The 55,471-nt window shown below is 68.7% G+C and carries 57 protein-coding genes and 1 tRNA gene (2 of these 58 only partly in view); 33 read left to right on the top strand and 25 right to left on the bottom strand.

Annotated features, from left to right (window positions below):
• On the top strand, positions 1-996 hold the 3' portion of the coding sequence (gene purF / locus DDE10_RS00535; RefSeq protein ID WP_114951652.1) for an amidophosphoribosyltransferase. It extends 459 nt beyond the left edge of the window; only the last 996 of its 1,455 coding nucleotides appear in the window; its start codon lies beyond the left edge, outside the window; it ends in the stop codon at positions 994-996.
• Between the two features lie 130 nt (positions 997-1,126).
• Positions 1,127-1,837, top strand: coding sequence for an SDR family NAD(P)-dependent oxidoreductase (locus DDE10_RS00530; protein ID WP_114950783.1), 711 nt, complete (start codon positions 1,127-1,129; stop codon positions 1,835-1,837).
• 146 nt (positions 1,838-1,983) lie between these two features.
• Here DDE10_RS00530 and DDE10_RS00525 read toward each other — a convergent pair whose 3' ends face one another.
• From DDE10_RS00525 to DDE10_RS00515, 3 genes are all read right to left on the bottom strand, one after another.
• Positions 1,984-3,258, bottom strand: a complete 1,275-nt coding sequence (locus DDE10_RS00525; protein ID WP_114950782.1) for an SAM-dependent methyltransferase — start codon at positions 3,256-3,258, stop codon at positions 1,984-1,986.
• Between the two features lie 42 nt (positions 3,259-3,300).
• Positions 3,301-4,323: a 2-oxoacid:ferredoxin oxidoreductase subunit beta gene (locus DDE10_RS00520; RefSeq protein WP_114950781.1), complete on the bottom strand. Its 1,023-nt coding sequence runs from the start codon at positions 4,321-4,323 to the stop codon at positions 3,301-3,303.
• Between the two features lie 242 nt (positions 4,324-4,565).
• Positions 4,566-6,446: a 2-oxoacid:acceptor oxidoreductase subunit alpha gene (locus tag DDE10_RS00515; RefSeq protein WP_284734351.1), complete on the bottom strand. Its 1,881-nt coding sequence runs from the start codon at positions 6,444-6,446 to the stop codon at positions 4,566-4,568.
• A gap of 255 nt (positions 6,447-6,701) precedes the next feature.
• Here DDE10_RS00515 and DDE10_RS00510 point away from each other — a divergent pair, with 255 nt between their 5' ends.
• Both DDE10_RS00510 and DDE10_RS00505 read left to right on the top strand, forming a co-directional pair.
• Positions 6,702-7,649, top strand: a complete 948-nt coding sequence (locus tag DDE10_RS00510; RefSeq protein WP_114950779.1) for an alpha/beta hydrolase — start codon at positions 6,702-6,704, stop codon at positions 7,647-7,649.
• Positions 7,649-8,116: an RNA pyrophosphohydrolase gene (locus DDE10_RS00505; protein WP_114950778.1), complete on the top strand. Its 468-nt coding sequence runs from the start codon at positions 7,649-7,651 to the stop codon at positions 8,114-8,116. The genes DDE10_RS00510 and DDE10_RS00505 overlap by 1 nt, the downstream gene beginning before the upstream one ends.
• Positions 8,117-8,186: 70 nt before the next feature.
• Here the strand turns inward: DDE10_RS00505 and DDE10_RS00500 are convergent, their stop codons facing one another.
• Positions 8,187-9,275 (bottom strand): aspartate-semialdehyde dehydrogenase, encoded by a 1,089-nt coding sequence (locus DDE10_RS00500; protein ID WP_114950777.1) that lies wholly within the window; start codon positions 9,273-9,275, stop codon positions 8,187-8,189.
• Between the two features lie 286 nt (positions 9,276-9,561).
• Between DDE10_RS00500 and DDE10_RS00495 the strand changes: the two genes are divergently transcribed.
• Genes DDE10_RS00495 through DDE10_RS00480 form a run of 4 tightly spaced genes read left to right on the top strand, consistent with a single transcriptional unit; the run spans position 9,562 to position 13,279 of the window.
• Positions 9,562-10,776: a hydrolase gene (locus DDE10_RS00495; protein ID WP_114950776.1), complete on the top strand. Its 1,215-nt coding sequence runs from the start codon at positions 9,562-9,564 to the stop codon at positions 10,774-10,776.
• The gene (locus DDE10_RS00490) at positions 10,773-11,792 is read left to right on the top strand and encodes an arginine N-succinyltransferase (RefSeq protein WP_114950775.1); all 1,020 of its coding nucleotides are present in this window, start codon (positions 10,773-10,775) and stop codon (positions 11,790-11,792) included. Before DDE10_RS00495 ends, DDE10_RS00490 begins: the two co-directional genes overlap by 4 nt.
• Positions 11,789-13,042 carry an N-succinylarginine dihydrolase gene (locus DDE10_RS00485; protein ID WP_114950774.1) on the top strand — a complete coding sequence of 418 codons (1,254 nt, stop codon included), beginning with the start codon at positions 11,789-11,791 and terminating at the stop codon, positions 13,040-13,042. The genes DDE10_RS00490 and DDE10_RS00485 overlap by 4 nt, the downstream gene beginning before the upstream one ends.
• A gap of 51 nt (positions 13,043-13,093) precedes the next feature.
• A complete protein-coding gene (locus tag DDE10_RS00480; protein ID WP_114950773.1) occupies positions 13,094-13,279 on the top strand; it encodes a DUF3008 family protein in 186 nt (61 codons plus the stop codon).
• Between the two features lie 45 nt (positions 13,280-13,324).
• Here the strand turns inward: DDE10_RS00480 and DDE10_RS00475 are convergent, their stop codons facing one another.
• A complete protein-coding gene (locus tag DDE10_RS00475; protein WP_114950772.1) occupies positions 13,325-14,959 on the bottom strand; it encodes a caspase family protein in 1,635 nt (544 codons plus the stop codon).
• A 335-nt stretch (positions 14,960-15,294) separates the two neighbouring features.
• Here DDE10_RS00475 and DDE10_RS00470 point away from each other — a divergent pair, with 335 nt between their 5' ends.
• The 3 genes from DDE10_RS00470 (at position 15,295) to DDE10_RS00460 (ending at position 18,735) form a co-directional block, all read left to right on the top strand.
• Positions 15,295-15,864: a hypothetical protein gene (locus DDE10_RS00470; protein WP_114950771.1), complete on the top strand. Its 570-nt coding sequence runs from the start codon at positions 15,295-15,297 to the stop codon at positions 15,862-15,864.
• A complete protein-coding gene (locus DDE10_RS00465; RefSeq protein WP_114950770.1) occupies positions 15,861-16,079 on the top strand; it encodes a hypothetical protein in 219 nt (72 codons plus the stop codon). The genes DDE10_RS00470 and DDE10_RS00465 overlap by 4 nt, the downstream gene beginning before the upstream one ends.
• Positions 16,080-16,185: 106 nt before the next feature.
• Entirely contained in the window at positions 16,186-18,735 is a 2,550-nt protein-coding gene (locus DDE10_RS00460; RefSeq protein ID WP_114950769.1) for a glycoside hydrolase family 9 protein, read from the top strand.
• 8 nt (positions 18,736-18,743) lie between these two features.
• Here DDE10_RS00460 and DDE10_RS00455 read toward each other — a convergent pair whose 3' ends face one another.
• A complete protein-coding gene (locus tag DDE10_RS00455; RefSeq protein ID WP_284734350.1) occupies positions 18,744-18,908 on the bottom strand; it encodes a hypothetical protein in 165 nt (54 codons plus the stop codon).
• Positions 18,909-19,045: 137 nt separating this feature from the next.
• Here DDE10_RS00455 and DDE10_RS00450 point away from each other — a divergent pair, with 137 nt between their 5' ends.
• The 3 genes from DDE10_RS00450 (at position 19,046) to DDE10_RS00440 (ending at position 21,759) form a co-directional block, all read left to right on the top strand.
• Positions 19,046-19,411, top strand: a complete 366-nt coding sequence (locus DDE10_RS00450) for an SDR family NAD(P)-dependent oxidoreductase (RefSeq protein WP_284734349.1) — start codon at positions 19,046-19,048, stop codon at positions 19,409-19,411.
• 7 nt (positions 19,412-19,418) lie between these two features.
• Positions 19,419-20,501, top strand: coding sequence for an NAD-dependent epimerase/dehydratase family protein (locus DDE10_RS00445; protein ID WP_284734348.1), 1,083 nt, complete (start codon positions 19,419-19,421; stop codon positions 20,499-20,501).
• Positions 20,502-20,919: 418 nt separating this feature from the next.
• Positions 20,920-21,759 (top strand): L,D-transpeptidase family protein, encoded by an 840-nt coding sequence (locus DDE10_RS00440; RefSeq protein WP_349356524.1) that lies wholly within the window; start codon positions 20,920-20,922, stop codon positions 21,757-21,759.
• 112 nt (positions 21,760-21,871) lie between these two features.
• Here the strand turns inward: DDE10_RS00440 and DDE10_RS24020 are convergent, their stop codons facing one another.
• Positions 21,872-22,270, bottom strand: coding sequence for a GFA family protein (locus tag DDE10_RS24020; protein ID WP_490156899.1), 399 nt, complete (start codon positions 22,268-22,270; stop codon positions 21,872-21,874).
• 5 nt (positions 22,271-22,275) lie between these two features.
• A complete protein-coding gene (locus DDE10_RS00430) occupies positions 22,276-23,238 on the bottom strand; it encodes an NAD(P)-dependent oxidoreductase (RefSeq protein ID WP_284734346.1) in 963 nt (320 codons plus the stop codon).
• A 23-nt stretch (positions 23,239-23,261) separates the two neighbouring features.
• Between DDE10_RS00430 and DDE10_RS00425 the strand changes: the two genes are divergently transcribed.
• The 4 genes from DDE10_RS00425 to DDE10_RS00410 all read left to right on the top strand — a co-directional run bounded on the left by DDE10_RS00425 (position 23,262) and on the right by DDE10_RS00410 (position 25,499).
• A complete protein-coding gene (locus tag DDE10_RS00425) occupies positions 23,262-23,612 on the top strand; it encodes a winged helix-turn-helix transcriptional regulator (RefSeq protein ID WP_114950765.1) in 351 nt (116 codons plus the stop codon).
• A gap of 351 nt (positions 23,613-23,963) precedes the next feature.
• Positions 23,964-24,293: an ArsR/SmtB family transcription factor gene (locus tag DDE10_RS00420; protein ID WP_114950764.1), complete on the top strand. Its 330-nt coding sequence runs from the start codon at positions 23,964-23,966 to the stop codon at positions 24,291-24,293.
• Positions 24,290-24,757, top strand: a complete 468-nt coding sequence (locus tag DDE10_RS00415) for an SRPBCC family protein (RefSeq protein ID WP_114950763.1) — start codon at positions 24,290-24,292, stop codon at positions 24,755-24,757. Before DDE10_RS00420 ends, DDE10_RS00415 begins: the two co-directional genes overlap by 4 nt.
• Before the next feature lie 82 nt (positions 24,758-24,839).
• The gene (locus DDE10_RS00410) at positions 24,840-25,499 is read left to right on the top strand and encodes a glutathione S-transferase family protein (protein ID WP_162806166.1); all 660 of its coding nucleotides are present in this window, start codon (positions 24,840-24,842) and stop codon (positions 25,497-25,499) included.
• A 22-nt stretch (positions 25,500-25,521) separates the two neighbouring features.
• Here the strand turns inward: DDE10_RS00410 and DDE10_RS00405 are convergent, their stop codons facing one another.
• Both DDE10_RS00405 and DDE10_RS00400 read right to left on the bottom strand, forming a co-directional pair.
• On the bottom strand, positions 25,522-26,163 hold the full coding sequence (locus DDE10_RS00405) for a hypothetical protein (RefSeq protein ID WP_114950761.1): 642 nt from the start codon (positions 26,161-26,163) through the stop codon (positions 25,522-25,524).
• Positions 26,164-26,408: 245 nt separating this feature from the next.
• Positions 26,409-26,485: transfer RNA gene (locus DDE10_RS00400), tRNA-Arg, on the bottom strand.
• 105 nt (positions 26,486-26,590) lie between these two features.
• On the opposite strand from DDE10_RS00400, the gene DDE10_RS00395 reads away from it, so the two are divergent.
• Positions 26,591-27,106, top strand: a complete 516-nt coding sequence (locus DDE10_RS00395; protein ID WP_114950760.1) for a hypothetical protein — start codon at positions 26,591-26,593, stop codon at positions 27,104-27,106.
• 115 nt (positions 27,107-27,221) lie between these two features.
• Here DDE10_RS00395 and DDE10_RS00390 read toward each other — a convergent pair whose 3' ends face one another.
• The 4 genes from DDE10_RS00390 to hemB are packed head-to-tail and all read right to left on the bottom strand — an operon-like array spanning position 27,222 to position 31,533.
• Complete coding sequence (locus tag DDE10_RS00390; protein WP_114950759.1) at positions 27,222-27,770, bottom strand: gamma carbonic anhydrase family protein; 549 nt, start codon at positions 27,768-27,770, stop codon at positions 27,222-27,224.
• Positions 27,758-28,297, bottom strand: coding sequence for a GNAT family N-acetyltransferase (locus DDE10_RS00385; protein WP_114950758.1), 540 nt, complete (start codon positions 28,295-28,297; stop codon positions 27,758-27,760). The genes DDE10_RS00390 and DDE10_RS00385 overlap by 13 nt, the downstream gene beginning before the upstream one ends.
• Positions 28,294-30,525 (bottom strand): fused MFS/spermidine synthase, encoded by a 2,232-nt coding sequence (locus DDE10_RS00380; RefSeq protein ID WP_349356523.1) that lies wholly within the window; start codon positions 30,523-30,525, stop codon positions 28,294-28,296. The genes DDE10_RS00385 and DDE10_RS00380 overlap by 4 nt, the downstream gene beginning before the upstream one ends.
• Positions 30,526-30,537: 12 nt before the next feature.
• Complete coding sequence (gene hemB / locus DDE10_RS00375; protein ID WP_114950756.1) at positions 30,538-31,533, bottom strand: porphobilinogen synthase; 996 nt, start codon at positions 31,531-31,533, stop codon at positions 30,538-30,540.
• Between the two features lie 85 nt (positions 31,534-31,618).
• Here hemB and DDE10_RS00370 point away from each other — a divergent pair, with 85 nt between their 5' ends.
• Positions 31,619-32,569: a diacylglycerol/lipid kinase family protein gene (locus tag DDE10_RS00370; protein ID WP_114950755.1), complete on the top strand. Its 951-nt coding sequence runs from the start codon at positions 31,619-31,621 to the stop codon at positions 32,567-32,569.
• Between the two features lie 33 nt (positions 32,570-32,602).
• Here the strand turns inward: DDE10_RS00370 and DDE10_RS00365 are convergent, their stop codons facing one another.
• From DDE10_RS00365 to DDE10_RS00330, 8 genes are all read right to left on the bottom strand, one after another.
• Positions 32,603-35,242 (bottom strand): valine--tRNA ligase, encoded by a 2,640-nt coding sequence (locus DDE10_RS00365; RefSeq protein WP_114950754.1) that lies wholly within the window; start codon positions 35,240-35,242, stop codon positions 32,603-32,605.
• 43 nt (positions 35,243-35,285) lie between these two features.
• Positions 35,286-35,906: an ATPase gene (locus tag DDE10_RS00360; RefSeq protein ID WP_114950753.1), complete on the bottom strand. Its 621-nt coding sequence runs from the start codon at positions 35,904-35,906 to the stop codon at positions 35,286-35,288.
• Positions 35,903-36,199 (bottom strand): hypothetical protein, encoded by a 297-nt coding sequence (locus tag DDE10_RS00355; protein ID WP_284734345.1) that lies wholly within the window; start codon positions 36,197-36,199, stop codon positions 35,903-35,905. The genes DDE10_RS00360 and DDE10_RS00355 overlap by 4 nt, the downstream gene beginning before the upstream one ends.
• Complete coding sequence (locus DDE10_RS00350) at positions 36,150-38,222, bottom strand: S9 family peptidase (protein WP_114950752.1); 2,073 nt, start codon at positions 38,220-38,222, stop codon at positions 36,150-36,152. Before DDE10_RS00350 ends, DDE10_RS00355 begins: the two co-directional genes overlap by 50 nt.
• A 117-nt stretch (positions 38,223-38,339) precedes the next feature.
• Entirely contained in the window at positions 38,340-38,720 is a 381-nt protein-coding gene (locus tag DDE10_RS00345; RefSeq protein ID WP_284734344.1) for a DUF2497 domain-containing protein, read from the bottom strand.
• Positions 38,721-38,820: 100 nt separating this feature from the next.
• The gene (locus tag DDE10_RS00340) at positions 38,821-40,296 is read right to left on the bottom strand and encodes a TolC family outer membrane protein (RefSeq protein WP_114950750.1); all 1,476 of its coding nucleotides are present in this window, start codon (positions 40,294-40,296) and stop codon (positions 38,821-38,823) included.
• A 19-nt stretch (positions 40,297-40,315) separates the two neighbouring features.
• Positions 40,316-40,966 carry a protein-L-isoaspartate O-methyltransferase family protein gene (locus DDE10_RS00335; protein ID WP_114950749.1) on the bottom strand — a complete coding sequence of 217 codons (651 nt, stop codon included), beginning with the start codon at positions 40,964-40,966 and terminating at the stop codon, positions 40,316-40,318.
• 225 nt (positions 40,967-41,191) lie between these two features.
• The gene (locus DDE10_RS00330; protein WP_284734343.1) at positions 41,192-41,560 is read right to left on the bottom strand and encodes a DUF423 domain-containing protein; all 369 of its coding nucleotides are present in this window, start codon (positions 41,558-41,560) and stop codon (positions 41,192-41,194) included.
• Positions 41,561-41,802: 242 nt separating this feature from the next.
• On the opposite strand from DDE10_RS00330, the gene DDE10_RS00325 reads away from it, so the two are divergent.
• Entirely contained in the window at positions 41,803-42,687 is an 885-nt protein-coding gene (locus DDE10_RS00325) for a methyltransferase domain-containing protein (protein WP_114950747.1), read from the top strand.
• Here DDE10_RS00325 and DDE10_RS00320 read toward each other — a convergent pair.
• Complete coding sequence (locus DDE10_RS00320) at positions 42,684-43,073, bottom strand: (deoxy)nucleoside triphosphate pyrophosphohydrolase (RefSeq protein WP_114950746.1); 390 nt, start codon at positions 43,071-43,073, stop codon at positions 42,684-42,686. The two genes, DDE10_RS00325 and DDE10_RS00320, sit on opposite strands and share 4 nt — an antisense overlap.
• Positions 43,074-43,182: 109 nt before the next feature.
• Between DDE10_RS00320 and DDE10_RS00315 the strand changes: the two genes are divergently transcribed.
• Both DDE10_RS00315 and DDE10_RS00310 read left to right on the top strand, forming a co-directional pair.
• Positions 43,183-43,350: a Flp family type IVb pilin gene (locus DDE10_RS00315; RefSeq protein WP_114950745.1), complete on the top strand. Its 168-nt coding sequence runs from the start codon at positions 43,183-43,185 to the stop codon at positions 43,348-43,350.
• A gap of 115 nt (positions 43,351-43,465) precedes the next feature.
• The gene (locus DDE10_RS00310) at positions 43,466-43,633 is read left to right on the top strand and encodes a Flp family type IVb pilin (RefSeq protein WP_114950744.1); all 168 of its coding nucleotides are present in this window, start codon (positions 43,466-43,468) and stop codon (positions 43,631-43,633) included.
• An 86-nt stretch (positions 43,634-43,719) separates the two neighbouring features.
• Here DDE10_RS00310 and DDE10_RS00305 read toward each other — a convergent pair whose 3' ends face one another.
• Positions 43,720-45,177: a M48 family metalloprotease gene (locus DDE10_RS00305; protein ID WP_114950743.1), complete on the bottom strand. Its 1,458-nt coding sequence runs from the start codon at positions 45,175-45,177 to the stop codon at positions 43,720-43,722.
• A 167-nt stretch (positions 45,178-45,344) separates the two neighbouring features.
• On the opposite strand from DDE10_RS00305, the gene DDE10_RS00300 reads away from it, so the two are divergent.
• The 10 genes from DDE10_RS00300 (at position 45,345) to mnhG (ending at position 53,997) form a co-directional block, all read left to right on the top strand.
• Positions 45,345-45,872: a CvpA family protein gene (locus DDE10_RS00300; RefSeq protein WP_114951648.1), complete on the top strand. Its 528-nt coding sequence runs from the start codon at positions 45,345-45,347 to the stop codon at positions 45,870-45,872.
• Positions 45,869-47,185: a cysteine--tRNA ligase gene (gene cysS / locus DDE10_RS00295; RefSeq protein WP_114950742.1), complete on the top strand. Its 1,317-nt coding sequence runs from the start codon at positions 45,869-45,871 to the stop codon at positions 47,183-47,185. Before DDE10_RS00300 ends, cysS begins: the two co-directional genes overlap by 4 nt.
• A gap of 27 nt (positions 47,186-47,212) precedes the next feature.
• Positions 47,213-47,347: a hypothetical protein gene (locus DDE10_RS23675; RefSeq protein WP_284734342.1), complete on the top strand. Its 135-nt coding sequence runs from the start codon at positions 47,213-47,215 to the stop codon at positions 47,345-47,347.
• Between the two features lie 18 nt (positions 47,348-47,365).
• Positions 47,366-47,800, top strand: coding sequence for a hypothetical protein (locus DDE10_RS00290; protein ID WP_114950741.1), 435 nt, complete (start codon positions 47,366-47,368; stop codon positions 47,798-47,800).
• A 193-nt stretch (positions 47,801-47,993) separates the two neighbouring features.
• Entirely contained in the window at positions 47,994-50,906 is a 2,913-nt protein-coding gene (locus DDE10_RS00285) for a monovalent cation/H+ antiporter subunit A (protein WP_284734341.1), read from the top strand.
• A complete protein-coding gene (locus tag DDE10_RS00280) occupies positions 50,906-51,247 on the top strand; it encodes a Na+/H+ antiporter subunit C (protein WP_114950739.1) in 342 nt (113 codons plus the stop codon). Before DDE10_RS00285 ends, DDE10_RS00280 begins: the two co-directional genes overlap by 1 nt.
• Positions 51,247-52,875, top strand: a complete 1,629-nt coding sequence (locus tag DDE10_RS00275) for a monovalent cation/H+ antiporter subunit D (RefSeq protein ID WP_114950738.1) — start codon at positions 51,247-51,249, stop codon at positions 52,873-52,875. The genes DDE10_RS00280 and DDE10_RS00275 overlap by 1 nt, the downstream gene beginning before the upstream one ends.
• Positions 52,872-53,360: a Na+/H+ antiporter subunit E gene (locus DDE10_RS00270; protein ID WP_114950737.1), complete on the top strand. Its 489-nt coding sequence runs from the start codon at positions 52,872-52,874 to the stop codon at positions 53,358-53,360. The genes DDE10_RS00275 and DDE10_RS00270 overlap by 4 nt, the downstream gene beginning before the upstream one ends.
• Positions 53,357-53,638: a K+/H+ antiporter subunit F gene (locus DDE10_RS00265; protein ID WP_114950736.1), complete on the top strand. Its 282-nt coding sequence runs from the start codon at positions 53,357-53,359 to the stop codon at positions 53,636-53,638. The genes DDE10_RS00270 and DDE10_RS00265 overlap by 4 nt, the downstream gene beginning before the upstream one ends.
• Positions 53,635-53,997, top strand: coding sequence for a monovalent cation/H(+) antiporter subunit G (gene mnhG / locus DDE10_RS00260; RefSeq protein ID WP_114950735.1), 363 nt, complete (start codon positions 53,635-53,637; stop codon positions 53,995-53,997). The genes DDE10_RS00265 and mnhG overlap by 4 nt, the downstream gene beginning before the upstream one ends.
• Positions 53,998-54,297: 300 nt before the next feature.
• Here the strand turns inward: mnhG and DDE10_RS00255 are convergent, their stop codons facing one another.
• Positions 54,298-55,471 carry the 3' portion of an amidohydrolase family protein gene (locus tag DDE10_RS00255; RefSeq protein ID WP_114950734.1) on the bottom strand. The gene runs 317 nt beyond the window's last position, so only the last 1,174 of its 1,491 coding nucleotides appear in the window; its start codon lies off the right edge, out of view — the gene reads right to left on this strand; it ends in the stop codon at positions 54,298-54,300.

Below are 55,471 nucleotides of genomic sequence, written 5' to 3'. Positions count from 1 at the left end.
ACCTATCCGACCCTCCTCGACCGCTTCATCGACGCACTCAAGCAGGTGGAAGGTGCCTACAGCCTGGTCTGCCTCACCGCCGAGGGGCTGATCGCCTGCCGCGATCCGCTCGGCATCCGGCCGCTGGTCATGGGCCGGCTCGGCGACGCCTATATCTTCGCCTCGGAGACGGTCGCGCTCGACGTGGTCGGCGCCACCTATATCCGCACCGTCGAGCCGGGCGAGCTGATCGTCGTTTCCGAAAAGGGCGTGCAGACCCACAAGCCGTTCGCGCCGACGCGGCCGCGCCCGTGCATCTTCGAGCATGTCTATTTCTCGCGGCCCGATTCCATCCTCGACGGCGCCTCGGTCTATTCGGTGCGCAAGGCGATCGGCGCCGAGCTGGCGCGCGAGAATGGAGTCGATGCCGATTATGTCGTGCCGGTGCCCGACAGCGGCGTACCGGCGGCGATCGGCTACGCCCAGGAGAGCGGCATCCCGTTCGAGCTCGGCATCATCCGCTCCCATTATGTCGGGCGCACCTTCATCCAGCCGAGCGATCAGGTCCGCCACCTCGGCGTGAAGCTTAAGCACAATGCCAACAGCGCGCTCATCAAGGGCAAGAAGCTGGTGCTGATCGACGATTCGATCGTGCGCGGCACCACCAGCCTCAAGATCGTGCAGATGCTGCGCGAGGCCGGGGCGAGCGAGGTCCACATGCGCATCGCCAGCCCGCCGACGCGGCACAGCTGTTTCTACGGCGTCGACACGCCCGAGCGGACGAAGCTGCTCGCCGCGCAGATGAACGTCGCCGAGATGAACCATTACATCAAGGCGGACAGCCTCGCCTTCCTGTCGATCGACGGCCTCTACCGCGCGCTCGGCGAGGAGATGCGCGAGATCGCCGAGCCGCAATATTGCGACGCCTGCTTCACCGGCGCCTATCCGACCCGGCTGACCGACCAGGAAGATCTCGAGCAGCGCGACCAGCTGCTGCCGAGCGAGATGTACGCTTAGTCACTCCCCTCCCTGCAAACAGGGAGGGGCCGGGGGTGGGTGGGTCTCCTTGCGGCATTGCGTTTTCGGATAGGGACCCACCCCTAGCCCCTCCCTGCGAGCAGGGAAGGGAACATGCCCAGGAGCGACAATGACCGGATTTCTCGACGGCAGGCTTGCGCTGGTGACCGGGGCGAGCCGCGGGATCGGCGCGGCGACCGCGGAAGCGCTCGCGAGCGAGGGCGCCCATGTCGTCCTCACCGCGCGCACCGCCGCCGATCTGGAAGCGGTCGAGGAGCGGATCCACGCTACCGGCGGCTCGGCGACGATCGCCCCGCTCGACCTGGCGGAGGGGGACAGCATCGCGAAGCTCGCGGTCGCCATCGCCGGACGTTGGGAGAAGACGGACATCGTCGTCCTCAATGCGGCGATGCTCGGCACGCTGACTCCGGTGGCGCAGATCGACGGCAAGGAATTCAACCGGCTGCTCACCCTGAATGTTCTCGCCCAGCAGGCGCTGATCGCCGGCTTCGACCCGCTGCTGCGCAAGAGCGACGCCGGAAGGCTGCTCGCGGTCGCGTCGAGCGTCGGTCGCCATCCACGCCCCTTCTGGGGCGCCTATGGTGCGTCCAAGGCGGCGCTGGAGACCCTCGTCCTTGCCTATGGCGAGGAGGTCGCCAACGTCACGCCGATCCGCGCCGCGATCGTCGACCCCGGCGCCACCGCCACGACCATGCGTGCCCGCGCCTTCCCCGGCGAGGACCCGGCGACGCTGAAGCCACCGAGCGCGGTGGCCGACGCCATCGTCGGTCTGCTGCGCGGGGGTTTCGAGACGGGACATCGGCTCGAGCTGGGGCGGTAGCTCTCCGCTCCCTCTCCCCTTGCGGGAGAGGGACAGCGGCGAAGCCGCAGGGTGAGGGCAGGCGGCAGCGGAAGGCAGCTGCCCGCCGCAACCTTCGTCCACCTCGCTCCCTCACCCCAACCCCTCTCCCGCAAGGGGAGAGGGGCTCAAGGCTTCACCAACGTCACCTGCGCCACGTCGATACCGCCGCCGCGGAAGCCGCCTTCGCAATACATGAGGTAATAGAGCCACAGATCGTGGAAGGCGGGGTCGAAACCGGGCGGCAGCCGGGATTCCGCCACTGCCGCCTCGTAGCGAAGGCGCCAGCGCCGCAGCGTCTCGGCATAATGGAGGCCGAAGCCCTGGCGGTCGCGCCATTCGAGGCCGGCCGCCTCGGCGATGCTGCGAAAGCGAGCTTCTCCGACCAGCTGGCCGCCCGGGAAGATATAGGTCTGGATGAAGTCGGCGCTGGCGGCATAGCGGTCGAACAGGTCCTCGCGGATCGAGATGAGCTGGATCCCGGAACGGCCGCCCGGGACAAGCAAGCGGGCGATGGCGCCCAGATAGGCCGGCCAATATTCCTCGCCGACGGCCTCGACCATCTCGACGCTGGCGACGGCGTCGAAGCGCCCGTCGACGTCGCGATAGTCGGTGAGCCGGATATCCGCCCGTTCGGCGAGGCCGGCGCGGGCGAAGCGCTGCTCGCAATAGGCCTTCTGCTCGGCTGACAGAGTGAGGCCGGTGACGTGGACGCCATAGTCGCGCGCGGCGACCTCGGCGAGGCCGCCCCAGCCGCAGCCGATCTCGAGCAGGCGCTGCCCCGGCTTCAGCGCCAGCCGGTCGAGCAGGTGGCGGATCTTGCGCGCCTGCGCCGCCTCCAACCGCTCCGCGGCCGAGATCGGCTCGGCGAAGATCGCGCTCGAATAGGTCATGCCGGGATCGAGCCAGGCGGCGTAGAAGTCGTTCCCGAGATCGTAATGGTGGGCGATGTTGCGACGGGCACGCGCCTTGTCATTGGCGCGCAGCGCATGGGCGATCCGGTTCACCCACCGCCACGGCCCCTTCGCCCGCGCCGCCATGCCGAGGCTCGCCGCATTGCGCATGAACAGGTCGAACAGCGGTACCGGATCGGGGCTCGCCCATTCGCCCTCGGCCCAGGCGCGATACCAGCCGACCGAGCCCGAGGCGGCCAGCCGAACCAGCGCACGCCAACTCCTCAGCTGGACGATGGCGACCGGACCGTCGCCCCGGCCGCCAAGGATGCGGAAGCTGCCGTCCGGCAAGGTCACCTCGATCCGCCCCTCGGCGAGGCCGGCATCGATACGGTCGAGGCTGCGCGAGAAGCCGCCCGCGAACAGGCGGGCGAGCGCGCCGCCGCCGGTGGCGAAGGCGCGGTCCGCGGCGACCAGATGTTTGCCCCTTTGCGCGGTCACGGCCGGCAAATGCGGCGTATCGCCGGGGGAGACAAGCCCTTCCCCGAAGCGTCAGATCTCCCGCGGTTCCTTGGCGACCTGCCAGGTCTGGCCACGGGACACCAAGGCCTGGAGGTCCGGCCGCTTGCCGGCGGCGGCTTCCTCGTTCTGGCGCAGGAGCACGCTCTCGAAGGTCGGGCGGGGATCATCGTACAGCACGCCAAGCGCCATCGGAAAGGTCCCGAACGGCATCTCGACCAGCATGTGGGCGACCACACGGTTGCGGGGATCGTGGACGATCACGCCCGCCGATTGCCAGTCGCCGCCCTCGACGTCGACCACCTTGAGGTTCAGCGCCTCGCGGTCGAGCGCGAGACCCTTGGCTCCGCGGTCGAACAGCATCGGCTCCCCCGCCTTCAGCCAGAGCTGCTTGCCGGCATTGTCCTTGGCGGTGAAGGAGGCGAAGACGTCGTCATTGTAGACGATGCAGTTCTGGAAGACCTCGACGAACGCAGCGCCCTGATGGGCGTGCGCCGCCTTCAGCACCTCGGGCAGGTTCTTGTGGACGTCGATGCCGCGGGCCACGAAGCGGGCGCCGGAGCCCAAGGCGAAGGCGCAGGGCTGGACCGGCCCGTCGACCGAGCCGAACGGGGTCGACGGGCTGCGCGTGCCGATCCGCGACGTCGGCGAATACTGCCCCTTAGTGAGCCCGTAAATCTCGTTGTTGAACAAGAGGATCTGGCAATTGAGGTTGCGCCTCAGCAGATGCATCGTGTGATTGCCGCCGATCGAAAGCGCGTCGCCGTCACCGGTGATGATCCACACGTCCAGCTCGGGATTGGCGAGCTTCACGCCGGTCGCGATCGCCGGAGCGCGGCCGTGGATCGTGTGGAAGCCGTAGGTTTCCATGTAATAAGGAAAGCGCGACGAGCAGCCGATTCCCGAGACGAACACCGTGTTCGCGGGATCGACGCCGAGTTCGGGCATGGTGCGCTGCACCGCCTTCAGCACCGCATAGTCGCCGCAGCCGGGGCACCAGCGCACCTCCTGGTCGGTGGCGAAATCCTTCGGAGTGAGCTTGACCATCTCGGTCATCGGATTTTCCTCAGTAGAGATAATAGATCAAAGCGACGACGACGACGAGCATGAGCACCAGCGGGATCAGGCGGGGCGGGTTCATGTTCCTACTCCGTCATTCGCAGCGAAACCGAGGCCATAGCCAGCCCTCCCCCGTCATCCTGGCGAAAGCCAGGATCTCTCTTCCTCATATGGCCGCTGCCGCAAGGAACTGAGATCCCAGCTTTCGCTGGGATGACGGAAAGGGGAATGCTCCGCGCTCAAGCCAATGCCTCCTCGATGGCGGCCTCGATCTCCGAGATCTTGAACGGCTTGCCGGAGACCTTGTTCACCGGCTTGGCGTCGACGAGATACTGGTCGCGAAGCAGGGTCTTGAGCTGGCCGTTGTTCATCTCGGGCACGATCACCCGCTCGTAGGAGCGCAGCAGCTCGCCGAGATTCCTCGGCAGCGGCCAGATGTGGCGCACATGGACGTGGCTGACATCGAGCCCGCGGCCGCGCGCGCGCCGCACCGCCTGGTGGATGGGCCCGAAGGTGGAGCCCCAGCCGATCACGGCAAGCTTGCCGCCCGGCGCGCCCAGGCAGACATCCTGGTCAGGGATAGAATCGGCGACGCCGAGCACCTTGTTGGCGCGGATGTCGGTCATCGCCTGGTGGTTGTCGGGCGCATAGTCGATATGGCCGGTGCCGACATTCTTCTCGATGCCGCCGATCCGGTGGGTGAGCCCGGCCGTGCCCGGCTTGATCCAGACGCGCGCGAGCTTCTCGTCGCGGGCATAGGGGTTGACCGCCTCCCCTTCCGCCAGCGGCGCGTCGTGGAAGCCGACATCGAACCGTTCGTAGCCGGACATGTCGGGCACCCGCCAGGGCTCGGCGGCATTGGCGATATAGCCGTCGGTCAGCAGCATCACCGGGGTCATGTACTGGACGGCGATGCGGCACGCCTCGATCGCGCAGTCGAACGCGTCGGCGGGCGAACGGGCGGCGATCACCGGCAGCGGCGCGTCGCCGTTGCGCCCGTAGACGGCCTGGTAGAGGTCCGACTGCTCGGTCTTGGTCGGCAGCCCCGTCGAAGGGCCGCCGCGCTGGGAGTTGACGATGACGAGCGGAAGCTCGGTCATGATGGCGAGGCCGATCGCCTCGGTCTTGAGGGCGATACCCGGCCCCGAGGAGGAGGTGATGCCGAGCTGGCCGGCGAAGCTGGCGCCGATGGCCGCGGCCACCGCCGCAATCTCGTCCTCGGCCTGGAAGGTGGTGACCCCATATTCCTTGAGGCGCGAGAGATGGTGGAGGATCGCGCTCGCCGGGGTGATCGGATAGCCGCCGAAGAACATCGGCAGGCCGGCGAGCTGACAGCCGGCGACGAGGCCCAGCGAGATCGCCTCGGCACCGGTCACGGTGCGGTAGAGGCCCGGCTCGGCCGGCGCCGGATCGACATGGTGCTGCTTGAGCGGCGAGCCGATCTCGGCGGTCTCGCCGAAGGCATGGCCGGCATTCAGGGCGGCGATATTGGCTTCGGCGAGCTCGGGCGCCTTGGCGAACTTCGCGCGCAGCCAGGCTTCGATCGGCGCGCGATCGCGGTCGAACATCCACAAGGCCAGGCCCAAAGTCCACATGTTCTTGCAGCGCAGCGCCTCCTTGTTGCCGAGGCCGAAGGGCTTCACCGCGTCCAGGGTGAGCTGGCTGATGTTGAACCGGACGAGCTGCCATTTGCCGAGCGAGCCGTCCTCGAGCGGGCTGGTCTCGTAGCCCGCCTTGGCGAGGTTGCGCGCGCCGAACTCGCCTTCGTCGGCGATGATCAGGCCGCCGGGCTTGAGATCGCCGACATTGGTCTTGAGCGCCGCCGGATTCATCGCGATCAGGACATCGGGCGCGTCGCCGGCCGTCTCGATCGCGGCGGATCCGAAATTGATCTGGAAGGCGGAGACGCCGAAGGTCGTCCCCTGCGGCGCGCGGATCTCGGCGGGGAAATCGGGGAAGGTGGCGAGATCGTTGCCGGCCAGCGCCGTCGAGAGCGTGAACTGGCCGCCGGTCAGCTGCATGCCGTCGCCGGAATCGCCGGCGAAGCGGACGACGACCGCCTCGGGAGCGTCATCGGTGCGGGGTTCGACTTCGGTGATGAGATGGGTGGCCGTCGCCAACGGATTTTCCTTCAACAAGAGCGGCCGCCGGCCGCGCGCGGAACCTAGCCCCGCCATGCGCCCGTCACAACCATGGCGGCGCCCCGCAAGCGCCAAGACAAGATCGTTCCAGCGCCGCCCGTCCCTCGGGTCCGATTTCGCGCCGGCCCGGCGCCGCGTGGATCGATCATTCCCTTGCGGGCCGCGCCGGCCCTTCGGCCGCGGGCGATCCGGCCCTAGATAGGCATTCGAATCGCGAGTTAAACCGGAGTGATCATGGCCGAACCCTATGTGCGTCCCGACGTGCGCCAGTTCCTCGATTATGTGAACGCGCTGCCCAGCCAGCGCGCCTACGAGTTGGGCCTCGCGGAGGCGCGCGAGATGATGGTGCGCTCGCGCCAGGTCGCCGATGCGCCGACCGGCGAGCTCGCCCTGATCCGCGACCTCGCCATGCCCGGCCCCGCCGGCGAGATCCGGATGCGCCTGTTCGACGCCCGCGCGTCGCGCGACCCCGGGCCGCTCTTCCTCTTCTTCCATGGCGGCGGCTTCGTCCTCGGCGACCTCGACACCCACGAGCCTTTCTGCGCCGAGATGGCGCGCGAGCTCGACATGCCGGTGCTCGCGGTCGACTATCGGCTGGCGCCCGAGCATCCCTGGCCGGCCGGAGTCGAGGATGCGATGGCTGCCGCCCGCTGGGCCGCCTCGAGCCCGGAGGCGCTCGAGCGGCAAGTGACCGGCCTCGTCCTGTGCGGGGACAGCGCCGGCGGCAATTTCGCGATCGTGACCGCGCTCGCGCTCCGCGACGATCCGGCGGCGGTGCCCGTGCTGGCGCAGTGGCCCATCTATCCCGCGGCCGATCCGGACAAGGGCTATCCCAGCCGCCAGGATTTCGGCGAAGGCTATCTGCTCAGCGAGAAGAGCATGGACTGGTTCGAGGAATGCTATCGCGCCGACTCCCGCGACTGGCGGTACGCGCCGCTGCTGAAGAGCCAGGCGGGGCTGCCGCCGACCCTGGTCACCACCGCGAGCCTCGACCCGATCCGCGACCAGGGCCGCGCCTATGCGGCCGCCTGCGTGCAGGCCGGCGTGCCGACCGTCTTCCGCGAGGCGGCGGGCAACATCCACGGCTTCATCAATCTGAGGAGGGCGATCCCCTCCGCCGCCGACGATATCAGGGAGAATGTGGCGGCGCTGAAGCTGCTGCTCGGGCAGGAGGGACGCTGATGGACGAGGATCTCTACCGCCCCGGAGTCGGGCTGATGCTGCTCAACCGCAAGCGCAAGGTCTGGGTCGGGCAGCGGCTCGACAGCACGCTGGAGGCCTGGCAGATGCCCCAGGGCGGGCTCGATCCCGGCGAGGAGCCGCTCGAAGGCGCGCTCCGCGAGCTCGAGGAGGAGACCGGGATCCGCGCCGACCTCGTCGAGATCGTCGCGCGGGCGAAAGAGTCGCTGACCTACGATCTGCCCCAGGATCTCATCGGCAAGATCTGGAGCAAGCCCTGGCGGGGGCAGCGCCAGGTCTGGTTCCTGGCGCGGTTCCTGGGCGAGGATGCCGACGTCGACATCGCCACGCCCGAGCCCGAATTCCGCGCCTGGAAATGGGCCGATCCGATCGAGCTCCCGGCGCTGATCGTCCCGTTCAAGAAGAAGCTCTACGAGGATATCGTCGCGGCGTTCCGGGAGTGGCTGTGACTCCTTCCCCTCCCTGCGCTCAGGGAGGGGAAGGAGCCGGCTTCGTGCCGAACCCCTGAATGGGGAAGGATCAACCGGCGATCCGGGGAAGCTCAAGCGGCGGCCGTGCCCCCTGGCCGGTCCGGCCGACCAGCGCTTCGGCGACCTGGACCGCGTTGAGGGCGGCACCCTTGCGCAGATTGTCGCCGGTCACGAACAAGGCGAGGCCATGCTCCACCGTCGGATCGCGGCGGATGCGGCCGACGAACACCGGATCGCGGCCGGTCGCCTCCAGGGGATTGGGCACATCGGCGACGGCGACGCCGGGCGCGCGGCCGAGCAGCGCGCGGGCCGCCGCCGGTGAGATCGGCCGCTCGAACTCGGCGTTGATCGACAGCGAATGGCCGGTGAAGACCGGCACCCGCACGCAGGTCCCCGAAACCGGCAGATCGGGAAGCCCGAGGATCTTGCGGCTCTCGTCGCGCAACTTGATCTCTTCCTCCGTATAATCCTCCTCGCCCAGCACGTAGTTGAGCGGGACGACGTTGAAGGCGATCGGCACCGCCCACTTGCGCGGCTCGCCCAGCGCGACCGCGAGTCCGTCGCGGGCGAGCGCCGCGGCCTCGACGCCGGCGGCGCGCAGCTGCGCCTCGAGCTCCTCGACCCCGGCGATGCCGCCCCCCGATACCGCCTGATAGGTGCTGGCGACCAGCCGCTTCAGTCCCGCCGCCGCGTGCAGCGGCTTCAGCACCGGCATCGCCGCCATGGTCGTGCAATTGGGATTGGCGACGATGCCCTTCGGAAGGACGTCCAGCGCTTCCGGATTGGCCTCGGCGACGACCAGCGGAACCTCCGGGTCGGCGCGCCAGGCGGAGCTGTTGTCGATGACGATCGCGCCCGCGGCGGCCACCCTGGGCGCCAGCGCCTTCGAGATCGATCCGCCCGCCGAGAAGAAGACGATGTCGAGGCCGGCATAATCCGCCTCAGCCGCATCCTCGACGACGATCTCGGCGCCGCCGAAGGAAAGACTCCGGCCCGCCGAACGGGCCGAGGCGAACAGCCGCAGCGAGGCCAGCGGGAAGCCGCGCTCGGCGAGCAGCGCGCGCATCATCTCGCCGACCAACCCGGTCGCGCCGACGATGCCGACATGGGGATTTTGGGAAAGGTGCACGGGATTCATGGAATTGCGTCTCCTCTTCAGTGCGGAGGCGCGGGGCATGTCGGTCCTGGGAGTTCGGCCGCCCCGCGCTTCGGCGGGGCTCTGTCCGGGTCGCGTGCGGCCTAGACCGCGCGCACACCCGACCCCGCCCCGCAAATGGGGGCCGGCTTCGGGCTAATCGATTTCATCATCGATCCGGACATGGCCGCGACCGATAACTCTGGGTGCGCCGGGAGTAAAGCGGCGCTGCCAGGCGAGTTGCCCTCACCCCTTTCGCCATCGCCGTCGTCCGTCTAGAGCCGCTGCCATGCAATCCCTTCCCAGCCACGAAGCGGCCGCGGTCGAGCGGTGCGCGCAGGCGCCGATGCTCGACCAGACCATGTCCTGGGCCGCGGTCAACAGCGGGTCGCGCAACCTGGACGGCCTCGGCAGGGTCGCAGGGCTGCTCGCCGACGCCTTCTCGGCTCTGCCCGGCCGCCTCGTCCTCTCCGAGCCGGCGCCGGCCGATGCGATGGCGGCCGACGGTTCGCTGAGCCCGATCGCGCACGGCGCCAATCTCCATCTCGCGGTGCGCCCCGAAGCGCCGGTGCAATTGCTCTTCACCGGCCACATGGACACCGTGTTCGCCGCCGATCATCCCTTCCAGAAGGTCTTCTGGCGTGAGCAAGACATCGTGCTCGGAGGACCCGGCGTCGCCGACATGAAGGGCGGGCTCGCCGTCATGCTGGCGGCGCTGCAGGCGGTCGAGGCCTCGCCGATCGCCGGGCGGGTCGGCTATGAAGTGGTGATCAACAGCGACGAGGAAGTCGGCTCGCCGGGCTCGGCGCCGCTCATTGCCGCGGCGGCACGCGGCAAGAAGGCGGCGCTCACCTACGAGCCTTCGGCCCTGCCCGACGGCACGCTCGCCGGCGCGCGACCGGGCAGCGGCAATTTCAGCCTGTCCGTGCGCGGCCGCAGCGCCCATGCCGGGCGCAACCCGGAGGAAGGCCGCAACGCGCTCGTCGCCGCCGCCGATCTCGCCCTGCGGCTTGCCGCCGCGCGCGAGGCCGGAATGAAGATCAATCCGGCGCGGATCGACGGCGGCGGACCCAACAATGTCGTTCCCGACCGCGCCGTGCTGCGCGTCAACCTCCGGCCGACGACGCCGGAGGACCAGGCGCGCGCGCAGGCGCTGATCGAGGACATCGTGCGGACGGTCGCGGCTGCGCACGACGTGGCGATCGACGTGCATGGCGGCTTCGGCCGCCCGCCCAAGCCGATCGACGCGCGCGCCGAGGCGCTCTACCGCCTGGTCCGCCGCTGCGGCGCCGATCTCGGCCAGGAGATCGGGTGGCGCGATACAGGCGGCGTGTGCGACGGCAACAATATCGCGGCCTGCGGCGTGCCCGTGGTCGACACGATGGGAGTGCGCGGCGGCGCCATCCATTCCGAGGACGAATTTCTGATCGTGGCCAGCCTGGTCGAGCGCGCGCAGCTGTCGGCGCTCACCATCCTGCGGCTGGCCGAGGGGGGTGAACTGTGAGCTTCAGGGTACGGCCGGCACAAGACGGGGATTTCGAGGCGATCTATGAAATGGCGAAGCTGACCGGCGGCGGCTTCACCAACCTTCAGCCGGACCGCGGCGCGCTGGTCGCGAAGCTGGCGCGGTCGGACGACGCCTTTTCCCGCGACGAGGAATCGCCGGAAGGCGACATGTTCCTGTTCGTGCTCGAGAATGTCGAGACCGGCCAGATCCGGGGTACCTGCCAGGTGTTCAGCCGCGTCGGCATGCAGCAGCCCTTCTACAGCTATCGCATCTCCACTCTCACCCAGACCTCGCGCGAGCTCGGCCGGACGTTCCGCGCGGAGACGCTCACCCTTTGCACCGACTTCGAGGGTTGCTCGGAGGTGGGCGGACTTTTCCTCCATCCCGGCGAGCGAGCCGGCGGGCTCGGCATGCTGCTCGCGCGCAGCCGCTATCTGTTCATCAAGCTCCATCGCCAGCGCTTCGCCGATCGGGTGATCGCCGAGCTGCGCGGAGTCATCGACGAAGGCGGCGGCTCGGCATTCTGGGACGCGATCGCCGGCCGCTTCTTCGGCATGAGCTTCCAGGAGGCGGACGAGTTCAATGCCGCCCACGGCACCCAGTTCATCGCCGACCTGATGCCGAAGACGCCGATCTACACGGCGATGCTGCCGGAGAGCGCGCGCCACGTGCTCGGCGTCCCCCACCCTTCGGGCCGAGCGGCGATGAAGATGCTGGAGCGCGAGGGCTTCTCCGCCGACGGCTATGTCGACATCTTCGACGGCGGCCCGACCATGTCGGTCGTCACCGAGTCGATCCGCACGATCCGCGAATCGCGGGAATTCACCTTGTCCGGCTCGGTCGCGGAGGAGAGCGGCCAGGCGATGCTCGTCGCATCCGGCGACCGCCGAGATTTCGTCGCGAGCTACGGCAAGGTGCATCCGGGCGAGAATGGCGAGGCGCGGCTCGACCAGGGCAGCCGCGAGCGGCTCGGGCTTGAGGTGGGCGACGCCTTCGTCGCGGTGGCGCGGTGACGCGGGTCGAGATCAATTTCGACGGGATCGTCGGGCCGAGCCACAATTATTCCGGGCTCAGCCTCGGCAACATCGCCTCGACCACCAACAAGGGCATGGTCGCCTATCCGCGCGCGGCGGCGCTGGAGGGCGTCGCCAAGATGCGCCACAATCTCGCGCTGGGGCTGCCGCAGGGCATCCTCCTGCCCCACCCCCGTCCCAATCGCGACTGGCTGGACGCGCTCGGCACGCGGCCTGACGACGTGCCGGAGACGCTGCGCCCGGCGGCCTTCTCGGCCTCGGCGATGTGGGCGGCCAATGCCGCCACCGTCTCCCCGGCGCCCGATACCGGCGACGGGCGTTGCCACATCACGGTCGCCAACCTGCGCACGATGCCGCATCGGAGCCACGAATGGCCGGCGACGCTGCGGCAGCTCGAGCTCGCCTTTGCCGATACGCGCCATTTCGCCGTCCATCCGCCGGTGCCGCCCGCCTTCGGCGACGAGGGCGCGGCCAACCATATGCGGCTCGCCGCCGGCCATGACGCGCCGGGCGTCGAGATCTTCGTCTACGGCCTGCGCGGCGGCGCCTTCCCGGCCCGCCAGCATGTCGAGGCGTCGCGGGCGGTCGCCCGGCTGAACCGGCTCGATCCGGACCGGACCCTGTTCGTCGCCCAGTCGGAGGCGGCGATCGCCGCCGGCGCCTTCCACAACGACGTCGTCGCCGTCGCCAACGGTCATGTCCTGTTCGCGCACGAGCAGGCGTTCGAGGACCGGCCCGCTTTCTATGCGGCGCTCAAGCGGCTGCTGCCCGAGCTCGAGATCGTCGAGGTGCCGGCGAGCGTGGTCAGCCTCGAGGATGCGATCCGCTCCTACCTGTTCAATGCCCAGCTGGTCACCCTGCCGGACGGGACGATGGCGCTGATCGTGCCGGGGGAAGCGCGCGAGACGCCGAGCGTCTGGGCCTGGCTCGAGGCGATGGCGGCGGGCAACGGACCGATCCGCCGGCTGGGCGTGGTCGACGTGCGCCAGTCCATGGCCAATGGCGGCGGCCCGGCCTGCCTGCGGCTGCGCGTGGTCGCCGATCCGGCGACCGTCGATCCGCGTTTCCTTGTCGACGAATCCAAGCTGGACCGGATCGCCGATTGCATCGCGTCGGAATGGCCCGAGCAGATCGCGCCCCCGGACCTTGGCGATCCGGCGCTTTGGGCGCGGATCGAGCAGGCGCGCCGTGCGCTCCACGCCTTGCTGGAGCTCGACGCCTTGCTTTGACCGGAACCACGCTTTCGGCCGCTTCGTTGACGCGCCGAAAGGAGACGTTCCATGCCCGCCAAGTCCGCCGCCCAGCAGAAAGCCGCCGGCGCCGCTCTGTCCGCCAAGCGCGGCGACACGCCCAAGAGCAAGCTCCAGGGCGCGTCCAAGCAGATGGCCGATTCGATGAGCAAGAAGGAGCTCGAGAAGATGGCCTCCACCAAGCGCAAGGGTAAGCCCGAGCACGCCGGAGACTGATCGAGTCGGGGATGCATCCCGCTCAAGGTTGTTCGCGCCGAGCGGTTATTTGCGAGTGGACCCGCCCCGCTTGCTGACCGGAATCGCTTCCGCCAATGCCTGGACCCGTGCCGGGCGTTGCGCTGCGGCGGTCGCCGCCGGCGCCTCGCCGCCGGCCAGGCGGACGACGACGTCGTCGACATGGACGCCGCCGCGCTCGATCAGCAGGTTCTGGAAGTTGCGCTCGTCCTCGCGGGTGGTCGCCGGGATGTCGCCCTCGCGCCGGAAGCGGCGGCGGACATAGGTGGCGAGCTCGCCGGCGGTGACGATCCGGTCGCCATCCTCGTCGGCCTCGCCCGACAGGCCGCCGCGCAGGAAGAAGGACAGGAAGCCGCCGGCCTTGAACCGGTCGGCGACGAGGCTGGTGAGATCTTCTTCCGAGCTGAACAGGCCCATGACGTTCGGCCGGTCGACGAGATTGCGGAAGCCGCCCGAATAGCAGGCATCGATCACCGCCAGGGCCATCCGGCTGCGCACCTGCGCGAAGAGCGGCGCGAGCTCGGCGTCCGTCATGGCGGTGTCGCGAAGCTCGATCGTCTCGCTCCGCCCGTCCAGTTCCTGGATGCTGGGCGTGACGTCGATCTGGTCGCCATGGCCGGAGAAGAAGAAGAGGAAGAGATCGTCGGGGCCCGCTTGGGCGGCCGCGCGGCGAAAGGCATCGGAGATGCCCTTCGCGGTCGCCTGCTCGTTGACGAGGAGCTGGCTCGCCGGATGGAGCAGGCCGGTGGCGCGAAGGCTTCCGAACAGCTGCTCGGCGTCGCGATCGGTATTCGGAAGGTTCGAGGTGCGGCCGCCATAATCGGAGACGCCGACGAGCAAGGCGAGAACGCGCGGGCCGCCCAGGACGCCGCGTTGACGGGCCAGGCCGGGGCTCGGCGCCAGCGCCAGGCGGTAGTCTCCGGTCTCGCCCGGCTGGTAGGAAGTGACGACGAGCACATATTCGCCGTCCTCCGCGAGCACGGTGTCGATCCGGCTGTTGGTCGAGGTCTCGGCGCCGTCGACTCGGTCGTCATTGTCGTCCTGGCTGCCGTCCGGCCGGCGCAGGATGAGATAGGTGTCGAACTTGCCGGCGGTGAGCTCGGCGCGGATGCGCTGGCCGCGGCGCCCGGTGAAGCGGTAGCGATCGGTGAACTCGCCCGAGGCGAGGCGGCCATCGCCCGGCGCGAGACGGCCGTTGACGACGGCGCCGAGCGCGATCGGCACGGCGGGCTCCGCCCGCGTCACCGCCGCATCGGCGGCGGGACGGGCGGCGGCGAGCCGATAGCTGCCGGTCTCGCCGGGCCGGAAAGTCGTGGCGGAGACGCGATAATCGCCATTGGCGGGAAACTCGACGACGAGGCCGCTGTCGAGCGAATCCTCGGCGGCATCGTCGTTGGAGAGGGAAAAGCCGTCGGGTCCGGTGACGACGAGATAGGCATCGAAGTCACCGGAGGAGAGGCGCAGATCGATGCGCTCGCCCTGCCGGGCGCGGACCACATAGACGTCCTCATACTTGCCGGTGCGGCGCTGGCGGTCGTTGGGCGTGAGCTCGCCCGCGACGGATTGGCCGACGGCGAGCGGTGCCGTGCGCTCCTCCTGCGCCGAAGACGGCGACGCCAGCAGCAGCGTCCCGGCCAGCGCCATTCCCGATCCGATCCGCATCGCGACCTCCCTCACCCCAAGGCCGGGCGCCTTAGCATCGGCGCCGCTCCGGTAAAGTCGGGTCAGCGCCCTGAAGCGCGGCTGAATGGGGGCCGCGCCGGGAATGCGCAGACATGAATAAAATAATCGATTCTAGAGGCAGTCTCTCTCCGCCCGGCCGCGCGAGAGAAGTCGAGCTGCTGTCTTCATTGGGCGAGATCGATTCCGACGGGGTCCTGGCGGCGGCGCCCGATCCTCGGTTCAGGGACTGGCACAGATCAGCGTCAACGAGATATTGACGGAATCCCGTCAATAGAGCATTGACGCATCGTCAACATGAACTTGACGGAGCAACGATGAACCCGACCGAACAACAGGAGCTGCGACGTCGCACGGCGGCCCTGCCGCTAGAGGCGATCGAGGAGGCGGCGGGGCCCGTAGCGGGAGATCGCAAGGACGATTTCGTCGAGCTCATCCTGGCCGCGCACCTCGTTGCCGACGAAGGTCGGTCGGCGCTCCAGCGTTGTATCGACGCCGGCCGCCGCGCCGGATTGAGCTGGTCGGAGGTCGGCGCCGTCCTCGGGATCAGCAAGCAGGCCGCGCAGCAGCGCTTCGGCAGCGGGGGCGCCGCATTTTCCGGATGCGACGGCGCCGACGTCGAGATCCGGTTGGGCGCGACGGCCTTTAACGAAATGCGGATCCTCGAGAACGAGGGCCGCGCCGGCCGAGAGCTGGTCGGGATCGGGATGCTCACCCTCTATTTCCGGCGGACGATGCAGCAATGGGAGCATGCCCGGCTCATCGGCATTTCGTCGGCGCCGCCGCCGCGCGGGTCCGGCCCGGAATGGCAACACGTCACCAGCTGGTTCCCGTTTCACTATTTCAAGCGGCGCCTGGCCGCCCCCGCACTTTCAGAAGAGGAATGATCATCATGCTCAAATCCAGGAATCCGGCAGCCCGGTTCGTCGCGTCCGCCCTGGCGCTGATAGTGGCAGGCCTGCTGCTCGGGCGGTCCGAGGGCACCGCCTTCGGCCTGCCGGCCGATTATCTGTCCGGCTTCACCTTCGGCGCCGCGGCCGTGCTTCTGGCGGCAGCGGCGGCCATCGCGTTCCTTGGGGCCGGTCACCGACGCACTCGGTAACCCTGCCGAACGCCCCTGCCTCGCGAGCTTGCCTTTTCAGCCGGTGAAGGGAATGTTAGCGCTCACATCAGCGTCGGCGGCGATCGGCGGACAGGGAGAGCGACGGATGAAGGAAGCGAAGACGAGGCGGCGGACCGGCGCCTGGGCATTGGCGGGCGCCGCCTGGCTGGTCTGGGCGGCACCCGCCGCGGCGCAGGAAATCGCGCTCAACCAGGCCGGCTATTTCGAGAGCCGCGGCGTCAACGTCCTCGTCTTCAGCAACTGGTATGACGGGCTCTTCGCCGACGCCAAGATCAGCGGCGTCGAGATCGTCCAGCAGGACTGGCGCACCGCCACCAACGGCGACGTCCGCCTTTCGGCGACGCCGGGGCAGTGGGACCCGATCGGGCGGATGATCGAGCGGCGGGTCGACGCCGAGACCGGCGCGATCGAGGCGCTGCTCGAATATCCCGATCATGATTTCCGCTATCGCATCCGCGCCGAGCGGAACGGAGAGATGGTGAATATCGCGGTCATCCTGGACCGGCCGGTGCCCGACACGCTGGCCGGCCGCGCCGGCTTCAACCTCGAATTCCTCCCCGCCGCCTATTTCCACCGCACCTTCATGGCCGACGGCCGCGGCGGCACCTTCCCGTTATACCCTTCCTCGACGATGGAGGCGGGCGGGGAGCGGCAGCCGTCCAGCGGCCGCGACGTCGGCCCGGGCGCCGAACCCCTGCCCTTCGCCTCCGGCCGGACGATCGTGCTGGCGCCCGAGGATCCGGCGCGGCGGATCACCGTCACGTCGAGCGGCGAGCCGATCAACCTCTATGACGGCCGCAACCAAGCGCAGAACGGCTGGTTCGTGCTGCGCAGCCTGCTGCCGTCGGGCCGGACCGGGCGGGTCGTCGAATGGACATTGCGCGTCAACAGCGTCGCCGATTGGGTTCGGCCGACCGTGATCGGCCACTCGCAGCTGGGCTATGCGCCCGAGCAAGGCAAGGTCGCCGTCATCGAGCGCGATCCCCAGGCCGGTGCCGCCCGCGAGGCGCGGCTGCTGCGGATCGGCGCCGACGGCGGCGAGACCGAAATCCTCGCCGCCGCACCGCGGCCCTGGGGCCGCTATCTGCGCTACGACTATAGCCTGTTCGACTTCAGCGCGGTGCGCGAGCCCGGCACCTATGTGCTCGAGCATGACGGCGTGAGGACCGCCGCTTTCCGGATCGCGCCCGACATCTATGCCGAGGCCTGGCATCCGAGCATGGACGTCTTCCTGCCGGTCCAGATGGACCATATGTTCGTCAACGAGGCCTATCGCGTCTGGCAGGGCGACCCGCATCGCGACGATGCCCGCCAGGCGCCGCTCAATCACGAGCATATCGACCTCTATCGCCAAGGCCCCACCACCGACACGCGGTTCGCCCCCGGCGAGCATATTCCCGGCCTCGCGATCGGCGGCTGGCTCGACGCCGGGGATTTCGACCAGCGCACCCAGACCCAATATGCGGTGGTGCGAAGCCTGGTCGACATCTGGGAGCGGCATCGCCCCGAGCGCGATACGACCTGGATCGACCAGACGCGGCGGCGGGTCGAGCTGCACGTCCCCGACGGCCGCCCCGACATCGTCCAGCAAATCGAGCATGGCACGTTGCAGCTGGTTGCGCAGTTCGATGCCATCGGCTTCGCCATCCACGGCATCGTCGAGCCCGACGTCGCTCAATATACACATCTCGGCGATGCCGGCAGCAAGACGGACGGACTGATCTACGACGCCTCGCTCCAGCCGGGCGAGGAACGAGACGGCCGGAGCGGCACGCCGGATGATCGCTGGGTCTTCACCAGCCGATCTTCGGCGCTCAATTACGGCTCGATCGCGGCCCTGGCGGCAGCGAGCCGGGCGCTGCGCGGCCACAATGACGATCTCGCGCGGCGGTCGCTGGATATCGCGCGGAGGGTTTGGGCGGAGGAGCAGGGTCGCGAGCCCTTCACCTTCCGCCACGGCAACACCACCGGCGGGCCGCTCGAGACCGAGGAATTCACCGCCGCGGTCGAGCTGCTCGTCACCACCGGCGAGACCCTTTATGCCGAACGGATCGAGGCGCTGTGGCCGTCGCTCGCCGAACGCTTCCCCGCCCATGCCGTGCTGGCGGTGCGGGCGCTGCCGAACATGCCGGCGCGCTTCCGCACCGCGCTCGAGGCAGCCACTCGCGACTATGTGGCCCAGGCGGCGGAAAGCCGCCGCGCCAATCCTTATGGCGTGCCGATCACCGAGGGCGGCTGGGCCGGCAACGGTGCCATCATCCAGACCGGCCTCATCGACTATGCGCTGCACAAGGCGTTCCCGGACGTCGTCGACGGCAGCGCCGTGTTCCGCGCGCTCGACTATCTCCACGGCACCCATCCCGGCTCCGACGTCTCGTTCGTCTCCGGGGTCGGCACGGTCTCCAAGGAAGTCGCCTATGGCAGCAACCGTGCCGATTTCTCGTTCATCGCCGGCGGGGTGGTTCCGGGCGTGCTCATCATCAAGCCCGACCTCCCCGAGAATAGCGAATCCTGGCCCTTCTTCTGGGGCCAGAACGAATATGTCGTGAACATGGGACCGATCTACGTCGCGCTCGTCCATGCGGCGATGGACCTGCTCGAAGAAAGGCGGGCGGCTTCAGCGACGCCGCGCTGAGCCGGCCCTCACGCATCCTCCTCGTCGTCGACGCCGGCAGGATCGGCGCGCGTGGGCATGCCGCGGCTCTCCGGAATGACGGAACGGCTGAAGACGTCGTGGAGCCGGCGGAGCTCGGCGAACGGACGAGGATGCGCATCGACGCGGATATCCCAGAGAGAATTAGCGGCCAAGGCCGGCCGTCGTGCCCAGCTTCTTCAGCTGTATAGATGCTTGAAACTAGTATCGTTTGCCGGGAACGGCACTACAGGCCGCCCGTTGGTCAGGAAGTGCGGACTCGCGCGCTACCCGTCCCTGGCAGGAGAGAAAGTTGAAAGCGAAGCCACTTGCCGAGCAAACCATCGTCATCAACGGCGGCTCGTCCGGAATCGGTCTGGCGACTGCCCGGATGGCGGCGCGGCGCGGCCACAACGGGGAGATCGTCTCGCGGGACGAGCTGGGGCCGGGCTGCATCGGCGAAGAGACAAGCCGCGTTGGCGGCCGCGCCGACCGTGTCGCCACTGATATCGGCAGCCGCGCAGAGGTACGGCGGGCGGTCGAGACTCCCATCTCGCGCCAAGGCAGCCGCGGTCGGCGCGACCGGCGTCGCGCTCACCAGCTTCCTGCTGCGCCCGAAGCGCAAGGCGACCAGAAGCCGGCGAAATGGTCAGAAGCCGGCGAGCGCCAGGCGGCCTGATCCTGTCATGATGGCCGAACCGAGCCCCCTCGTCCTGATCACCGGAGCGGCCGGAAATCTCGGCCGCTCGATCGCGGATATTCTCAGCGACGACTACCGGATCGTCGGCCTGGATCGGCAGGGCGAGACCGACTTTCCCCTGATCGAGGTCGACCTCACCGACGACGAGGCGATCACCGCCGCCCTGGCGCAGGTACGGGAGCGGTTCGGCGATCACATCGCCAGCGTCATCCATCTTGCAGCCTATTTCGATTTCAGCGGCGAAGAGCATCCGCTCTACAGCAAGCTCAACGTCGAAGGGACGCGTGCATTGTTGCAAGCGCTCCAGCCGTTCCAGGTGGAGCGGTTCATCCATGCGAGCACGATGCTGGTCCATGCCCCGACCAAGCCGGGTCAGCAGATCGACGAGGCGTCGCCGATCGGGCCCCGATGGGCCTATCCCCAGTCGAAAGCCGAGGCCGAGGCAGCCATCGGCGAGGAAGCCGGAAGCATCCCGTTCCTGATCCTCCGCCTGGCGGGCGTCTATGACGAAGAGACGATGGTGCCGACGCTGGCGCACCAGATCGCTCGGATTTTCGAGCGGGATATCCAGAGCCATTTCTATTCCGGCGCGACCGACGTCGGCCAGTCGATGCTGCACCGGGAGGACATGCTCGACGCTTTCCGGCGCGCCGTCGACCGGCGGGACGATCTCGAGCGCCGGGAAACGCTGCTGATCGGAGAGCCGGACGCCGTCGGCTACGATCGCCTGCAGGACGTGATCGGCGCCCTCATCCACGGGCGCGAGCAATGGACGACCTTGCGGCTGCCAATGCCTGTGGCAGCCGCCGGCGCCTGGGTCCAGGAGAAGCTCGAGCCGCTGATCCCCGATGCAATCGACAAGGGCGAGGCGCCCTTCGTCAAGCCGTTCATGATCCGCCTGGCCGACGATCATTACGCGCTCGACGTATCGCGGGCTCGGAAGCGGCTCGGCTGGGTGCCCCGCCACCGGCTCCTCGACACCCTTCCGGCAATGGTGGCGGCACTCAAGCGGTGTCCCGTCGAGTGGTACGAAAAGAACAACGTGACCGCGCCCGAATCGCTGACCTAGCAGGGCGGCACTACCTTTTCAGGGCGGCCGATGGCGAGGCGGCACCGATGACGCTTCCCCCAAGCGTGAGCTCGCTGGCTGGGCCGCCCTGCCAGTGCAGACCTGAATATCGGCCGGCGGGGCGGGCGGAGTAAGCACGGCGCCGAGAGCCGCTTGGCGGCGAAGGTCCCTCCCCATCAGCCCGCCGCCTAGACCGGCCGGGTCGACCGCGCCGCGTCCATCCCGCTCAATCTGTCGCCTCAACTTCAATTCGTCGCTCCAGAGCACCCATTCGTCGACAGCGCGCAGGTTCGCCGAGCGGCGTGAGGGCTTCGACGCTCAGTTCAACACTTCCTCCGCCCGAACGGTAGCTGCCCTCCCGACGAGGCGACGCGGCCGAAACGAATGGCCGGCGAGCGCCCCGATCGGGAGACAAGAGATGAATTTCGCCTTCGCCTTGATGACGCTGATGCTCGAGACGCTGCCGCAGCCGGCCCAAGCCGCAACGGCCCCGCAGGCGGCGCCGACGGCGCCCGCTCCGTTCCAGGCCCCGGCTCCGGTCGCGGTGCCGTTCGCCGCTCGTGCGGCCATGCCCGCGGCAATGCCGACGATGGCGCCGACCACGGCCGCGACCGCGCAGCCGGCCGCCCTCTGGTCCGCGCCGATCGTCCACGGCCTGCCGTCGAACGGCTACGACCTTGCGCCCGCCGCCACCGAGCCGGCCCGTCCGGCGGCGCTGTGGGCGGGCGAACCCGGAGAGGATCTCGATCCGGGCGAATTCGTCTGGCGGCCCGAGCTCTCGATGGAGGGCGAGGTCGAGGTCGTGGTCAGCATTCCGCAGCAGATCGCCTACGTCTATCGCGGCGGCACGCTGATCGGCGTGACCACCGTCTCGACCGGGCGGCGCGGCCACACCACCCCGACCGGCAGCTTCCCGATCCTCGAGAAGCGCCGCGAGCATTATTCGAACCTCTACAACAACGCGCCGATGCCGTTCATGCAGCGGCTGACCTGGGACGGCATCGCGCTCCACGCCGGCCATATCCCGGGTACCCCCGCCTCGCACGGCTGCGTCCGGCTGCCGCTCGCTTTCTCGCGGCACCTGTTCGGAGCGACCCGGGTCGGCGCTACCGTCCACATCATCGGCGACGAGGCGAGAGCGGACACCGCACTCGCTCTGGCCCGCGGCGAGCCGGTGGCGCCGACGGCCCCGGCGGCGACGATGCCGATCGCGTCGGCGGCCTCGCCATGGGTCTTGCCGGCACGCGCTGAACAATAACGGTCCCCACCTGAAGGGCGCGGCTTCGATGAAGCCGCGCCCTCTTCTTTTTCCGGCGGTGGGCCTGGTCTTGACGCGAACGGTGACACCCTACTCCAGGCACCGGCCCTCGTTACGCTGGCGGCACGAAATCGCTGAGCAAGAGCCAAGGCGGGGCGCCGTGCAGATTATGAACAGCCGCCGGCGGCGGCCGTTCACGATCCACGAAGCACCCAGCCGACACAGCTATCGCGCCCGGCATAGCTTCTGCGGTCATGTAGAGCAGGCCTCCACAAGTTGGACAAAAATGCTGCTCGACCCACCGACCGGCATCGCCAATGCGCCGCCAACGCCTCGCTTCGCCCTCGATCGCCTGCACGGCCTCGTCGAGGTAGACCATGCGATACGCAAAGACGGTTCCCGTTGAACGCTGGCATTCCGTGCAGGCGCAGCCATAAACGCGTCGCGGCGCGCCGCGCAGCCGCGTGCGAAGGGCGCCGCAGGAACAGCGGGCGACGCGATCGACCGACACTTCGCTCACGCTCGCCTCGCCAGCAGCGGCACCAACGCTGCGAAATCGTCATCGAGATGCCCGCGATCGATTGCGCGGCGGAACAGCCGGTCGAAAGCATCCGCAACTCCGGCGTCGAGCCGCTTCTCGCGCACGATCTCCAGCAGGTGGTGAAAGGCAGCATGATGAGCACCGATCGACGCGAGCGTCTGCTCGTCACCCGCCAACCGGTCATCACGTGCCCGTGCGATCAGATCGTCGGTTGCCCCTTTGACCGTCGGGGCAAATCGAGGGATGTGGCGCGAGAACGTGTCGAGGTCGACACCCTCGGCCCCGCACACCGCGATCGCCTGGAGCGTACCGAACAGCTTGCCCCACATTTGCGCGAGGAGGGCGACATCGAGCGCGCAAGCGAGCCCGGGGTCGGTGCCGACATGCGTCGCGATGCCAAAGTCGATGACAGCCGGATGCGCCGCATCGAAGGCGCTTTTGGGTCCCGAATAAAGGAGGCTGGCCGCATCGGTGCCAATGAAATTGGGCGTCGACATGATCGCGCCGTCGAGGTAGCCGATGCCCCGCTCAGCCGACCATGCGTGGGCTTCCCGCGCCTGTGCGGGCGACCCCGACGTCAGCTGGACGACCGTCTTTCCGGCGAGCGCGTCGGCCGCCTCGGGCGCATGCAACAGTTCGTCCGACACGCGATAGTCGATGACGTTGACGATCACGACATCGCTTGTCGCCAGCGTGTCGGCGACGGACGGAAGGGCGACAGCACCCTGTTGCACCAGCGGCAGGCAACGAGACGCCGTTCGATTCCAGACGGCCACGTCGTGTCGCTGCTTCAGCAGTACCGATGCCAGCGCCGATCCCATTCGTCCCGTCCCGATCACGCAGATCTTCATTTCCTCGTCCTTCGTCCTGCACGCGGGCTTGCGCCACGCAGTTGGGCACGGCTGATAGGGCTGTATGAGAGTGCGTAAATTACGCACCTTGAAGTAAGGGCCTCACTGCCATGAAGCGGCTCCCCCCCGATGACTGCGGTTTCGCCGCCGCGCTCAACGCTGTCGGCGGAAAGTGGAAGATGACGATTTTATGGGAAGTCCATGCCGGCCCACGACGGTTCGGCGAGCTGCGGCGTTTGTTGCCCGGCATCAGCGAAAAGGTTCTGACCGAGCAGTTGCGACAGATGGAAGCCGACGGACTTGTTGCGCGCAGGGTCTACCCGGAAGTGGTGCAGCGCGTGGAATATTCGGTGACCGCCGTAGGACTCTCACTCCAATCCGCGATCAACGTGATGTCGGATTGGGGAAAGGAACATGCCGCCCGACTTGCAGAAACCGGCACGCGCAGGAAGCCGACGTGACCGCCCCCGAGGCGGAGGCGAGCGCATCCACTCACCTCATGGGCGGTGCGGCCCCGTTCCTTCGGGCAGCCCTCGTCATAGATCTCCCGCCCCAGGCGGACGCAGCCGGCATCGATGTCGACGAGCCGACGTTCATCGCAAACCCTTCGAGCGCGCCATGGCCGCTGACTCCGGAAGCGACGCGCACGTCCCGCGCATCACGGCGCTGCTGGGTTAGCGGACCCCGTCCGCGCCGTCGGCGCAAAGCTGGAGCGCTAGCGCGGCGGGCGGAACGGGAAGAACGGAGCGGTGGCCAGACCAGGCAGACGAATTAGCGTTGACTAATGAATTAGCGTCTACTAATTGGATGGCATGGATCAAGCCGCCGCCATCACCACCGCCATGCGTGCGCTCGCCGACCCGACCCGCCGAGCCCTCTTGGAGCGGGTCACGCGTTCCGACGAGATGACGGTTGCCGATCTCACGCGCGGCAGCGGAGTCACGCAGGGCGCCGTCTCGCAGCATCTCAAGCATCTGAAGCAGGCTGGGCTCGTCGCCGAGCGGCCGGCAGGCCGGAACGTCTATTATCGCGCGCAGCCCGAGGGGCTGAAGCCGCTGGTCGACTGGATGGATCATTACGCCGTCTTCTGGCGCGACCGTTTCGACAATCTCAAGTCCCTTCTGAAGGAGATCGACCCATGAGCAGCGCCGCATTGAAGCCGGACACCCAGGACATCGTCGTCGATTCCGTCTTTCCCCATTCGCCCGAGATGCTGTGGAAGACCCTGACGACCCCGGACCTGATGGGGCGCTGGCTCATGGAACCGACCGGTTTCGAGCCGGTCGCGGGCAAACGCTTCACCTACCAGACCAAGCCGGCCGGCCAGTGGGACGGCGTCATCCATTGTGAGGTTCTGGAGGTCGTCCCGAACCAGCGGCTGGTCCATACCTGGCAAGGCGGAAGCGACTCCAATGCCGACTACGGGTCGCGGCTCGACACGATCGTCACCTGGACGCTCACCGAAGTGCCGGACGGCACGCGTGTCCGGCTCGTCCATTCGGGCTTCTGCACGCCCCGCAACGATTTCGCCTACCGCAACATGAGCGGCGGCTGGCCGAAGGTGGTCGAGACGGTCGGCGCGCTTGCCGAAGTGGAAGCGAAATGACGTCTGTCCTCATTTTCCCGCTCAACCGGCATCAGCTCACCGCTGCCGCTGCGGCGCCGGCCCCGGAAGAGAGGATCCTCCATTGATCAGGCTCTATGGACACCCGGCCAGCACCTTCACCCGCAAGGCGCTGTGCACGCTGCACGAAATCGACCTGCCCTTCGATCTTCGTGTCGTCGATCTGCTGGGCGGCGAGCAGCACCAGGCGACGCATTTGGTGCGCCAGCCTTTCGGCCGGGTGCCGACGATCGACGATGACGGCTTCACGCTCTACGAGTCGCGCGCCATCATCCGGTATCTCAACGAGCGATATGGCGGCGGGCTCGTCCCCTCGGACGTGCGCGACCGGGCCCTGATGGATCAGTGGATCGACATTGCCTATTCCTACCTCTCGGCTGCGGCCTTGAATCCCATCCTGCACCATGTCTTCGGCTTCCCGCAGGAGGAGGCTGCCCTCGAGGCGTCGAACACGATGGTCGAACGGACGCTGGATGTGCTCGACGGCCGTCTGGCCGCCTCGCCCTATCTGGCGGGCGAGCAATTCTCGCTGGCCGACATCGTGTACCTTCCCGATCTGGACTATCTGATGGCCACGCCTCTCGCGGCGGCCATCTCGGCGCGCGGCAACGTCGCCTCGTGGTGGGCGCGATGCTCCGAACGCGCGAGCTGGCGCAAGGCGACGGGACAGGAGCCGGGCGCCATCGCGCAGCCCTTCGCGGAACCAACCGGCGCCGGCGCCTGAGGCGTCCAACCCTGCCCGCCGGTCAGCCGAGGCCCTCCCGCGCCGCCTGCTCGCGCAACTCCGCCAGCGCCTTCCGAACCAGCGGCCGGTTGGACGCCGCCTTCATCCAGCGCGGCAGCCGCGCCATCATCGTCAGGCCGGCGACCGGTCCGCGCTCGCGGAGGTCGGCGCCGAGCCAGGCCTCGAGCGCATCGAGATGCGCGACATTGTAGACCGCCAGAACGTGCGTTCCGACGCGGCGGGCGAGATAGAGACTGTGACCGCGACGGTAGAAAGCGCGCCAGAAACGACGTGCGCCTCGGGCCGCGTCCCGCGGCGTCAATGCCAGCGCGGGATGGCGGCTCACCTCCCGGCAGGTCGGGCACCGCACATCGGCTTCCAGATTGTCGCCGCCGCCGCCCCGGACCGCCTTGCCGATGTCGGGAAGCGGCGCGCCGCAGCGGCGATTGGGACATTTCGGCCGCGCCTTCGCAAGCACAAGCTCGCGCAGCCGGCGCCGGTTCGGTGTCGGCCCGCCTTCCGAATAGGCGCATCCGAGGCAGGTGAGCCGTTCCCCCGCCAGGCGCGCCGGCCCGTCGCAACGCGGACAATGGACCCATTTGAGATCCGCGAACTGAGACAGGCGAACGCCCGGATCGGTAGCCCGCAGCCGCGGAGCCGACATGTCCGAAGCCGGCAGCGGCGCCGAAACAACCGGTAGTTCCCCTTTGCCCATCCGCGCATTCTACGCACATTGCCATCGCGGGCGGTAGCGCGGATTGGGGCGCCTCACGTCCGGGCACACGAAGCGCTGCGGGCGGATGCGAACGGCAGCAAGTCGCGGCGGGAGACCCAACTCGGAGGCCCGACCCGGCGAGCGAGCCAACAAAAAAGCCCTCGGCAGACCTTCGTCTCGCCGAGGGCTTTTCATGGCGCGCCCGGAAGGATTCGAACCTCCGGCCCCCAGATTCGTAGTCTGGTGCTCTATCCAGCTGAGCTACGGGCGCGCGGGAGGCTGCGACATAGGGGCTGGATTCGGCGGGCGCAAGCCCCGACCGCAGCGGGTCCAGGCCGGAGTTGCCGGACGGCCGGACGGCGCATAGGGAAAGGCGGTGACCACATCCTCCTTCCCCGGCCGAACCGGTCTCGCCGCCTGCGCAGCGGCCCTCCTTCTCGCCGGCTGCGTGCGCGAGGACGGCTTTCCCTCGCTCGCGGTGCGGCCGGCCGAACGCGGCCTTTCGACCGCCGAGCCGGTGCACCCGCCCGTCGCGGTTCCATCGGAGCCGGCCCTCGTCCAGCGGGTCGCGGCGCTCCGCCAGCAGGCGGCCGAGGGTGATCGCGCCTTCGACGCCGCTTTCGGCCCCGTCACTTCGGCAGTGGCGGCCGCCGGCGATTCCGGGACCGAGAGCTGGGTCGCGGCCCAGCAGGCGCTGTCGCGGCTCGAGGCGGCGAGGGTCGGCACCGCCGGCGCACTTGGCGAGCTCGACCAGCTCGCCCTCGAGCGAGCCGCCGTAGCCACGAACGAAGGCGACTTCGCGGCGATCGAAGCCGCGCTGGCGGAGGTGGAAACCCTGGCCGCGGCGCAGCGGACACGCTGGGAGACGCTGAGGGACCGGCTGGCGAGGTGAGCCGGATGGCCCCGCCGCTCGGCAGCGAAACGGATCCTCAGTTCGACAAGCGCCTGCCGTCCGATCCGTCGCGCGAAGGTGCGGAACTGGGGCGGGCGGAATCGGGAGTTTTCGCCTAACCCTCCAGCGCGGCGGCGTGGCGCCGGGCATTCCCGACATAATGGGCGATTCCGGCGCGCATGTCGGCGATCTCCTCGGGACGGAGGTCGCGGACATATTTGGCCGGCCGGCCGGCCCAGAGCTGGCCCGAGAGGATCTTCCTGCCAGGCGTGAGCATGGCGCCGGCAGCGAGCATGGCGTCGCCCTCGATCTCGCAATCGTTCATCACGATCGCGCCCAGCCCGACGAAGGCGCGGTCGTGGAGAATGCAGCCATGGACCATCGCCATGTGGCCGATGAGGACGTCGGCGCCGATCAGAGTCGGCCAGCCCTGCTCGCGCCCCGGCTGCGGCGAGTCGCAATGGATGACGGTGCCGTCCTGAACGTTGGTGCGCGCGCCGATCCGGATCTGGTTGACGTCGCCGCGCAGCACGCAATTGTACCAGATGCTCGCCTCGGCGCCGATCTCGACGCGGCCGATCAGCCGCGACCCCGGCGCCACGAAGGCGGTGGAATGGACCTGAGGCGCATGGCCTTCGAAGGCGATCAGGGTCACGCCCGCCATTCCGCCCGGGCGATGCTGTAGATGATCACGGGGTTGAGCTCCGGGAAGCGCGGATCGTCATAGTCGAGCGCCTCGCGGCGGCGCATGCCGAGCCGCTTCATCAGCCCCCAGCTCGGCGCATTCTGATGGACGGTGATCGCCACCACCTGCTCCGCGGCGAGACGATCGAAGGCGAAGTCGAGCGAAGCGGTCGCCGCCTCCTTCGCATAGCCCTGCCCCCAGGCATCCTCGCGCAGGCGCCAGCCGACCTCATATTCACCCTCGATCGGGCTGCCGGGGCTGTCGGCGATCTTCAGGCCGCAAAAGCCGAGCAGGGCGCCGTCCGCCTTGCGCTCGACCGCCCAGAAGGTGAATCCGCGATCGACCTGCCAGCGCATCAGCCGGGTACGGATGATCTCGCGGATCTGATCGTCCGCCTGAACGCCGCCGAGCCAGCGCATCACCGGCTCGACATTGGTTTGGCGAATGAACGGATCGATGTCCTCTTCTCGCCAGTCGCGCAGGATCAGCCGTTCGGTCTCGATCATCGCAGCGCCGACGGCAGCAGGCTGCGATAGCTGATGATCGGCAGGATAGAGGCATGATCGTCGGTCCAGCCGCTGAAGCCCGGCCGGCTCTCGAGCATGGTCCAGTTGATGCTGTCTTCGCCGCTCAGGCGGACGAGCCGGTCGATGCTCTCGGGCTCGCGAGACAGGGCGATCCACACCGAGAGGGTCGCGTTCAGCATCTCCTCCTCCTCGGTCGGGACATATTCGAGCAGGGCCGTGGTCCAGCCGCCATGCTCGGCGATGTCGGCGATCACCGGCTGGAGGTCGAGATAGCGGTTGGAGATGTGGAACAGGACGATGCCCTGCGGCTGGACGGCGCGGCCATAGACGGCGAGCGCCTCACGGGTGAGCAGATGCATCGGCACCGAATCCGACGAGAAGGCGTCGATGGCGAGGACGTCGATCGAGTTGGCGGGCTGGTCTCGCAGGCTGATCCGCGCATCGCCGAGCACGACCCGGGCCTGCGGCGCGCATTGGCGAAGGAAGGTGAAGCGGTTGCGGGCGACCTCGACCATCGCCGGGTCGATCTCGAAGAAGGTCCAGCTCTGGCCGGGCCGGGCGTAGCAGGACAGGGTGCCGCTGCCGAGGCCGACGATCCCGATCCGGGCGCCGCCGCCATACATCGCGCCGGCATTGCTCAAGGCAAGGCCTACGCCGGAGCGCCTCGCATAATAGCTAGTCGGGATGGTCTCGAGCCCGGGCTCGAGATTCTGGATACCGTGGAGAGTGGTGCCGTGGGTCAGCACCCGGGCCGAGCCGTCGTAGCGCTCGCTGACTTCATAAACGCCGAAATAGGAGCGGGTGCGGTCGCCGGTGGTCGAGCGCTCGAGGGTGGACCAGCCGCCATAGCTCAGCATCAGCGCGGCAAGCGCCACCGCGAACGCCCAGGGCCGGCCGAGGCAGGCAAGCGCGAGCAAGGAGACGATGATGCTGCCGGCCATGGCCAGGCCCTGGTTCCCGCCGAGCAGGCCGCGCTCGACGGCGAAGGAGAGCAGCAAGGCGACCGCCGGAATCGCGAAGAGGAGGATGCGGCGGAGCCGGTCCGGCCACGGCACCAGCACATATTGCGGCACCAGCAAGGCGGCGGCGAGAACCAGCAACGGATGCTCGTACGCCCAATCGAACAGCAAGGGCGCGACGATCGCGCAGAACAGGCCGCCGAGCATGCCACCGAACGACATGGCGAGATAGAAACGGGTGAGATGGCCGACCGCCGGCCGGCGCCGGAACAGCTCGGCATGGAGCGCCACCGCGACGACGAAGAGGAGGAGCAGGCCCAGTGTCACGGAGAAGAAGGGATTCTGGGTGCCGCTGCTGAAGGCGAGGCCGCCGGCGACGAGGATGACGAGCGGCGCGATCAGGGTCAGGGCGTCGGCCGGCCCGCGCCGGTGCGCGAAGGCGATGACGTAGCTGAGCAGATAGAGGCCCAGCGGCAGCGCCCAGATGAGCGGCATGGCGACGATGTCGGTGGTGAGATGGGTCGTCGTCGACAGCATCAGCCCGGACGGCACCGCCGCAAGCGCGATCCAGTGCAGCACCTGGCGGGTAGTCGGCGCCGGCGCCGTCTCCTCCGGCGGCGCCTCGACGGCGTGGCTCGGCACGGTGAGCGCGCACAGGGCGACGAGCAGGACGAGCAAGGCGTAGATCGCGGTCCACAACCAGCTCTGCTGCTGCAAGGTCATCAGCGGCTCAACCAGCAAAGGGTAGGAGATGAGGCCGGCGAAGCTGCCGAGGTTGGACGCCGCATAGAGCGGATAGGGATCGCCGCGGCTGGTCTCGAGCGCGTACCAGCGCTGCATCAGCGGCGCCTGCGCCGAGACGATGAAAAAGAGCGGCCCGATCGAGGCGAAGAGGAACCAGGGCACCCACAGGGCCGGCTGACCCGAGGCCGGAGGCATGAGTTCGGCGAGGCCGATCGGCAGCCAGAGGGAGGCGAGGCCGAACAGGACGACGTGAACGCCGACCTGCACCTTCGGCCGCAGCCGGGCCACATAGTGGGCGTAGGCATAGCCGCCGAGGAGCAGCAGCTGGTAGACCAGCATCGCGCTGTTCCAGACCGCTGGCGCGCCGCCGACCCGCGGCAGCGCCATGCGCGCGATCATCGGCTGGGTGAGGAAGAGCAGGAACGACCCTGTGATGATCGTGACCAGGAACAATGGCCGCGCCCAGCGTTCGTTCATCCGCCCCGCGGTCATCCCGGTCGCCACGCCCGTCCCCCTTCAGGCCTGGAGCAGCCGCGCCGCGAGCGGCGCGTGATAGGTCAATATTCCGGAGCAGCCCGCCCGCCTGAAGGCCATCAAGGTCTCAAGCACCAGCGCATCGCGGTCCCCCGCCCCCGCGGCGGCCGCCGCCTCGATCATCGCATATTCGCCAGACACCTGATACGCGAAGACCGGCACGTCGAACCGCTCGCGCACCCGCCGGACGATATCGAGATAGGGCAGGCCGGGCTTCACCATGACATGGTCGGCGCCCTCCGCGAGATCCATCGCCACCTCGCGCAGCGCCTCGAGCGCGTTGGCCGGATCCATCTGATAGCTCTTCTTGTCGCCCTTGAGCAGCCCGCGCGAGCCGACGGCATCGCGGAACGGGCCGTAGAAGGCGCTCGCATATTTGGCGGCATAGGCCATGATCTGGACGTTGACATGGCCTTCCTGTTCGAGCGCTGAACGGATCGCGCCGACGCGGCCGTCCATCATGTCCGACGGCGCGACGATGTCGGCCCCCGCCTCGGCCTGGACGAGCGCCTGCCGGGCCAGCCGCTCGACGGTGACGTCGTTGACCACGTAGCCGGCCGCGTCGACGAGCCCGTCCTGGCCGTGCGAAGTATAGGGATCGAGCGCGACGTCGGTGAGCACGCCGACCTCCGGCGCCGCCTCCTTGGCCGCCCGGACCGCCCGGCAGATGAGGTTGTCGGCGTTGAACGCCTCGTCGGCGGTCTCGCTGCGCAGCGCCGGCGGCGTGTTGGGGAACAAGGCGATGCAAGCGATACCGAGCGCGCGGGCCTCGCGCGCCCGCTCGGCAATCTGGTCGACCGACCAGCGCGAGACCCCCGGCAGAGTGGCGATCGGCTCCTCGACACCCGTGCCTTCGCTGACGAAGAGCGGCCAGATCAGGTTGGACGGCGCAAGGCTCGTCTCGGCGACCAAAGCGCGGCTCCAGGCATGGGTGCGGGTACGCCGCAGGCGGAGCGCGGGAAAGGCTGCGTGGCTCATGTCGCCGGGAGGCTTAGAGCGCTTTCCGGGAAAGTGGAATTCGCTTTTGCGCGGCGGGGGACCCGAAGCTTCGATGGCTGGGCCGATGCGTTGTTCGGCGCGGCGCCGTGAACATTCCGGCCGCGTTGCGAGTTGGGGCGGGGTGAGTTCTTCCAGACCCGTCCCCCGCCAGGCCGTCCTCGTCGTCAACGCCCATTCGCGGCAAGGCGAGGAGAGGATGCGCGAAGCCGCCGACAAGCTGCGATCGGCGGGGATCGAGCTGCTCGAGGTCCACGCCGTCCGCGACCCGCGCAAGCTCATCCCCACCATGCAGGCGGCGGTAAGGAGCGGCGCGCCGATGGTGATCGTCGGCGGCGGCGACGGTTCGCTCTCCTGCACTGTCGACGAGATCGTCGACCGCGACTGCGTCTTCGCGTTGCTGCCATTGGGGACGGCCAACAGCTTCGCCCGCACGCTGGGAATCCCGCTCGATCTCGACGGCGCAATCCAGGTCATCGCCACCGGCCGGCGACGCCGCATCGACCTCGGCCTGATCGACGGCGACTATTTCGCGAATTGCGCCGCGATGGGCCTGTCGCCGATGATCGGCGAGGGCGTGCCGCACAAGCTCAAGCGCTGGCTCGGCCGCGTCGGCTATCTCCTGTGGGCGCTCTACTGCCTCGCGCGCTTCCATCCGTTCAAGCTGATCGTCGACGACGGCAAGGAACGGCACACGGTGTGGGCGACGGAAGTCCGCATCGCCAACGGCGCCTTTCATGGCGGCGTCGAGCTGGTCGAGAAAGCCGATGTCGCCAGTGGAGAGATCGTCGTCCAGGCGGTCACCGGCCGAAGCTCGCTGCGGCTGATCTGGGACTGGTTCGCCAAATATTGGAAGCTCCCCGCGCGCGACGCCGGCACGGTCGAATTCCATGGGCGCGAGCTGCGGATTGAGGCGAGGCCGCGCCAGCGCATCTCGATCGACGGCGAGGTTCTTGCCAAGACCCCGGTGACGGCGGCGGTCGCCCAGCGCGCGATCGAGGTGGTGGTGCCGGCCTGAACGGGACGAATTCCGCGCCCTACCCCCTCCCGATCACCCCAGCCGCGCCAGCGCGGCGCGGTAGCGATCGGCGTCGGAGGCCTTTTCGGCATGGTCGGCCCTCGCCTTCTCGACAGCCTCCGGCTTGGCCCGCTCGACGAAGCTCGGATTGGCCAGGCGCGCGGCCAGCGAGTCGCGTTCCTTCTCGGCCGCCTGCGCCGCCTTGGCGAGGCGCTGGCGCTCGGCCTCGATGTCGATCACGCCCTCCAGCGGCAGGATGAAGGTCGCTTCGTCGACGATCACCTGTGCGGCGCCGCCCTCGGGCAGATCGTGCGAGACCGATTCCAGCCGGGCGAGCCGGCGAAGGGCGGCGCCGTGGCGGTCGAGCCGCGCCCCGGTCGCCTCCGAGGCGTCCCGGACATGGAGCGCCAGCTTCGCCGCCGGCGGCACGTTCAATTCGGAACGGGCGGCTCGGATCGCGTTGATCAGCCGGATCAGCCAGTCGATCTCCGGCCCTGCCTCGGGATCGAGCGCCCGTGCGTCGGGCACCGGCCATTTCGCCAGGATGAGCGGATAGGCCCGATCGCCGAGCGCGTTCCACAATTCCTCGGTGACGAACGGCATGAACGGATGGAGCATGACCAGGATCTGGTCGAGCACCCAGCCGGCGACGGCGCGGGTCTCGTCCTGCGCCGGCGAAGCTTCAGCCAGGACCGGCTTGATGAGCTCGAGATACCAGTCGCAGAAGCCGTCCCACACGAAATGGTAGATGACGTTGGCGCTCTCGTCGTAACGTAATTCGGCCATGGCGATGTCGAGCGCCTGGACGGTCCGCACCGTCTCGCCGACGATCCATCGGTTGACGGGGAGCGTCGCCGCCGGCGGCTCCAGCGCGGCCGAGGCGCCGATGCCATTGGCCTGGCAGAAGCGGGCGGCGTTCCACAATTTGGTGCCGAAATTGCGGTAGCCCTCGACCCTCTTCTCGTCGAGCTTGATGTCGCGCCCCTGGCTTTCCATCGCCGCCAGGGTGAAGCGCAGGGCATCGGCGCCGTAACGGTCGACCAGACCGATCGGATCGACCGTATTGCCCTTCGACTTGGACATCTTCTGGCCCTTGGAATCGCGCACCAACCCGTGAAGGTACAAGGTCTTCCAGGGCGCCTTGCCCATGAAATGGTAGCCCTGCATCGCCATCCGGGCGTCCCAGAAGAAGATGATGTCGAACCCCGAAATGAGGACGTCGTTGGGATAGTGGCGGCGAAGCGTCTCGGTCTGTTCCGGCCAGCCCAGGGTGGCGAACGGCCACAAGGCCGAGGAGAACCAGGTGTCGAGCACGTCGGAGTCACGGCGCAGCGGGCGATTCCCGGCTTCGGCGCGCGCCTCGGCCTCGGTCTCGGCGACGAAGACATTCCCCTCCTCGTCATACCAGGCCGGGATCTGGTGACCCCACCAGAGCTGGCGGGACACGCACCAGGGCTGGATGTTCTCCAGCCAGTTGAACCAGGTCTTCTCCCAGGTCTTCGGCACGACCTTGATGTCGCCGCTGCGCACCGCCTCGATCGCCGGCTTGGCCAAGGTGGCGGCGTCGACATACCATTGGTCGGTGAGCCAGGGCTCGATGGCGACGCCCGACCGGTCGCCATAGGGAAGCTGGATGGCGCGGTCCTCGACCCGCTCGACCAGGCCCTCCGTCTCGAGCCGCTCGACGACCCGCTTGCGGGCATCGAAGCGGTCGAGCCCGACCAGGTCGGCCGGAACCAAGCCGTCGCGGGTCTGCACGGCCCGTGCCTCGGCATCGAGCATGTTGAGCATGTCGACCGGCTTCATGCCGGCGCGCTTGCCGACCTCGAAATCGTTGAAGTCGTGGCCCGGCGTGATCTTGACCGCGCCCGAGCCGAGCTCGGGATCGGCATGCGCGTCGGCGATGATCGGCACCAGCCGGCCGGTGATCGGCAGCCGAACGTTGCGGCCGATCAGCGCCCGATAGCGCTCGTCCTCGGGATGGACGGCGACCGCCATGTCGGCGAGCATCGTCTCGGGCCGGGTCGTGGCGACGTGGATGAACCCGCTGCCGTCCTCGAGCGGATATCTGAGATGCCAGAACTGTCCCTGCACCTCTCGGGTCTCGACCTCGAGATCGGAGATGGCGGTGCCGAACCGGGGATCCCAGTTGACCAGCCTCTTGTCGCGGTAGAGCAGACCGTCACGATAGAGCTGGACGAACACCTTGATCACCGCGGCGGAGAAGCCCGGATCCATGGTGAAACGCTCGTTCGACCAGTCGCAGGAGGCGCCGAGCCGGCGCAGCTGGCGGGTGATCGAACCGCCCGACTGCGCCTTCCATTCCCAGATATGATCGACGAAGGCCTCGCGGCCGATGTCGACCCGCTTGAGCCCCTGGCTCTCTAGGTTGCGCTCGACCACCATCTGGGTGGCGATGCCGGCATGGTCGGTCCCGACCACCCATAGAGCGTCCTTGCCCTGGAGACGGGCGTGGCGGGTCAGCACGTCCTGCAAGGTGATGTCGAGCGCGTGGCCGATATGGAGCGAGCCGGTGACGTTGGGCGGCGGCATGACGATCGTCCACGGCTGTGCCTGGCGGCGCTCGGGGCGGAACAGCCCCTCCTCCTCCCAGCGGCGGTACCAGCGCGCCTCGATCTCGGCTGGGTCGAACGTCTTCGGCAATTCAGTCATTCGGCGGCTTTAGCGGGAGATTGCCGGTTGTGAAGCCGCTGCCTTAGTCGTCCCACTGCACGAAGGACCTGATACCGCCGCGCAGCTGTTCATGCAGCGATTCACTGAGCACCGCCGCCGACGGACCCTCCTTCCCGGCCACCAGCTTGGGCTCCGCTCCGGAATTGTCGAACACCCAGGCTTGGTCGGCCATCCAGAAGAACCACGGAAATTCGCCGAAGGAGCGCCCGCGGCGCGAAGCGGCCTTGTCTAGCGGAACGTCGTGACCGCCCTTGGCGACGCGAAGGCGTATTCGCTCGAGCTGCCGCTGAAGCGTGTCGACATAGACGTAGATGAGCCGGACTTCGAAGCCGCGTTCCTTCGCCTTGCTGACGAGACGCCGATATTTGGAGGTGGAGAGGACAGTCTCGACGCCGATCGTCTGGTGCACGTCGATCGACGCGTCCAACCACTGCTCGATTCGCTTCACGGCGGCGAGATTGGCGGCGACGAGGTCCAGCCCCTCGCTGGTCTGAAGGCGCCGCGTCAGCAGATCCGGGTTGATGATCCAGACGGAGCCGTCAAATTCGGCCACGTCGCTTCGGCCATAGAGGGTACTCTTGCCCGATCCATTCGGGCCAGCCACGATCCACAGCCGCGGCGGCGCCTCCCCCTTGACGATCAATCGTCGTTCAGCGCGCGATTCTCCGCTCGCGCCCGACGCACGTTCGCCGCGAACGACGCCTGCAGGTCTGCAGCAAAGCGTGGACCGTCGGCGTCTATGACGCGCAGACGCACCTGCGTACCGTCGCGGCGCACGATCCGATATCGGGCCTTGTCGGGCTTGCCCGGATCGATGGGCCCTTCCACCTCCACCACCGTCTTGTCGGGCAGCCTTTTCGCCATGTCGGCAATATAGGCGATCGGCTCAGCGCTGCCCAGCCCCCTCCCCGCGCAGCCAGCGGTCGAGCCAGCCATGGACCTCGCGATACCATTGGATGCTGTTCTGGGGCTTCAGGATCCAGTGATTCTCGTCCGGGAAGACGAGCAGCCGCGAGGGGATGTTGCGGCGCTGGAGCGCGGTGAAGGCGGCGAGCGACTGGCTGTAGGGGATGCGGAAGTCGCGCTCGCCATGGATGACCAGCATCGGCGTGCGCCATTCGGTGACGAACCGTACCGGATTCCAGCGCTCCATCACCTCGGCGGCGGCGGGCTCGAAATAGGGACCGCCGAACTCCCATTCGGTGAACCACAATTCCTCGGTCTCGTAGGACATGGCCCGCAGATCGAAGACGCCGGCATGGTTGACCAGGCACTTGAACCCTTCGGGCCAGTTGCCGGCGATCCAGTTCATCATGTAGCCGCCATAGGAGCCGCCGAGCGCGCAGGCATTGGCGATGTCGATCGCCGGATCCTCGCGGCCCGCGGCGGCGAGGCCGAGGCGCAAATCCTCGAGCGGCGCGCCGCCCCAGTCGCGGTTGATCGCGTCGGTGAAGGCCTGGCCGTAGCCGGTCGAGCCGTGGAAATCGACGCTGACCGCGGCATAGCCCGGGGCCGCGAACAGCCAGGGATTCCAGCGATAGGACCAGCTATTGCCGAAGGAGCCCTGCGGTCCCCCATGGACGAGATAGGCGACCGGCAGCCGCCCCTCGGCTCCGGCCGGCTTGACGATCTGGCCCCAGACGGTGTCGCCGCCGGCGCCGGGGAAACTGAACCGCTCGACCTCGACCGGGTCGAGCCCGGCGAGCTTGTCGGCATTGACCCGCGTCAGCCTTGTCGAGCGGCCGCGACGATCGAGGCGGTAGAGGTCGTCCGGGGCCTGCAGGCTGTTGAGCGTATAGAGGACCGATCCGTCGCGGACCGGAACGACATTGCCCGCCGTTCCCGCCTGGGTGAGGCGGGTGACCCGGCCGCTCGGCACGTCGACCCGGAACAGCGGCGTGTCGAGCACGTCGCCGGCGGTGACGAAGAGGCTGCGGCCGTCCGGCGCCCAGGCGAGCGAGCCGACCGAACGATCCCAGTCGGCGGTGAGCGCACGGGTCTCGCCGGTGGCGAGGTCGCGCAGCCGGATCACCTGGCGATCGGCCTCGTAGGTCGGGCGCGCCATCGCGACATAGGCCAGCCAGCGGCCGTCGGGGGAGACGGCCGGGAGGTTGTCGAGCGCGTCATTGGCGTCGGTGAGGTTGGTCGGCGCCGCCGAGCCGTCGGCGGGAACGGCGAAGATGTCGAGATTGGTCGAGTTGGGCTCTCCCGGTCCGCCCTCGCGCAAGGTGAAATAGAGAATGCGCCCATCCGGGCTCCAGGCGATCTCCTCGGCGCCGCCGAACGGCTTTGAGGGCGAATCGCCGACGAGGTCGCGCGCCACCGGCGTGCCGCCGCCTTGCGGCCGGCCGTCGACCAGCGGGAAGGTGAAGATGCGGGAACGCACGCCGGGCTCGACCCAGACGTCCCAGTGCCGGACGAAGATCTCGTCATAGGCGCGGCCGCTGCCATGGCCCGGACCGGGCAAAGTCACGTTGGCGCAGCCGACATCGGCACATTCCATCGGCCGGTCGGCCCAGATCGCGATCCGGTCGCCGGCCGGCGAAAGGCGGTAGCCGGCAAGGTCGGTGCCGAGGTCGCTGACCCTCTCCGGGGTGCCGCCGGGGAGAGCCACCCGCCACAATTGCTCGCTGCCCGAGGCGCCGCTCAGATAGTAAAGGAAGCGGCCGTCGGCGGCGAATTGCGGGTCATGCTCGTTATGCTCGGCCGTCGAGGCGATCCGCACCGGCTCGGCGCCGGCACGGCCGAGGTCGAGCAGCCACAGATCGAGCCGGCCGCGATTGCCCTCGAGATCGGTCTCGCGAAGCTGATAGACCGCCCAGCGCCCGTCCGGCGACACGGTCGGAGCGGCGAGGCGGCGCATCGTGGCGAGATCGGTGGCGGTAATCGGACGGGCCGAGGCGGCCGAAGCCGAAGCGAGAGCGAGCGCGGCAAGGCTCGCGGCGATGAGCTTCTTCATGGGTTGGCGACCTAGCCCAGCGGCGCCGGTGCGGGCAAGGGCGCGGCGTCGCCGGCAGGTTTCGACGCCTATTCGTCGTGCCCTCGCCGCCTTCCCCTTGTCGTCACCCGGGGAGGATCAGAGATTTCGGCCGGTGATCCGGGCGATCTCACGGGTGACGAGCTGCTCGACGATCTCGGGGAGGTGCTCGTCGAGCCACGCCTTGAGCATCGGCCGCAGCATGTCCTTCACGACCGCTTCGAGCGCGCCGCTGTCGGCCGGCACCTCGGTGCGCTGGCGAAGCGCGGTCAAGGCGGCGAGGCGCTCGCGGCTGGCGGCGGCGGCATCGCTCGACAGCAAGGCCGTTTCCTCGGTCACCGGATCGTCGAGCTCGAGCACGTCCTCCTCGGCCGAGGCCGGCGCGGCCGTGGAGGCGCGCCGCGACCGGGCAGCGCCGGACGCGGCCGCACGGCCGTCCTCGGCGATCACGCGTTTGATGGAAGCCAGTATCTCTTCCATCGACGGGTCTTGCTGAATTTCCCCCATTCGAGGGCCCTATCTATCTGTCTGCTGAAACAATGAGGGCTCGCGAAATATGTTCCTCGCAGGGGCTTATCGCTTATTGTTCCGCCTCTGTCACGGGTGTGTTTGGCACCAGTTCGGTGATCGGGCTGACCGCGTCGGCGGGAACGGTGCGGGTCGAGACGGGGCGCGCCGGCGGCCCGTCGTCCCAGTCGTTCCAGCTGCGCGAATAGCGATCGTAATGATCGACCGGATCGTAGAGCGGCCCTGCATCGAGATTGAGATCCTCGGCCTCCGCCTGGCCCATCGTGTTGAGCAGCTGGAAGCCGGCGACATAGGCGTCGCGACGCGCCGTCACCAAGGCGACCTGGGCGTTGAGCAGCTCCTGCTCGGCATTGAGAACGTCGAGGACGTTGCGGGTGCCGACCGTCTGCTCCGCGCGGGTGCCCTCGAGCGCCAGATCGTTGGCGGCCACCGCCAGCTCATTCGATTCGATCGCCTCCTGCGCGGCCTGCCAGGCGGCGAAGGCGGCACGCGCATTGGCGACGACCAGCCGCTCGACACCGATCGACTGTTCGAGCAGCTGGGTCCGGAACGCCTGCGCCCGCCGCACCCGGGCCCCGGCCGCGCCGCCCTGGTAGAGCGGCACGTTGAGGGAAAGCCCGATTCCGGTGCTGGTCGTGCTGTTCGGCCCCAGCGGCTCGCCGGCGCCGGTCTCGTTGCTGCCGAGCGCGCTCAGATAGCGGGTGCTGCTGACCGCCGAGATGGTCGGCAGGCGCTCGCCGCGGACGGTGGCGACGTCGAAGCCGGCGGCACGGGCCTGGGCGGCGATCGAGGCGAGGTCCGCATTGTTCGACAGCGCGACACTGGCCGCATCCGCGGGGGCGCCGGGCAAGGGCGGCAAAGGCGGCGGTGGCTGCAGGTCGCCGGGCGCGTCGCCGATGACCCGCTGGAAATTCTCCTCGCTCGATTCGAGCTGACCGCGGGCGGTGGCGAGATTGCTCTGCGCGAGCGCCAGCCGCGCCTCGGACTGGGCGACGTCGGTCCGGGTGAGATCGCCGACCTCGAACCGGTCGCGGGTCGCCTGCAGATTGGTGTCGAGCACGCGGACCTGATTCTCGTTCAGCTGGACGATGCTGCGGTCGCGGATGACGTCCATATAGGCGGCTACCGCCTCGGTGAAGATATCGCCCTCGGTCGCGCGCAGGTCCGCGCGGCCCGCCTCGACCCGGGTATCGGCGGCCCGCACCGCGTTGCGGATGCGGCCGCCGGCGAAGAGCGGCACGCTCAAGTCGGCCCCGACGCTGAAATCCCGACCGTTCCGGCCCGGAAGGTTGCGGGTGAACACGTCCTGGTTGACGCCTGCGGTGATGTCGACCTGCGGCCGGCCCGAGGCGCGCGCGATCGCCACGTCCTCGTCGAGCGAGCGCACCTGCGCACGCTGCGCCATGATCGTCGGGTTCGCCCGATAGGTCAGAGCGAGCGCGTCGCGCATCGTCTGGGTCTCGGCATGGGCGATGCCGCCCGTCGCCAAGGCGGCCGCGCCCGCCGCGACCAGAAACCTTCCCCGCATTACGCCCTCGCTCCGTCTCTCAAAAACTGAATCCCCGCGGCTTCGCGAAGCCCGGAAGCACGGCGGCGGCGGCGTCGGCGAAGGCCGACGTGCCGAACGCGCCCGCCACCACCCGGCCGACGCAGAGCCGACTCACCCCCTGGTCGAGCAAGGCCAGGGCGACCTCGCCCCCGTCGGCGACCTGATCGACGATCGCCGGCGGCACATGCTCGACCGCCCCATCGATCAGGACGAAATCATAAGGCGCGCGGGCGCGATGGCCTTCCGCCAGCGGACCCTCGACGAGCTCCACGCCACTGCCTTCGAGCGCGGTGCGGGCGAAGGCCGCCAGCTCCGGCACCTCCTCGACGGCGACGACCGAGCCGACGAGCCGGGCTGCGACCGCGGCCGCATAACCGGTGGCCGCGCCGATCACCAGCGCCCGCTCATGGCCGCGCAGATGCGCTTCGGTGAGCATCCGGCCGAGCGCCATGGGCGAGTTGAGGTGTCGATCATGGCCGAGCGGGATCAGCGCGTCGGCATAAGCGAGCGCGCTACGATCCTCCGGGACGAAGCGCTCGCGAGGTACCGCTCCCATCGCGGCCACGACCCGCGGATCGTTGACGCCGGTCGTCCGCAGCTGGCTCGCCACCATCGCCCGGCGCATATGCTCGAAATTGTGCTCGGTCATCGTTCCACCTACTCGCACAACTGTCTTAGTTGCGCAACACACTTGTGGGCCCCTGCGGCTTTTATCGGCAAGGGCGCGCATCGCCAAGCGGAGAGTAGGAAGGTCATGCCACCCTCGAGCAGCAAGAGCCGTGCCATGATCAGATCAGGTGCCGCGCGACTCGACGACGCCTCCCAGGTGTCCGCTTCCGGACAGTCCTGTCCGCGATCGGACAGCCGTTCGGGCTCAGTCGCCAGGCCGAGTCCGGGAGCGGCGCAGCGCCTGCCATGCCAGCGCCAGCCAGCCGCCGATCATGAGACCGCCGCCCACGGGAGCCACCGCGCCGAGCCAGCGGGGCAGGCCAAGCGCCATCATGTAGAGCGATCCGGAGAAGATCAGCACGCCGATCCCGAGGCCGAGGGCCGGCACGGCCGGCCGGCGCAGCGGCAGCGCGGCGACCAGGAGCAGAGCGAGGGCCTGCCACATCTGATACTGGACCGCGGTCTGCCACCAGCCGGACTGCTGCGGCGAAAGGACCTCCTTCAGCGCATGCGCCGCGAAGGCGCCGAGGATGATGCCGGATCCGCCGAGTAGCGCACCTGCCACGAGGATCACGCGCCGGGACGAGCCGGAACGGGAGGGTGAAGCGGCGTCCATCGCGCGCTAGATGGCGCGCCGATCGTCCGGCCGCAACCGGCGAGCGCGACGGCAGCTAGAGCCTGTCCGGACCAGGTGGAGGCGCCGTGACGGAGCCGCTATCGGTTCAGGCCCAGGTGCGAGAGGGGAGCGATGCTCTAGGCGCGGCGGCGAGGGGGCATTAGAGGCGCAGCGATGTGCCAGGCCAAGCCGGAGCGGAGATGACGGGCAGCTTATCGCCGAGCACCGGATCGGCCCAGGACGGACCGTTCGACCGCGGGCTGCGGCGGCTGCGCCGCGATCGCGCCGCCGGAAGCGGCGGCGATACCTTCTATCTCCACCATCGTGTCGCCGACGAGCTGATCGAGCGGCTGGACCTCGTCCGCCGCGATTTCACCGACGCGCTCGATCTCGGCAGCGGCGATCTCTATCTCACCCGCCGGCTGCGCGAGCGCGGCATCAGGGTCGTTGCGGCCGATCATGGCGCCCTGTTCGCCGCGGCGGCGGACGTCAGGTGCGACGAGGACCGCCTCCCCTTCGCCGACGCCAGCTTCGACCTGATCGTGTCGGTCGGCACGCTCGACAGCGTCAACGACCTGCCCGGCGCGCTCACCCTGATCCGGCGGGCGCTGCGGCCCGACGGTTTGTTCCTGGCCGCTTTCGCCGGCGCCGGCAGTCTGCCGCGCCTGCGTTCGGCGATGCGCGCCGCCGACGAGGCGGAGGGCGGCGCGGCGCCCCGCATCCACCCGCAGATCGACGTCCGCGCCGCCGGCGATCTGCTCGGCCGCGCCGGCTTCGCGCTGCCGGTGATCGACGTCGAGAGCGTCACCGTCCGCTTCGCCGCGCTCGGCGGGCTGGTCCGCGACCTGCGCGGCATGGGGGCGACCAACATCCTGCTGCAGCGATCGACGCGTCCTCTGGGCCGGCTGGCTCTTGCTGCCGCTCATGTCGACTTCGCCGCCGCGGCCGATGCCGACGGCAAGACCGCGGAGCGATTCGAGATCATCCATGTCAGCGGCTGGGCGCCGTCCCCCGACCAGCCGCGGCCGGCCCGGCGCGGCAGCGCCGCGGCCTCCCTCGCCGAGGCGCTGCGGTCGAAGGGCTAGAGCAGGCGCTCCAGCATCGCGACCAGCGGGCGGTCCGCGGGCGGCATCTCGTCGGGCACCATCTCCGCCGGCCGCAGCCATTTGAGGGCGCTCGCATCGAGCGGGCGCGGGTCGCCGCTCCAGACGCGGCAGAGATAGAGAAGCAGGATCATGTGGGCGCCGCCGACCGGCGCACTGGCGAAGCAGGCGGGAACGAGGTCGGCGGGAGCGACCCGGATCCCGAGCTCCTCGTCGAGCTCGCGGGCGAGCGCCGCCTCGGGCAGCTCGCCGGGCTCGACCTTGCCGCCGGGAAATTCCCAGAGCCCGGCCATCGACCGGCCCGGCGCGCGCTGCTGGAGCAGGACCCGCCGGCTCTCTCCGATCAGCGCCGCAGCCACCACCGTCATTGTCGGTTTTTTTTGCAACTGAGCGCTCCGAGGTAGGGTTTCATTAACTTCCGCGGCCTTATTTCACCGTCACGGGTCAGTGTAGCCCGTGCTGCGGGATGACCAGACGATGCGGCGTCTACTCGACCTATTCAAGAACGACCAGGGCGCTACGGCCGTCGAATATGGCCTGATCCTCGCCATGGTGTTCCTGGCCATGGTCGGCGCCGTCAATCTCTTCGCGACGACCACGATCGACATGTGGGACAATGTGTCGAACGAGGTGCGGGGCGGCTGACGTATTAAATATTTGGAAACCTCCCCAGCCTAGAAGGAAAGCTCGCTGACCTGTCAGAATATAGTGAGGGCGGCGGGAAGTGTGGACTTCCAGAGTGGAACCAAGGAGACCGGAAATGTACTTCATTCGCAAGCTGATCAAGAACAACAAGGGTGCGACCGCCATCGAATACGGCCTGATCGCCGCTCTGATCGCGGTTGCCGCCATCGCGGCCATGAAGGGCCTCGGCAGCAGCCTGAACGCGACCTTCAACAGCGTCGCGACCGAGATGTCGGCCGACTAAGCCAACATTTCGATCGAAAGGAATGGGCGGCGGAAGCAATTCCGCCGCCCTTTCTCATTGAGCAGCAGCCGCGCCGCGAAGGACGCTCAGCGGCTTCCCCAGACGACCAGCTTGACCCGCTGCCCCCGCTGCAGCGAGTCGCCGGCGGCCAGGCCGTTGAGGATCCGGAATCGCTCCACCTGATAGCTGTCATAGGCCATGCGCCGGGCGAGGCTGTCGACCGAGTCGCCGGCGCCGACGGTGACGATGTCGATGACGCGCGGACGGATCGCCGCCGCCTCCTGCGCGGTAAGCCGCCGCAGCGACTGGACCATGGTCGAGAACGGCCCCAGCCCCTGCCCTGCCGGCGTCACCGTGACGAAATGAAAGGCGCGGTCGCGGGCGAACTCGTAGGCGAAGACGGTGACGTCGAGCATCCCTTGCTGCGCCTGCATGCGCGCCGTCGCGGTCGCCGCGCGCAGCCCGTTCACCTGGGTGGTGCGGGTCTGCGGGACCTGGACCTGACCCTGCTGCCCGGCCAGCGCCTGGAAGACCCGGCCGATATAGGCATCGAGATTGCCGTCATAGGCGCCCGTTGAGAACTGCGCCTGTCCGGACGTGCCGGCGATCGAGACGGCGCGTCCGCCATTCTGGATGCCGAAGCCTTGGGGGACGGTGAAGGCGAGCCGCAGATCGGGGTGGCGGAAATCGCGTCCGTCGATGACGCCCTGGGCCGGGTCGTCGTCGAAGATCATGCCGTCCAGCGCCTCGAGATGCTGGTCGCGATTGACCAGGCCCTGGCCGGCGCGGCCGGTCGCCCGGGCCCTGTCCGTCGCCCGCCCGACCCGCTCGCTCGAGAGGGGATGGGTGCGCGCCCAGGAGGGCACCGCCCGGGCATCCTGGTCGCGGCCGACGAAGCGCGTCTCGAGATCGGTCCAGGCACCGAGCGAGGCGAGCATTCGCGGCGATTGGAGCGGATCGTAGCCGGCGCCGCTCATGGTGCGCACGCCGAGATCGTCGGCCTCCAGCTCCTGGCTTCGCGAATAGCTCAACGTCCAGATCTGCGCCCCCTGGGCGGCGATCTGGGCGAGATCGCCCGAGCCGCTGACCGCGCCGAGCAGCGCCGCGCCGAGCTGCGTCCAGAGGCTGCGATTCTGGCGCTCCGCACTGTGATCGGCGGTGATGTGCCCGGCTTCGTGGCCGAGCACCGAAGCGAGCTCGGCCTCGCTGTTCATCAGGCCCAGCATTTGCCTGGTGATGTAGATATAGCCGCCGGGGACGGCGAAGGCGTTCATCACCGGCGAGTTGAGGGTGGTAAAGCGGAAGCCGCCCGGCGCGACGCCGCTCTGGGCCGCGATTCGGCCGCCGACCGCCGAGACGTAGGCCGCGCGGCGGCCGCTTTCGGCGCCGCCGAATTCGGCGAGCACCTGCTCGTGCTGCTGGGCCGCCTGCTGGGCGATGCCGGGGGCGATCGACCGGGTGTCGCCGCTGCCGACCAGCCCGGAGCTGGCGCAGCCGACCGCGGCCAGCGAGAGGGTGACGGCGAGGAACGCTTTAAGCCTCAAATCGGAACTCCTTACAGGGACGAAACTGCCGGCCGGAGAACCCGGCGACGAACGCGAAGTTCCGGCAGACAAAGGCGAGCGCGATCATCCGGCGCGTGCGCGCGCCGCCGACGCCATCATCCCCGCTTTCCCTCACGCCGCGCCTGCATTACCTGCGGCGCATGGCCCTGACCGCGCTCGACATCCTCGTCCTCCTGCTCGTCGGAGCCGGGATCCTGTTCGGCTTCCTGCGCGGCTTCGTCGCCGAGCTGCTGTCGCTGATCGCCTGGATCCTGGCGATCGTCGCGCTCTTCTATTTTCACGCTCCGGTCGCTGCCCTCCTCGCCGGGCCGGTCGGCAGCGGCGCCTGGCTGCTCGCCTTCGCCCTCGTCTTCGGCCTCGTCTTCCTGCTCGGCAAGCTCGCCTCGCGCCGCCTCGGCAGCCGGGTGCGAGGCTCGGTCGTCGGCCCGATCGACCGGGTGCTCGGCGCCGGCTTCGGCGCGCTCAAGGGGCTGATCGCGGCGACCCTGCTCTATCTCGCGCTCAACTTCGTCTACGACATGATCTGGGGCCGCGCCGCGGCCCGTCCGGAATGGATGTCGAACTCGCGCACTTATGCCCTGCTCCACGCCAGCGGCGAGACCATCGTCGACGTGGTCGAGTATCAGCGCGGACCGGACCCGGAGGCCAAAAGCCGGCCCAGCCAAGACCAATGATCGACATCCGGCTCCACGACACGATGGCGCGGGAGAAGCGCCTGTTCGAGCCCGCCGATCCCGGCCGGGTGACGATGTACGTTTGCGGACCGACCGTCTACAATCGCGCCCATATCGGCAATGCCCGCCCCGCCGTCGTCTTCGACGTGCTCGCCCGGCTCCTGCGCCACGTCTACGGACGGGACAGCCTGGTCTATGCGCGCAACGTCACCGACGTCGACGACAAGATCATCGAGGCGGCACGCGCGGAAGGAGTCGATCCATCGGCGATCACCGACCGGTTCGAGCGCTTCTACCTCGACGACATGGGCGCGCTCGGAGTCGCGCCGCCGACCATCGCGCCGCACGCGACCGAGCATGTCGCCGAGATGGTCGCGATGATCGGCCGGCTGATCGAGGGCGGCAACGCCTATGAGGCGGATGGTCACGTCCTCTTCCACGTCCCGTCCGACCCGGCTTATGGCGCGCTGGGCCGGCGCGACCGCGAGGCGATGATCGCCGGCGCGCGGGTCGAGGTCGCTTCCTACAAGAAGGATCCCGCCGACTTCGTGCTGTGGAAGCCGTCGTCCGAAGGCGTAATCGGCTGGGATTCGCCCTGGGGCCGCGGCCGCCCGGGCTGGCACATCGAATGCTCGGCGATGATCGAGCGCCATCTCGGCCGCACGATCGACATTCATGGCGGCGGGCTCGACCTCATCTTCCCTCACCACGAGAACGAGATCGCCCAGAGCCGCTGCGCCCATGGCGGCGCGCCGCTCGCCCGCTACTGGGTCCATAACGGCTTCCTGTCGATGGCCGGCGGCGAAAAGATGTCGAAGAGCCTCGGCAACGTCGTCAGCGTGGCGGACCTGCTCGCCGAGGGCCATAAGGGCGAGACTCTGCGCTTCGCCTTGCTCTCCGCCCATTACCGCCAGCCGCTCGAATGGTCGTTCTCGCTCATCGCCCAGAGCAAGGCGACGCTCGACCGGCTCTACCGCACCGCCGGCGATGCCGCGCCGGGCACCGTCGACGCCGGCGTCGTCGAGGCGCTGGCCGACGATCTCAACACGCCTCTCGCGCTGGCGCGCCTGTCGGCGATCGAGGATGCGCCGGTTCTGCGGGCCAGCGGCGCTCTGCTCGGGCTGCTCGGCGAGACGCAGGTGAGCTGGTTCCAGGGCGAGGGCGATGCGCGCATCGACGGCCTCGTCGCCGAGCGGACCGAGGCGAAGAAGCGCCGCGACTTCGCGGAGGCCGACCGGATCCGGGCGGTGCTGGCCGACGAAGGGGTCCTGCTCGAGGACGGCCCCGCGGGCACCACCTGGCGCCGGGCATGATGCGGGCCCCGAGGCTATAGCAGAGTCTTGAACGGCGGCTGGACCGTCGGCTCCGACCGCCTTCCCGCGCTCGCCTGGCTGGCGACGAGGGCGGTCGGGCCGAGCGCGATCGCGGGACCGACGAGGGCGAGCTCGATCCTCTTCCGGTGGGACATGATGTAGCGGGCGGAGGGGCAGCCAGTGCCGGCTCGTCCGCGAATCGTTTGCGATCCGCTGTTCCCGGCCTACATGCACGACATGGGCGAGCGGAAGGAAGGGATGGCGGAGGCGGCGCGGCAGCAGCGATCCACGATCGCGACCCTGTGGCTGATCCTTGCCGCCATCTTCGCGCATGCGCTGCTTCCGGTCGGCTCGCCGATCGAGAGGATATCCGGTTCGGCCTTCAGCGCCGCCACGTCCGACGTCTCGCTGGCACCCGGCCGCGCGCTCGCCGCGGAGGAAGAGGACACGCTCGGCGACTTGGACGGCCCCGCTCCGGCGGCATGGCCGGATCCGATCGCGGCGATGTCCGCAGTGCCGCAGGCACCGATGCCGCAGCAACCTTTCCTTGCCGGCCTGCCGGCCTCGCCGCCCGGGGCCCGGCCTTACGCGCCGCGCGCACCGCCGCTTTCCTGATCTTCCGACGTCCGGCCGCGCGCCAGCGCGGCCGGCGCCGTCACGATTTGCTCCTCATCCTCTTCGTTCGTCGCGCCCGGAGGAAAGATGGAGAACGGATCGGATCGGATGGACGTTTGGGTTGCCGCGGTCATCCCGCGGCTTAAGGGTGAGCCGTCGCCGCCGCGGGTACGTGCGCGGATGAGGAGAAAAGGTGACCGATCAGGGCCTTATGTGGCTGATGCTTGCGCTTCCCTTCGCCGGGAGCCTTGCCGCCGCCTTCCTTCCCGTCCACGCCCGCAATACGGCCGGCGTGCTGGCGGGGGCCGTGGCCCTTGGCGGCACCCTCGTCGCCATCCTCCTCTACGCGCGGCTGCCGGCCGGAACGGCGCTCCGTTCGGAGGTCGAATGGCTGCCGTCGCTCGGGCTCGACCTGCTGATCCGGCTGGACGGCCTTTCCTGGGTGTTCGCCTTCCTGGTGCTCGCCGTCGGCTTGCTCGTCGTCATCTACGCCCGCTACTATATGTCCGCCGAGGATCCGGTCCCGCGCTTCTTCTCCTTCCTGCTCGCTTTCATGGGCTCGATGCTCGGGCTGGTCATGTCGGGCAACCTAGTCCAGCTCGCCTTCTTCTGGGAGATGACCAGCCTCTTCTCCTTCCTCCTGATCGGCTACTGGCATCACAATCAGAGCGCCCGCGACGGCGCGCGCATGGCGCTCATCGTCACTGCGGCCGGTGGGCTGTGCCTGCTGCTCGGGGTGCTGCTGATCGGCAAGATCGCGGGCAGCTACGATCTCGACATCGTCCTCGCCTCGGCGGACGCCATCAAGGGCAGCCCTCTCTACGCTCCGGCGCTGATCCTGATCCTGATCGGCTGCTTCACCAAGAGCGCGCAATTCCCGTTCCATTTCTGGCTGCCTCACGCCATGGCCGCGCCGACTCCGGTCTCCGCCTATCTCCACTCGGCGACGATGGTGAAAGCGGGCATCTTCGTCATGATCAGGCTCTGGCCGGTCCTCGCCGGTACCGATCTTTGGTACACGATCGTCTCCACCACCGGTCTGGCGACTTTCCTGTTCGGGGCCTGGTCGGCGATGTTCCAGCAGGATCTCAAAGGCCTGCTCGCTTATTCCACGATCAGCCATCTCGGCCTCATCACCCTCCTCCTCGGCCTCGGCACGCCGCTGGCGGCGGTCGCGGCGATCTTCCACACGCTCAATCACGCCACCTTCAAGGCATCCTTGTTCATGGCCGCCGGGATCGTCGACCACGAGACCGGCACGCGGGACCTGCGGCGGCTGAACGGGCTGTTCCGGTTCATGCCGATCACCGCCACCCTTGCCATGGTCGCGGCTGCGGCGATGGCGGGCGTGCCCCTGCTCAACGGCTTTCTCTCCAAGGAGATGTTCCTTGCCGAGACGCTGGAGACGCACAGGGGCACGATCTTCGATCAGGCGCTGCCGGTCCTGGCGACGCTCGCGCTGGCGTTCAGCGTTCTCTATTCCGTCCGCTTCATCCATCAGAGCTTCTTCGGGCCGCCCCCGGTCGGGCTGGAGCGCGTGCCGGACGAAGCGCCCCTCTGGATGCGGCTCCCCATCGAGATCCTCGTCCTCACCTGCATTGTCGTCGGGGTCGCTCCGGCCGCGACCATGGGCCCGTTCCTCGACGGCGCCGCCCGATCGGTGCTGCAGGAGCGCACCCCGGAATATAGCCTCGCCGTCTGGCACGGCTTCACGCAGCCGCTGCTGCTGAGCCTCGTCGCCTTGGGAGCCGGCACCGCCGGATACCTGCTGCTCCGCCGCCATCTCAATCGGCGCGACAGCGCGCCGCTGATGCGACGGCTCAAGGGCCGCAAGCTGTTCGAAGCCACCCTTGCCGCGATCATCTCGGTCGCCCGCCGGCTCGAAGGCCTGCTCGGCACGCGCCGGTTGCAGACCCAGCTGCGGCTGCTGGCGGCGATCGCTCTTCTGGCGGCGTGGCTCCCCTTCATTCGCGACGGCTACAGCCTCGGCAGCCGTCCCGGAACGCTCGTCGACCCCGGATTCGCGATGATCTGGATCGTCGGCGCCGCCTGCGCGGTCGGCGCGGCCTGGCAGGCCAAATATCACCGGCTCGCCGCCCTCATCCTGATGGCGGGCGCCGGCCTCGCCTGCTGCATCAGCTTCGTCTGGCTGTCAGCCCCCGATCTCGCCATCACCCAGCTGCTCGTGGAGACGGTGACGACGGTCCTCCTGCTGCTCGGGCTTCGTTGGCTGCCGCGGCGGCTGAAGGAAGTGTGGCCGGAAGGGCGGACGCCCTGGCGCGTCCACCTGCGTCGCGGCGCCGACCTCACCATCGCCATCGTCGCCGGCGCGGGCATGGCGCTGCTCGCCTTTGCCGTGCTGACGCGGACGCCGCCGGACGCGGTGTCGCGCGATCTCGTCATGCGCGCTTATCCGGAAGCCGGGGGCACCAACGTCGTCAACGTCATCCTGGTCGATTTCCGTGCCTTCGACACGCTCGGCGAGATCGGCGTGCTGGCGATCGTCGCCCTTACCATCTTCTCGCTGTTGCGGCGCTTCCGCCCGGCCGCCGAGAGCGTCGCCACGCCCGAGCAGCAGCGGATCCAGAACGCCTTCGACGAGGCGCACGAGGAACGCCGGGTCGGCGACACCCTGAAGGACTATATGATGGTGCCGCGCGTGGTCATGCAGTGGCTGTTCCCCTTCATCCTCGTCCTCGCTTTCTACTTTTTCGTCCGCGGGCATGACATGCCCGGCGGCGGCTTCGCGGCGGGGATCACCCTGTCGATCGCGCTCATCCTGCAATATATGGCGCTGGGCACGCGCAAGGCCGAGGATCGGCTCCGGGTCCGCCCGATCCGCTGGATCGGACTCGGGCTGCTCGTCGCCTGCGCCACCGGCGCTGCGGCGATGCTGTTCGGCTACCCGTTCCTGACCTCGTCCTTCCAGTATCTGGAGCTGCCCGTCCTCGGCGCTGTCCCGCTCGCGAGCGCCCTCCTGTTCGACACGGGCGTGTTCCTGCTCGTCGTCGGCGCCACCGCCCTAATCCTGGTCGCGCTGGCCCACCAGTCGATCCGCCGCCCGCTCGGGCGCTCGACGCAACCCGAGGCCGTCAAGGAGGACTGATGGAGATCGTGCTCGCCCTCGCCATCGGCATCCTGACCGGATCGGGAGTCTGGCTGATCCTGCGCCCGCGCACCTTCCAGGTGATCGTCGGACTGTCGCTCCTTTCCTATGCCGTCAACCTGTTCATCTACGCGATGGGAAGGCTGCGGGTGGACGCGCCTCCGGTGGTGGGACGCGGAGGATCGGCGGACCCGTCGCAGCTCGTCGACCCGTTGCCTCAGGCCCTCGTCCTCACCGCGATCGTCATCTCCTTCGCGATGACGGCGCTGCTGCTCGTGGTCCTGCTCGCGTCGCGCGGCCTCACCGGCACCGACCATGTCGACGGCAAGGAGCCCGATTGATGGGTGCCTGGAGCGATCAGCTGATCGTCGCGCCGATCCTCGTTCCGCTCGCCGCCAGCGGGCTGCTGCTCCTGCTCGAGGAACGGCAGAAGACGGCGAAACGCGTCATCAGCGCAGTGGCGACCCTGCTCCTCGTCCTGATCTCGTTCCTCCTGTTCCAGGGCGTGGTCACCGCCGGCATGGACGGCGCACCGGTGACCCGCACCTATCTCGTCGGCGATTGGCCGGCGCCGTTCGGAATCGTGCTGGTGGTGGACTGGCTGTCGGTGCTGATGCTCACGCTGACCGGCATCCTCGGATTCACGTCCTTCCTCTATGCGACCGCCCGATGGGATGCCGCCGGGCCGCGCTTCCACGCCTTGTTCCTGCTGCAGCTGGCAGGGCTCAACGGCGCCTTCCTGACCGGCGACCTGTTCAACCTGTTCGTCTTCTTCGAGGTGCTGCTCGCCGCCTCCTACGGCCTGATGCTGCACGGGTCCGGCGAGGCCCGGGTCAAGGCCGGACTCCACTATGTTTCGATCAACGTCGCCACATCCCTGCTCTTCCTGATCGGCGCCAGCCTGATCTACGGCGCCGCCGGTACGCTCAACATGGCCGATCTCGCGACCCGGATCCCGGCCATCCCGAGATCGGACCTCGCCCTCTTCCAGGCGGGGATGGGCATCCTCGGCATCGCCTTCCTGGTCAAGGCCGGCATGTGGCCGCTCGGCTTCTGGCTGCCGTCCACCTACTCGGCGGCGACCCCGCCCGCCGCCGCCCTCTTCGCCATCCTCAGCAAGGTCGGCATCTACGCGGTGCTTCGGGTCTATCTGCTGCTGTTCGGCACGACCGACAGCCCGATGCCGAATTTCGGCGGGGAATGGCTGCTCTACGGGGGAATGGCGACGATCGCCTTCGGAACGATCGGGCTGCTCGCCGCCCGCACCCTCTCGCGCCTCGCCGGCTTCAGCATCATCATCTCGTCGGGCACCCTGCTTGCGGCGCTCGGATCGGGAGAGGGCGCGGTGCTGGGGGCGGTGCTCTTCTATCTGGTCAGCTCGACCCTCGCGCTCAGCGCCTTCTACCTGCTCGTCGAGCTGGTCGAGCGCCAGGAGACCGGGCTTGTGCCTTCCGCCGTCGCCGAACCGGTGTTCGACGACGAATATGTCGGCACCCAGAGCGCCATCGATGATGGCGAGGTCGGGATCGTGATTCCGGCGACGGTGGCCATCCTCGGCGGCGGATTCGCCTTCTGCGCCTTGCTCCTCGCCGGGCTTCCGCCGCTGTCGGGCTTCATCGCCAAGTTCGCGATCATCGACGGCCTGCTCGGGCTCGACGAGCGTATCGCAGCCTCGACCTGGACGCTGATCGCCTTGATCATCCTTTCGGGGCTCGCCACCCTGATCGCCACCACCCGCGCCGGCATCGACCTCATCTGGGCGCCCTCGGACAAGCCCCAGCCCGTCCTGCGCATCGCCGAGGCGGCGCCGGTGGGGCTGCTGCTCGCCATCTGTCTCGCCTTGATGATCTTCGCCGGACCGGTGATGAACTATATGGAGCGGACCGGGCGCTCTCTCGAGGATCGCGAAGGCTATATCCGGTCGGTCGCCGGCGCCGCGCGAGCCCACCCGCCGGCGGGGCAGCCATGACCCGCTGGCTTCCCAACCCCGTCCTGACGGCCGCCCTGCTCGCCATGTGGCTGCTCCTCAGCCAGTCGCTGTCGCCGGGCCAGGTCCTGCTCGGCGCGATCGCCGCCTTGCTCGCCGCGCTCGGACTGGCGGCGCTTCGCCCGGAGCCGATCCGGGTGCTCGCGATCCGCCCTGCGATCAGGCTGGCCGGTCTCGTCCTCGCCGACATCCTCCGATCGAACCTGGCGGTGGGCCGGATCGTCCTGTTCCGGAAGAGGGAGACGGTGTCGGGCTTCGTTCGCATCCCCCTCGACATGACGAACATTCACGGACTGACCGTGCTCGCCTGCATCATCACCGCGACGCCGGGAACCATGTGGGTCCGTTTCGACCGAGCGACCGGGGCGCTGATGATCCACGTCCTCGACCTGGTCGACGAGGAAAGCTGGGTACGCCTGATCAAGGACCGCTACGAGTGCCTGCTTCAGGAAATCTTCGGGCCATGACCAATCTCATCCTCGCCTGGGCGATCACCACCGCGCAGATCCTGCTCAGCCTCGCCATGGCCTGCGCCGTCTGGCGGATCCTCGCCGGGCCGCGCGCCCAGGACCGCGTGCTCGGACTCGACACCCTCTACGTCAACGCGCTGCTGCTGCTGCTGACCTTCGGCATCCAGACCGGCCGGACGCTCTATTTCGAGGCGAGTCTGATCATCGCCTTGCTCGGTTTCGTCGGTACGGTCGCTCTCGCCAAGTTCCTCATGCGCGGCGAGGTGATCGAATGATCCAGGCACCCGATCTTCCCGTCTGGGCCGCCTTGCTCGTCGGCCTGCTCGTCCTCGCCGGCGCGGCCGTCACCCTGGTCGGCTCGCTTGGCCTGCTGCGCCTGCGCAACTTCTACCAGCGCGTCCACGCGCCGACCCTCGGCACCACGCTCGGGACCTTGCTGATCGCCTTGAGCTCGATCGTCTGCTTCTCGGTGCTCCGCTCGCGGCCGGTGGTGCACGAGCTGCTGATCGTGGTCTTCGTCACCCTGACCACGCCGGTCACCCTGATGCTGCTCGCCCGCGCCGCCCTCTACCGGGACCGGATCGCGGGCAGCACCGACGTGCCGGCCGCCGAGCTCGAGCCGACGGAGCGTTGACGGCGAAGGAGGTCCGGCGGTGTCCGGTCCCGGACCCTGCGCCCGGGCAATGGATTGCCGGCCCCGACCGTCAAAACTCAGGCCGCCCGGGCCCTGCAAGGCAGCCCTGAATCGTCGTCATTGGCAGCGACGTCCTTGCACGAATCGGACGCCGTCGTCCGGCGCGAGCGCGGCCGGTGTCGAGCCCGCCGGAGAGGGCGCAGCGCACGCGCTCGGTCAGCGCCCGCCAGCCGGTGCGGAGTCCGGCGTGCTGGCCATGGGACGATCCGGCACGCCGGAGCGGGCGGCGCCGCGCTGCCTTCACCCCGGCGCCACGAAGCCGTAGCGCCGGTTCGACGGCTGCGCGCCCGCCGCGACGTAGTCGCGCCGGCGTGCGGAGAAGCGGTCGCCGGTGGCGGCGGCCGTCGCGGCGGACGGATCGACGCCGTAGAGACGAGCATTGTTGCCGCCGAAGATCGCGCTCTTCACGGGCCCGTCCGCCGCCCCCAGAGCCGCGAAGCCGTGCGTCCTCTGCATCTCCTCGGGTATCTCGAGCCGGCGCAGCCCTTCGATCTGCCATTGCGGCGATCCGGTCCACACCGCATCGGTGCCCCAGCAGACATGATCGGCGCCGAGGCCACGGACGAGCTGGCCCATGATCGCCGCGCACAAGCGGGGCTGCGCCACCAGGGTCTGGGCGAAGATCTGGCCGAGATCCGCATGGACGTTCGAGACGCCGTGACGCGCCGGGATCTCGGCGAGGTCGGTGACCCAGTCGATCCGCCCGGTCCGCTCGAACTGGGCAAGCGCCCATTCCGGATCGTCGAGGCGGTAGCCGGCATGGTAGATGACGAAGTTGAGCTGCGGCCAGTCCTTCGCCGCCTTGGCGACGTCGTCGACCCGGGCATGCGGCGCGAGATGGGGGAAGCGCTGGTCGAGCTGACGCCCCCACAATCCCTTGTGGACGCAGACATTGCGGATGCCGGCGGCTGCGATCCGCTCGTAGCCGCGATACGTCTCTTCGCTGTCCATCCGCCACGGCCAGCGCGCCGTTTCCTTGTGGGTGTTGTCGCCGACGGTATAGCCCTTCACCGAGTCCGGCCGCAGCGCGAGCGCGGCGTCGAGATCCTCGAGCCAGCCCGGGGCACCGGGCCGCATGATCGCATGGCTCATCATCCGCAGCGAGCCGGCCTCGCGGTTCACCCGCGCCTTGGCCTCCGCCATTTGCCGGTTGGTGAGGAACCAATCCTCCGGAATATCCGAGGGTGCCGACGAAATGAGCGCGATCTTGGTATCGCTGTCGAGATAGATCTCCTTGAAATAGTTCTCGAACTTCAGATCCTCGATGGTCTGCTCGCCGGCCTCGCTCAATTGCGGGTTCCAGCCTTGGGCGGCGACCGATTCGCGCAGCCGGACGAAACTGGTGAGGCGGGTGTCGTCGCGCAGGAAATGGGTGTGCATGTCCATGATGAACTGTCCGGACAGCGCGCCGGCG

The sequence above is a fragment of the Sphingosinicella terrae genome (assembly GCF_003347635.1).
Classification (GTDB): Bacteria; Pseudomonadota; Alphaproteobacteria; order Sphingomonadales; family Sphingomonadaceae; genus Allosphingosinicella; species Allosphingosinicella terrae.
Note: the sequence above shows the minus strand (reverse complement) of the source record. Positions and strands in the feature narration are given on the sequence as shown.

Bases quoted from the DNA above. Each gene is read 5' to 3' on its own strand.
- DDE10_RS00465 (WP_114950770.1), top strand. From the start codon at position 15,861: ATGATCATCATGCTCAAATCCAGGAATCCGGCAGCCCGGTTCGTCGCG.
- DDE10_RS00445 (WP_284734348.1), top strand. From the start codon at position 19,419: ATGATGGCCGAACCGAGCCCCCTCGTCCTGATCACCGGAGCGGCCGGA.
- DDE10_RS00385 (WP_114950758.1), bottom strand. From the start codon at position 28,297: ATGATCGAGACCGAACGGCTGATCCTGCGCGACTGGCGAGAAGAGGAC.
- DDE10_RS00390 (WP_114950759.1), bottom strand. From the start codon at position 27,770: ATGGCGGGCGTGACCCTGATCGCCTTCGAAGGCCATGCGCCTCAGGTC.
- DDE10_RS00440 (WP_349356524.1), top strand. From the start codon at position 20,920: ATGAATTTCGCCTTCGCCTTGATGACGCTGATGCTCGAGACGCTGCCG.
- DDE10_RS00420 (WP_114950764.1), top strand. From the start codon at position 23,964: ATGGATCAAGCCGCCGCCATCACCACCGCCATGCGTGCGCTCGCCGAC.
- DDE10_RS00265 (WP_114950736.1), top strand. From the start codon at position 53,357: ATGACCAATCTCATCCTCGCCTGGGCGATCACCACCGCGCAGATCCTG.
- DDE10_RS00315 (WP_114950745.1), top strand. From the start codon at position 43,183: ATGCGGCGTCTACTCGACCTATTCAAGAACGACCAGGGCGCTACGGCC.
- DDE10_RS00280 (WP_114950739.1), top strand. From the start codon at position 50,906: ATGGAGATCGTGCTCGCCCTCGCCATCGGCATCCTGACCGGATCGGGA.
- DDE10_RS00480 (WP_114950773.1), top strand. From the start codon at position 13,094: ATGCCCGCCAAGTCCGCCGCCCAGCAGAAAGCCGCCGGCGCCGCTCTG.
- hemB (WP_114950756.1), bottom strand. From the start codon at position 31,533: ATGAGCCACGCAGCCTTTCCCGCGCTCCGCCTGCGGCGTACCCGCACC.
- mnhG (WP_114950735.1), top strand. From the start codon at position 53,635: ATGATCCAGGCACCCGATCTTCCCGTCTGGGCCGCCTTGCTCGTCGGC.
- DDE10_RS00310 (WP_114950744.1), top strand. From the start codon at position 43,466: ATGTACTTCATTCGCAAGCTGATCAAGAACAACAAGGGTGCGACCGCC.
- DDE10_RS00425 (WP_114950765.1), top strand. From the start codon at position 23,262: ATGAAGCGGCTCCCCCCCGATGACTGCGGTTTCGCCGCCGCGCTCAAC.
- cysS (WP_114950742.1), top strand. From the start codon at position 45,869: ATGATCGACATCCGGCTCCACGACACGATGGCGCGGGAGAAGCGCCTG.
- DDE10_RS00370 (WP_114950755.1), top strand. From the start codon at position 31,619: ATGCGTTGTTCGGCGCGGCGCCGTGAACATTCCGGCCGCGTTGCGAGT.
- DDE10_RS00520 (WP_114950781.1), bottom strand. From the start codon at position 4,323: ATGACCGAGATGGTCAAGCTCACTCCGAAGGATTTCGCCACCGACCAG.
- DDE10_RS00500 (WP_114950777.1), bottom strand. From the start codon at position 9,275: ATGAATCCCGTGCACCTTTCCCAAAATCCCCATGTCGGCATCGTCGGC.
- DDE10_RS00405 (WP_114950761.1), bottom strand. From the start codon at position 26,163: ATGTCGGCTCCGCGGCTGCGGGCTACCGATCCGGGCGTTCGCCTGTCT.
- DDE10_RS00475 (WP_114950772.1), bottom strand. From the start codon at position 14,959: ATGCGGATCGGATCGGGAATGGCGCTGGCCGGGACGCTGCTGCTGGCG.
- DDE10_RS00345 (WP_284734344.1), bottom strand. From the start codon at position 38,720: ATGGAAGAGATACTGGCTTCCATCAAACGCGTGATCGCCGAGGACGGC.
- DDE10_RS00505 (WP_114950778.1), top strand. From the start codon at position 7,649: ATGGACGAGGATCTCTACCGCCCCGGAGTCGGGCTGATGCTGCTCAAC.
- DDE10_RS00335 (WP_114950749.1), bottom strand. From the start codon at position 40,966: ATGACCGAGCACAATTTCGAGCATATGCGCCGGGCGATGGTGGCGAGC.
- DDE10_RS00495 (WP_114950776.1), top strand. From the start codon at position 9,562: ATGCAATCCCTTCCCAGCCACGAAGCGGCCGCGGTCGAGCGGTGCGCG.
- DDE10_RS00340 (WP_114950750.1), bottom strand. From the start codon at position 40,296: ATGCGGGGAAGGTTTCTGGTCGCGGCGGGCGCGGCCGCCTTGGCGACG.
- DDE10_RS00320 (WP_114950746.1), bottom strand. From the start codon at position 43,073: ATGACGGTGGTGGCTGCGGCGCTGATCGGAGAGAGCCGGCGGGTCCTG.
- DDE10_RS00325 (WP_114950747.1), top strand. From the start codon at position 41,803: ATGACGGGCAGCTTATCGCCGAGCACCGGATCGGCCCAGGACGGACCG.
- DDE10_RS00460 (WP_114950769.1), top strand. From the start codon at position 16,186: ATGAAGGAAGCGAAGACGAGGCGGCGGACCGGCGCCTGGGCATTGGCG.
- DDE10_RS00530 (WP_114950783.1), top strand. From the start codon at position 1,127: ATGACCGGATTTCTCGACGGCAGGCTTGCGCTGGTGACCGGGGCGAGC.
- DDE10_RS00415 (WP_114950763.1), top strand. From the start codon at position 24,290: ATGAGCAGCGCCGCATTGAAGCCGGACACCCAGGACATCGTCGTCGAT.
- DDE10_RS00275 (WP_114950738.1), top strand. From the start codon at position 51,247: ATGGGTGCCTGGAGCGATCAGCTGATCGTCGCGCCGATCCTCGTTCCG.
- DDE10_RS00350 (WP_114950752.1), bottom strand. From the start codon at position 38,222: ATGAAGAAGCTCATCGCCGCGAGCCTTGCCGCGCTCGCTCTCGCTTCG.
- DDE10_RS00270 (WP_114950737.1), top strand. From the start codon at position 52,872: ATGACCCGCTGGCTTCCCAACCCCGTCCTGACGGCCGCCCTGCTCGCC.
- DDE10_RS00510 (WP_114950779.1), top strand. From the start codon at position 6,702: ATGGCCGAACCCTATGTGCGTCCCGACGTGCGCCAGTTCCTCGATTAT.
- DDE10_RS00355 (WP_284734345.1), bottom strand. From the start codon at position 36,199: ATGGCTGGCTCGACCGCTGGCTGCGCGGGGAGGGGGCTGGGCAGCGCT.
- DDE10_RS00470 (WP_114950771.1), top strand. From the start codon at position 15,295: ATGAACCCGACCGAACAACAGGAGCTGCGACGTCGCACGGCGGCCCTG.
- DDE10_RS00365 (WP_114950754.1), bottom strand. From the start codon at position 35,242: ATGACTGAATTGCCGAAGACGTTCGACCCAGCCGAGATCGAGGCGCGC.